At 69.8% G+C, this 49,730-nt stretch carries 50 protein-coding genes and 1 tRNA gene; 24 read left to right on the top strand and 27 right to left on the bottom strand.

The window, feature by feature from the left end:
* Positions 1 to 647: 647 nt before the first annotated feature.
* The 3 genes from gor to glmU are packed head-to-tail and all read right to left on the bottom strand — an operon-like array spanning position 648 to position 4,091.
* Positions 648 to 2,030: a glutathione-disulfide reductase gene (gor, locus tag VEA98_RS14830; RefSeq protein ID WP_324816087.1), complete on the bottom strand. Its 1,383-nt coding sequence runs from the start codon at positions 2,028 to 2,030 to the stop codon at positions 648 to 650.
* 25 nt (positions 2,031 to 2,055) lie between these two features.
* Complete coding sequence (gene rpiA / locus VEA98_RS14825; RefSeq protein WP_324816084.1) at positions 2,056 to 2,742, bottom strand: ribose-5-phosphate isomerase RpiA; 687 nt, start codon at positions 2,740 to 2,742, stop codon at positions 2,056 to 2,058.
* Positions 2,739 to 4,091, bottom strand: a complete 1,353-nt coding sequence (gene glmU / locus VEA98_RS14820) for a bifunctional UDP-N-acetylglucosamine diphosphorylase/glucosamine-1-phosphate N-acetyltransferase GlmU (protein ID WP_324816081.1) — start codon at positions 4,089 to 4,091, stop codon at positions 2,739 to 2,741. The genes rpiA and glmU overlap by 4 nt, the downstream gene beginning before the upstream one ends.
* A 65-nt stretch (positions 4,092 to 4,156) precedes the next feature.
* On the opposite strand from glmU, the gene VEA98_RS14815 reads away from it, so the two are divergent.
* The 3 genes from VEA98_RS14815 to VEA98_RS14805 all read left to right on the top strand — a co-directional run bounded on the left by VEA98_RS14815 (position 4,157) and on the right by VEA98_RS14805 (position 7,222).
* Positions 4,157 to 4,843, top strand: coding sequence for an HAD-IA family hydrolase (locus VEA98_RS14815; RefSeq protein WP_324816077.1), 687 nt, complete (start codon positions 4,157 to 4,159; stop codon positions 4,841 to 4,843).
* Between the two features lie 76 nt (positions 4,844 to 4,919).
* Positions 4,920 to 4,994 (top strand) — tRNA-Val (locus VEA98_RS14810).
* 146 nt (positions 4,995 to 5,140) lie between these two features.
* Positions 5,141 to 7,222, top strand: coding sequence for a TonB-dependent receptor plug domain-containing protein (locus tag VEA98_RS14805; protein WP_324816074.1), 2,082 nt, complete (start codon positions 5,141 to 5,143; stop codon positions 7,220 to 7,222).
* A gap of 1 nt (position 7,223) precedes the next feature.
* On the opposite strand, the gene VEA98_RS14800 is transcribed toward VEA98_RS14805, so the two are convergent.
* Positions 7,224 to 9,197 (bottom strand): pre-peptidase C-terminal domain-containing protein, encoded by a 1,974-nt coding sequence (locus VEA98_RS14800; RefSeq protein WP_324816071.1) that lies wholly within the window; start codon positions 9,195 to 9,197, stop codon positions 7,224 to 7,226.
* 188 nt (positions 9,198 to 9,385) lie between these two features.
* Between VEA98_RS14800 and VEA98_RS14795 the strand changes: the two genes are divergently transcribed.
* From VEA98_RS14795 to alr, 3 genes are all read left to right on the top strand, one after another.
* The gene (locus tag VEA98_RS14795) at positions 9,386 to 11,536 is read left to right on the top strand and encodes a DEAD/DEAH box helicase (RefSeq protein WP_324816069.1); all 2,151 of its coding nucleotides are present in this window, start codon (positions 9,386 to 9,388) and stop codon (positions 11,534 to 11,536) included.
* Positions 11,537 to 11,624: 88 nt separating this feature from the next.
* Positions 11,625 to 12,707, top strand: coding sequence for a sn-glycerol-3-phosphate ABC transporter ATP-binding protein UgpC (locus VEA98_RS14790; protein WP_324816067.1), 1,083 nt, complete (start codon positions 11,625 to 11,627; stop codon positions 12,705 to 12,707).
* 55 nt (positions 12,708 to 12,762) lie between these two features.
* Positions 12,763 to 13,806, top strand: coding sequence for an alanine racemase (gene alr, locus VEA98_RS14785; protein WP_324816065.1), 1,044 nt, complete (start codon positions 12,763 to 12,765; stop codon positions 13,804 to 13,806).
* Here alr and VEA98_RS14780 read toward each other — a convergent pair.
* Positions 13,794 to 14,156, bottom strand: coding sequence for a hypothetical protein (locus VEA98_RS14780; protein ID WP_324816063.1), 363 nt, complete (start codon positions 14,154 to 14,156; stop codon positions 13,794 to 13,796). The two genes, alr and VEA98_RS14780, sit on opposite strands and share 13 nt — an antisense overlap.
* A gap of 45 nt (positions 14,157 to 14,201) precedes the next feature.
* Here VEA98_RS14780 and radA point away from each other — a divergent pair, with 45 nt between their 5' ends.
* Genes radA through VEA98_RS14755 form a run of 5 tightly spaced genes read left to right on the top strand, consistent with a single transcriptional unit; the run spans position 14,202 to position 18,874 of the window.
* Positions 14,202 to 15,566: a DNA repair protein RadA gene (gene radA / locus VEA98_RS14775; RefSeq protein ID WP_324816059.1), complete on the top strand. Its 1,365-nt coding sequence runs from the start codon at positions 14,202 to 14,204 to the stop codon at positions 15,564 to 15,566.
* Between the two features lie 28 nt (positions 15,567 to 15,594).
* Positions 15,595 to 16,188, top strand: coding sequence for a CvpA family protein (locus VEA98_RS14770; RefSeq protein ID WP_324816056.1), 594 nt, complete (start codon positions 15,595 to 15,597; stop codon positions 16,186 to 16,188).
* A gap of 30 nt (positions 16,189 to 16,218) precedes the next feature.
* Positions 16,219 to 17,724, top strand: a complete 1,506-nt coding sequence (gene purF / locus VEA98_RS14765) for an amidophosphoribosyltransferase (RefSeq protein ID WP_324816054.1) — start codon at positions 16,219 to 16,221, stop codon at positions 17,722 to 17,724.
* A gap of 6 nt (positions 17,725 to 17,730) precedes the next feature.
* Complete coding sequence (locus tag VEA98_RS14760; RefSeq protein WP_324816051.1) at positions 17,731 to 18,075, top strand: VOC family protein; 345 nt, start codon at positions 17,731 to 17,733, stop codon at positions 18,073 to 18,075.
* 46 nt (positions 18,076 to 18,121) lie between these two features.
* Positions 18,122 to 18,874 (top strand): SDR family NAD(P)-dependent oxidoreductase, encoded by a 753-nt coding sequence (locus VEA98_RS14755; protein ID WP_324816048.1) that lies wholly within the window; start codon positions 18,122 to 18,124, stop codon positions 18,872 to 18,874.
* 11 nt (positions 18,875 to 18,885) lie between these two features.
* Here the strand turns inward: VEA98_RS14755 and der are convergent, their stop codons facing one another.
* The 10 genes from der to VEA98_RS14705 form a co-directional block, all read right to left on the bottom strand.
* Positions 18,886 to 20,508, bottom strand: a complete 1,623-nt coding sequence (der, locus tag VEA98_RS14750) for a ribosome biogenesis GTPase Der (protein ID WP_324816046.1) — start codon at positions 20,506 to 20,508, stop codon at positions 18,886 to 18,888.
* 33 nt (positions 20,509 to 20,541) lie between these two features.
* Positions 20,542 to 21,966 (bottom strand): PQQ-like beta-propeller repeat protein, encoded by a 1,425-nt coding sequence (locus VEA98_RS14745; RefSeq protein ID WP_324816043.1) that lies wholly within the window; start codon positions 21,964 to 21,966, stop codon positions 20,542 to 20,544.
* Positions 21,967 to 21,989: 23 nt separating this feature from the next.
* Positions 21,990 to 22,751, bottom strand: a complete 762-nt coding sequence (locus VEA98_RS14740) for a tetratricopeptide repeat protein (protein WP_324816041.1) — start codon at positions 22,749 to 22,751, stop codon at positions 21,990 to 21,992.
* A gap of 79 nt (positions 22,752 to 22,830) precedes the next feature.
* Positions 22,831 to 23,667, bottom strand: a complete 837-nt coding sequence (gene panB / locus VEA98_RS14735; protein WP_324816037.1) for a 3-methyl-2-oxobutanoate hydroxymethyltransferase — start codon at positions 23,665 to 23,667, stop codon at positions 22,831 to 22,833.
* Between the two features lie 93 nt (positions 23,668 to 23,760).
* Entirely contained in the window at positions 23,761 to 24,180 is a 420-nt protein-coding gene (locus tag VEA98_RS14730) for a hypothetical protein (protein WP_324816035.1), read from the bottom strand.
* Entirely contained in the window at positions 24,170 to 24,730 is a 561-nt protein-coding gene (locus tag VEA98_RS14725) for an RNA polymerase sigma factor (RefSeq protein ID WP_324816033.1), read from the bottom strand. The genes VEA98_RS14730 and VEA98_RS14725 overlap by 11 nt, the downstream gene beginning before the upstream one ends.
* 25 nt (positions 24,731 to 24,755) lie before the next feature.
* Positions 24,756 to 25,157, bottom strand: a complete 402-nt coding sequence (locus VEA98_RS14720; protein WP_324816031.1) for a DUF6249 domain-containing protein — start codon at positions 25,155 to 25,157, stop codon at positions 24,756 to 24,758.
* 112 nt (positions 25,158 to 25,269) lie between these two features.
* Positions 25,270 to 25,569 carry a hypothetical protein gene (locus VEA98_RS14715; protein ID WP_324816029.1) on the bottom strand — a complete coding sequence of 100 codons (300 nt, stop codon included), beginning with the start codon at positions 25,567 to 25,569 and terminating at the stop codon, positions 25,270 to 25,272.
* A complete protein-coding gene (locus VEA98_RS14710; RefSeq protein WP_324816090.1) occupies positions 25,559 to 26,071 on the bottom strand; it encodes an RNA polymerase sigma factor in 513 nt (170 codons plus the stop codon). Before VEA98_RS14710 ends, VEA98_RS14715 begins: the two co-directional genes overlap by 11 nt.
* 57 nt (positions 26,072 to 26,128) lie before the next feature.
* Positions 26,129 to 26,521 carry a hypothetical protein gene (locus VEA98_RS14705; protein ID WP_324816026.1) on the bottom strand — a complete coding sequence of 131 codons (393 nt, stop codon included), beginning with the start codon at positions 26,519 to 26,521 and terminating at the stop codon, positions 26,129 to 26,131.
* 193 nt (positions 26,522 to 26,714) lie between these two features.
* Between VEA98_RS14705 and VEA98_RS14700 the strand changes: the two genes are divergently transcribed.
* From VEA98_RS14700 to VEA98_RS14685, 4 genes are all read left to right on the top strand, one after another.
* Positions 26,715 to 26,954: a hypothetical protein gene (locus VEA98_RS14700; RefSeq protein WP_324816024.1), complete on the top strand. Its 240-nt coding sequence runs from the start codon at positions 26,715 to 26,717 to the stop codon at positions 26,952 to 26,954.
* Positions 26,955 to 27,005: 51 nt separating this feature from the next.
* Positions 27,006 to 28,001, top strand: coding sequence for a virginiamycin B lyase family protein (locus VEA98_RS14695; RefSeq protein WP_324816022.1), 996 nt, complete (start codon positions 27,006 to 27,008; stop codon positions 27,999 to 28,001).
* Positions 28,002 to 28,004: 3 nt separating this feature from the next.
* On the top strand, positions 28,005 to 28,361 hold the full coding sequence (locus tag VEA98_RS14690) for a c-type cytochrome (protein ID WP_324816019.1): 357 nt from the start codon (positions 28,005 to 28,007) through the stop codon (positions 28,359 to 28,361).
* A 95-nt stretch (positions 28,362 to 28,456) separates the two neighbouring features.
* Positions 28,457 to 30,739, top strand: coding sequence for a glycoside hydrolase family 3 N-terminal domain-containing protein (locus VEA98_RS14685; RefSeq protein ID WP_324816016.1), 2,283 nt, complete (start codon positions 28,457 to 28,459; stop codon positions 30,737 to 30,739).
* Here VEA98_RS14685 and VEA98_RS14680 read toward each other — a convergent pair whose 3' ends face one another.
* Positions 30,740 to 31,087, bottom strand: a complete 348-nt coding sequence (locus tag VEA98_RS14680) for an arsenate reductase (RefSeq protein ID WP_324816014.1) — start codon at positions 31,085 to 31,087, stop codon at positions 30,740 to 30,742.
* 56 nt (positions 31,088 to 31,143) lie between these two features.
* A complete protein-coding gene (locus VEA98_RS14675; RefSeq protein ID WP_324816011.1) occupies positions 31,144 to 31,563 on the bottom strand; it encodes a hypothetical protein in 420 nt (139 codons plus the stop codon).
* Positions 31,564 to 31,674: 111 nt separating this feature from the next.
* On the opposite strand from VEA98_RS14675, the gene VEA98_RS14670 reads away from it, so the two are divergent.
* On the top strand, positions 31,675 to 32,166 hold the full coding sequence (locus VEA98_RS14670; RefSeq protein ID WP_324816009.1) for a VOC family protein: 492 nt from the start codon (positions 31,675 to 31,677) through the stop codon (positions 32,164 to 32,166).
* A gap of 9 nt (positions 32,167 to 32,175) precedes the next feature.
* Here the strand turns inward: VEA98_RS14670 and VEA98_RS14665 are convergent, their stop codons facing one another.
* Entirely contained in the window at positions 32,176 to 33,621 is a 1,446-nt protein-coding gene (locus VEA98_RS14665; RefSeq protein WP_324816006.1) for a dicarboxylate/amino acid:cation symporter, read from the bottom strand.
* A 139-nt stretch (positions 33,622 to 33,760) separates the two neighbouring features.
* Between VEA98_RS14665 and VEA98_RS14660 the strand changes: the two genes are divergently transcribed.
* Entirely contained in the window at positions 33,761 to 34,360 is a 600-nt protein-coding gene (locus VEA98_RS14660) for an SOS response-associated peptidase family protein (protein WP_324816004.1), read from the top strand.
* Here VEA98_RS14660 and VEA98_RS14655 read toward each other — a convergent pair.
* The 6 genes from VEA98_RS14655 to guaB are packed head-to-tail and all read right to left on the bottom strand — an operon-like array spanning position 34,345 to position 40,445.
* Positions 34,345 to 34,953 (bottom strand): YdeI/OmpD-associated family protein, encoded by a 609-nt coding sequence (locus tag VEA98_RS14655; RefSeq protein WP_324816002.1) that lies wholly within the window; start codon positions 34,951 to 34,953, stop codon positions 34,345 to 34,347. The two genes, VEA98_RS14660 and VEA98_RS14655, sit on opposite strands and share 16 nt — an antisense overlap.
* Positions 34,944 to 36,506, bottom strand: a complete 1,563-nt coding sequence (guaA, locus tag VEA98_RS14650; RefSeq protein WP_324815999.1) for a glutamine-hydrolyzing GMP synthase — start codon at positions 36,504 to 36,506, stop codon at positions 34,944 to 34,946. Before guaA ends, VEA98_RS14655 begins: the two co-directional genes overlap by 10 nt.
* A complete protein-coding gene (locus tag VEA98_RS14645; protein WP_324815996.1) occupies positions 36,503 to 37,150 on the bottom strand; it encodes a 5'-methylthioadenosine/S-adenosylhomocysteine nucleosidase in 648 nt (215 codons plus the stop codon). Before VEA98_RS14645 ends, guaA begins: the two co-directional genes overlap by 4 nt.
* Positions 37,147 to 38,559, bottom strand: a complete 1,413-nt coding sequence (locus VEA98_RS14640) for an RsmB/NOP family class I SAM-dependent RNA methyltransferase (protein ID WP_324815993.1) — start codon at positions 38,557 to 38,559, stop codon at positions 37,147 to 37,149. The genes VEA98_RS14645 and VEA98_RS14640 overlap by 4 nt, the downstream gene beginning before the upstream one ends.
* A 9-nt stretch (positions 38,560 to 38,568) precedes the next feature.
* Entirely contained in the window at positions 38,569 to 38,967 is a 399-nt protein-coding gene (locus VEA98_RS14635; RefSeq protein ID WP_324815989.1) for an MAPEG family protein, read from the bottom strand.
* A gap of 17 nt (positions 38,968 to 38,984) precedes the next feature.
* Complete coding sequence (gene guaB, locus VEA98_RS14630) at positions 38,985 to 40,445, bottom strand: IMP dehydrogenase (RefSeq protein WP_324815986.1); 1,461 nt, start codon at positions 40,443 to 40,445, stop codon at positions 38,985 to 38,987.
* A 130-nt stretch (positions 40,446 to 40,575) separates the two neighbouring features.
* On the opposite strand from guaB, the gene VEA98_RS14625 reads away from it, so the two are divergent.
* Both VEA98_RS14625 and VEA98_RS14620 read left to right on the top strand, forming a co-directional pair.
* Positions 40,576 to 41,124, top strand: coding sequence for a DUF2061 domain-containing protein (locus tag VEA98_RS14625; RefSeq protein ID WP_324815984.1), 549 nt, complete (start codon positions 40,576 to 40,578; stop codon positions 41,122 to 41,124).
* A gap of 72 nt (positions 41,125 to 41,196) precedes the next feature.
* Positions 41,197 to 41,448: a DUF6289 family protein gene (locus VEA98_RS14620; RefSeq protein WP_324815982.1), complete on the top strand. Its 252-nt coding sequence runs from the start codon at positions 41,197 to 41,199 to the stop codon at positions 41,446 to 41,448.
* A gap of 181 nt (positions 41,449 to 41,629) precedes the next feature.
* On the opposite strand, the gene VEA98_RS14615 is transcribed toward VEA98_RS14620, so the two are convergent.
* On the bottom strand, positions 41,630 to 42,340 hold the full coding sequence (locus VEA98_RS14615; RefSeq protein ID WP_324815980.1) for an RlmE family RNA methyltransferase: 711 nt from the start codon (positions 42,338 to 42,340) through the stop codon (positions 41,630 to 41,632).
* 69 nt (positions 42,341 to 42,409) lie between these two features.
* On the opposite strand from VEA98_RS14615, the gene VEA98_RS14610 reads away from it, so the two are divergent.
* The gene (locus VEA98_RS14610; protein ID WP_324815977.1) at positions 42,410 to 42,871 is read left to right on the top strand and encodes a peptidylprolyl isomerase; all 462 of its coding nucleotides are present in this window, start codon (positions 42,410 to 42,412) and stop codon (positions 42,869 to 42,871) included.
* Between the two features lie 89 nt (positions 42,872 to 42,960).
* Here the strand turns inward: VEA98_RS14610 and rnd are convergent, their stop codons facing one another.
* Positions 42,961 to 44,109 (bottom strand): ribonuclease D, encoded by a 1,149-nt coding sequence (gene rnd, locus VEA98_RS14605; RefSeq protein WP_324815974.1) that lies wholly within the window; start codon positions 44,107 to 44,109, stop codon positions 42,961 to 42,963.
* Positions 44,110 to 44,189: 80 nt separating this feature from the next.
* On the opposite strand from rnd, the gene purM reads away from it, so the two are divergent.
* Entirely contained in the window at positions 44,190 to 45,227 is a 1,038-nt protein-coding gene (gene purM, locus VEA98_RS14600) for a phosphoribosylformylglycinamidine cyclo-ligase (RefSeq protein ID WP_324815972.1), read from the top strand.
* Here the strand turns inward: purM and VEA98_RS14595 are convergent.
* Positions 45,224 to 45,688 carry a hypothetical protein gene (locus VEA98_RS14595; RefSeq protein ID WP_324815970.1) on the bottom strand — a complete coding sequence of 155 codons (465 nt, stop codon included), beginning with the start codon at positions 45,686 to 45,688 and terminating at the stop codon, positions 45,224 to 45,226. The two genes, purM and VEA98_RS14595, sit on opposite strands and share 4 nt — an antisense overlap.
* A 116-nt stretch (positions 45,689 to 45,804) precedes the next feature.
* Between VEA98_RS14595 and VEA98_RS14590 the strand changes: the two genes are divergently transcribed.
* The 3 genes from VEA98_RS14590 to VEA98_RS14580 form a co-directional block, all read left to right on the top strand.
* Complete coding sequence (locus tag VEA98_RS14590; RefSeq protein ID WP_324815968.1) at positions 45,805 to 47,187, top strand: M28 family peptidase; 1,383 nt, start codon at positions 45,805 to 45,807, stop codon at positions 47,185 to 47,187.
* Positions 47,184 to 47,786: a phosphoribosylglycinamide formyltransferase gene (gene purN, locus VEA98_RS14585; protein ID WP_324815965.1), complete on the top strand. Its 603-nt coding sequence runs from the start codon at positions 47,184 to 47,186 to the stop codon at positions 47,784 to 47,786. The genes VEA98_RS14590 and purN overlap by 4 nt, the downstream gene beginning before the upstream one ends.
* 74 nt (positions 47,787 to 47,860) lie before the next feature.
* Positions 47,861 to 49,730: M13 family metallopeptidase (locus VEA98_RS14580; RefSeq protein WP_324815962.1), on the top strand; the 1,870-nt coding region annotated here is incomplete at its 3' end.

The raw sequence follows: 49,730 nt of genomic DNA, 5'->3' as shown, positions 1-49,730 counted from the left end.
CGTTGGAGCCTTGCCGGAAACACGCCGGCGGCCTTGCGGACGCCGGCGCGGGACGGACCTGCAGACCGCCGGTGGGCGGCCCAGGCGCTCCGCGCCTTCGGTGCGCGGCGAGCAAGCAGAGGCCATCCATCGACCTCCGCGAGGACCCCCGGAGTCTCCGCCCCCGGGCTTCATCGCTCGACCACAGCCCGCCGTCGTCGAGGAGCGTGGATCCGACGCCCTCCCCACCGACGGGATGGGTCAATTATGCGCTCGCCGGATGCCGTGCGCAGGAGAGGGGGTTTGGCAGCAGGTCATGTCGTTGATCCTGCTGGATATTGGCTCGCTGAACCCGACTATGGATTCCCGGATTGTCAGCACAGCGTCATGCCGGTCCGTCTCCTCCCTGTCGCGAAGCGATGGGGAGGGGGACCGCGAAGCGGTGGAGGGGTGGCGTCCAAAAGCACGACCTCTGAGTGATCGGCGGACCCCTCCACCATTCCGGCTGGTCGCCGGAATGGTCCCCCTCCCCCATTCGCAAGCAGCGAACGGGGAGGAGACGAGAAGCAGCGGCGCTCCTGACAGGTTCAGGCTCGCGCGCGCCGCCTTGTCCCGTGATGACGAAAGGAAAGGGAGGGTGCACCAACGCCCCTCCCCTTCTTCGCCCCCTACCCTGCGTTGGTGTTGGGGGACTGTTTTTCGCGGAGGGTGACGAGCTCCTCGGCCATGGTCGGGTGGACGGCGCAGGTGGCGTCCCACTGGGCCTTGGTCAGGCCGGCCTTCACGGCGATGGCGGCGAGCTGGATCATCTCGGGGGCCTCGGGACCGACGATGTGGACGCCGACGACCTTCTGGCTGGTCGCGTCGACGACCAGCTTCATCAGCACGCGCTCGTCGGAGCCGGTGAAGGCGTATTTCATCGGCCGGAAGCGGGTGATGTAGACATCGACCTCGCCGGGGCAGGAATGGCGCGCCTCGCTTTCGCTGAGGCCGACCACGCCGACCGGCGGCTGGCTGAACACGGCGGTGGCGACGGCCTCGTAGTCGAAGGCGGTGGGGTTGTTCCGGTAGACCGTCTCATGGAAGGCCACCGCCTCACGGATGGCGACCGGGGTCAGGTTCATGCGGTCCGTGACGTCGCCGATGGCCCAGATGTTGTCGGCGGAGGTCTTCGAGAAGGCGTCGACGCAGATGGCGCCGTCAGCGTCGATCTTCACCCCGGCGGCGTCAAGGCCCAGATCCTTGACGTGCGGGACGCGGCCGGTGGCGAACATGACCACATCGGTCTCGAGGCTCATGCCGTTGCCGAGGTGGTTGAGGATGCCCGTCTCCGTCTTCTCCAGCGAGGTGTGCTGGCAGCCGAGGATGACCTTGATGCCGCGCTTCTCGATCTCGCCGGCGAGGTGGGCGCGGACGTCGTCGTCGAAGCCGCGCAGGATGTTGGGACCGCGGTAGATCAGGGTGGTCTCGACGCCCAGACCCGCGAAGATGCCGGCGAACTCCACGGCGATGTAGCCGCCGCCGGCGATCAGGATGCGCTTCGGCAGCTCCGGCAGGTGGAAGGCCTCTTCGGAGGTGATGGCGTGTTCGATGCCGGGCAGGTTCTCCGGCTTCCAGGGCCGGCCGCCGGTGGCGACGAGGATGCGTTCGGCGGTGATCGTCTGGTCCTTGCCGACGATTTCGACGGTGTGGGCGTCCTTGAGCACGGCGCGGCCGTGGATCAGGTCGACGCCGGCCTTGCCGAGGTTGGCGGCGTAGATGCCGGACAGGCGGGCGATCTCGACGTCCTTGGCCTCGAGGAAGGTCGGCCAATCGAATTTCGTCCCTTCGAAGGACCAGCCGTAGCCCTCGGCGATCTCGAGCGCGTGGCTGACCTCGGAGGCCATGACCATGAATTTCTTGGGCACGCAGCCGCGGATGACGCAGGTGCCGCCGACGCGGAACTCCTCGGCGATGGCGACGCGCTTGCCGCCGAGGGCGGTGAGGCGGGCGGCGCGGACGCCGCCGGAACCGGCGCCGATGACGAAGAGGTCGTAGTCGTAGTCGGGCATGATCTGCTTTCGGAAACCGCGGAGGCTACGGAGTTAGGACGTCCACCCCGGAATCCAACCCGATGATCGCCTCGTCGGCCAGGTCGAGGAACAGACCGTGCTCGACCACGCCGGTGATGAGCTTGAGGTCGTCGGCGAGGCGGGCGGGGTCGTGGATGACGCCGCACCTGGCGTCGTAGATCAGGTTGCCGCCGTCGGTGCGGACGAGGCCGCGCTCCGCTGAACGGACGCGGGCCGGCATGGCGATCTCGTGGTCGATGAGGACGTCGGCGATGCGGTTGGCGGTGGTCTTGTGGCCGAAGGCGACGACCTCGATGGGCAGGGCGAAGGCGCCCAGGGTCTTCACCACCTTGGCGGCGTCAGCGATGACCAGGCAGCGGGCCGAGGCCTCCCAGACCAGTTTCTCGCGCAGCAGGGCCGCGCCGCCGCCCTTGATCAGGGCCAGGCCGGGGCCGACCTCGTCAGCGCCGTCGACGGTCAGGTCGATGCGGGGGCTGTCCTCGAGGGAGGACAGCGGCAGGCCGAGCTCGCGGGCCAGTTCGGCGGTGGCCTCGGAGGTGGGGACGCAGCGCAGGTCGGGCAGGTTGCGGGCGGCCAGCGCCTTGACGAACCAGGCGGCGGTGGAGCCGGTGCCGAGACCGACGGTCATGCCCGCCTCGACGCGGAGGGCGGCGGCTTCGCCGGCGAGACGTTTCTGGTCGTCAGCACTCATTTTTTCGCCGCCTTCTTGGCTCGCATGGTTTCCATGAAGCGCGCGGCCCAGCCGGGCTTGGCCGACTGCTGACCGCGAGCGAGGGCCAGATCGCCGGGGGCCACGTCGCTGGTGATCACCGAGCCGGAACCGACCATGGCGCCGGCGCCGATGACGACCGGCGCGACCAGCGAGCTGTTGGAGCCGACGAAGGCCCCCTCGCCCACCGTGGTGCGGTGTTTGAAGAAGCCGTCGTAGTTACAGAAAATGGTGCCGGCGCCGATGTTGGCCTTGGCGCCCACCTCGCCGTCGCCGAGATAGGCGAGGTGGTTGGCCTTGGCGCCGGCGGCCATGCGGACGTTCTTGACCTCGACGAAATTGCCGACCTTGACCTTCTCGCCGAGGTCCGCACCGGGGCGCAGGCGGGCGTAGGGCCCGACCTCGGCGCCGGCGGCGACGGTGGCACCCTCCACGTGGCTGAAGGCGCGGATGCGGGCGCCGGAGGCGATCTTCGCGCCGGGGCCGAACACGACATAGGGCTCGATCGTGGTCCCGCCGCCGACCTCGGTGTCGAAGGCGAAATGGACGGTGTCGGGGGCGGGCATGGTGACGCCGGCGGCCATCAGCTGCTCGCGCCTGTCGCGCTGGAACAGGGCTTCGGCGACGGCCAGTTCGGACTGGGAATTGACGCCCATGACGGCGTCCTCGGCGGCGAAGACGGCGCGGGTCGGGACGCCCTGGCGGCGGGCCAGCTCGACCACGTCGGTCAGATAGTATTCGCCCTTGGCGTTGTCGTTGCGGACCTCGCGCAGCAGGCCGAACAGCAGGCCGACGGGGGCGGCCATGACGCCGGAGTTGCAGGCGGTCAGGGCGAGGATTTCCGCGCTGGCCTCCTTGGCCTCGGTGATGGCCAGCAGCTGGTCGCCGTCCATGACGAGGCGGCCGTACGCCCCGGGGTCGCGCGCCTCGAAGCCGATGACGGTGACGCCGTCGTGCGCGGCGAAGACCGGCGCGATGTCGGCGGCGGTCAGCAGGGGCACGTCGCCGTAAGTGATGACCACCTGGCCGACGAAATCGCCCAGCACGGCCTCGGCGGCGCGGACGGCGTGGCCGGTGCCGAGCGGCGGGTCCTGCACGGCGATGGCGTCCTCGCCGAGGCGTCTGACGACGTGGTCGCGGACCTCGGGCGAATGGGCCCCGACGACGACGACGATGCGCTCGCAGCCGAGGGCCTCGGCGGCGTCGATGGCGTGGTCCAGCATGGCGCGGCCGCCGACCGGGTGCAGCACCTTGGGCAGCGGCGACTTCATCCGCGTGCCCTGGCCGGCGGCGAGGATGATGGCGGCGCGAGGATGGGGCGTGCTGGTCATGAATCGGTCCGGCGGTTAGGCGTCTGTGCGGTCTAGCCCATCGGGGCGGCCGGCGGGAGATGCGGATGCGCGACCTTGAGGGCTGGACCATCGCCTTCGACCTGGACGGGACGCTGGTCGAGACGGCGCCGGACCTGATCGGCACGCTGAACCGGATGCTGGCGGCGCGCGACATTCCGCGCATGCCGGTCGAGGCGGCGCAGCATCTGGTCGGCCACGGGGCGCTGGCGCTGCTGCGGCACGGTTTCCAGGAGGCGGGCGCGGCGTGGGACGAGGCGCAGGCCCCGGCCCTGCTGGAGGAATTCCTGGCGGACTACCTGGCCAACATCGCGGTGCACAGCCGGCCGTACGACGGCGTGGTGGAGACGCTGGAGCGGCTGGCGGCGCGCGGCGCGATCCTGTGCGTGGCGACGAACAAGCGGACGGACCTGTCGGTGGCGCTGATCGAAGCGCTGGGGCTGGGGCGGCATTTCGCCGTGGTCTGCGGCCCGGACCGGGTCTCGGCGAGGAAGCCCGACGGCGCGCACATCCGCGAGGCGGTGACCATGGCCGGCGGGGATCCGCGGCGGGCGATCATGGTCGGCGACGGCGCGCCGGACGTGCAGGCCGCGAAGCGCGCCGGCGCGCCCTGCGTGGTCGTCACCTTCGGCTACACCCCGATTCCGGCGGCGGAGTTGGGCGGCGACGTGCTGATCGACCATTTCGACGCGCTGGAGGCGGCGGTCGACCGGCTGGTCGCGGGCCGCATCTGACGTCTTGCCAGCGTGGGGCGAGCGGGCTATGTCCCCGCCCTCCCCGTCCGGCAGGCCGGTCCGGGGCCCGATCGATGGATGCGTAGCTCAGCGGGAGAGCACCTCGTTCACACCGAGGGGGTCACAGGTTCAATCCCTGTCGCATCCACCATTTCCCTCCTCTTCCATCGCCGCACAGACCGCATCCTGAAGGCCGGGGTCGGCGGAACATTGCCAAGATGTCACTCCGCATCCCGAACGGGGCGGCTAGGGTCGCGATCTGACGGCGCGACGGACGCGTCCGCGAGGGAGCGGCTGATGATGGGTCACGGAGGCAGGACGTTCGCATGGAAGGCCGGCCGGAGGGCCGCCCTGACCCTGGCTCTCGTCGCCGCGCCGCTGACAGCGCAGGCGCAGACCGCGCCCGCGGCCGCCTCCGCCGACGACCGCGTCTATGAGGCGGCCGAGTTCGCCCGGTTCGCGCCGCAGAACGCGCTGGACATGCTCAACCAGGTGCCGGGCTTCACCATCCGGCAGGCGACCGTCGAGCGCGGCTTCGGCCAGGCCACCGGCAACGTCCTGCTGAACGGGCAGAGGATTTCCAACAAGTCGGACGACATCCTCGCCCAGCTGCGGCGCATCCCGGCGGGCAATGTGGTGCGGATCGAGATCCGCGACGGCTCGACGCTGGGCATTCCCGGGCTGTCGGGACAGGTGGCGAACGTGGTGTCGCGCTCGACCCGGCTGCGCGGCCAATGGGCCTATCGGCCGGAGTTCCGCGCCCGCTTCACCGACCCGCTCGCGACCCGGTTCGAGACCTCGGTCAGCGGCGAGCACGGGCCGGTCCAGTTCACCTTCGGCCTGGAGAACCAGGCGAGCCACAGCGGCGCGGGCGGCGACACCCTGATCTACAACGGCGCGGGCGCGCTCATCGAGGAACGGCTGGACGTCTGGACCGGCGAGACCGAGCAGCCGAGGGTCAGCGCGCGCTTCGTCATCGACGGCCCGGGCGACGCGGTCGGCAATCTGAACATGGCCTACCGGGATCTGCGGTTCACCTATGACGAGGACGGCTTCCGCCGGGCGCCGGGGTTGCCGGACCGTGACCGCGACGCGCATGAACTGCAGGATGGCTGGGACTACGAGATCGGCGGCGACTACGAGTTCGGCTGGGGCCCCGGCAAGCTGAAGCTGATCGGCCTCGATCGGCTGAGCGCGTATGACTACGACTCGGCGGTGACGGTGGACTGGGCCGACGGACGGCCGCGCCAGGGCGACCGTTTCAACCAGGTCAGCGAGGAAGGCGAGCGTATCCTGCGCGGCGAATACAGCTGGAAGCAGGGGGCGGCCGACTGGCAGATCTCGGCCGAGGCGGCGTTCAACTCCCTGGAGAGCGAGACCCGCCTGTTCACCCTGCTGCCCTCCGGATCGGAGCAGGAGGTCCCGTTCGCCAACGGCTCGGCCCGGGTCGAGGAAACCCGCTACGAGGTGATCGGGAGCTATGGGCGGCCGGTCTCGGAGACGCTGTCGTTCCAGGCCAGCGCCGGCGCCGAGTTCTCGGAACTGACGCAGGTCGGCGCAGGCGGGCTGTCGCGGTCGTTCTGGCGGCCCAAGGGGCAACTGAGCGCGGTCTGGAGTCCCGAGCCGGAGACCAAGGTCAACCTGCGCCTGCAGCGGCGGGTCGGGCAGCTGAACTTCTCCGACTTCCTCGCGTCGGTGAACCTGAACTCGGGCACGCAGTTCTCGGGAAATCCGAACCTCGTGCCGCCGCAGAGCTGGGAGTTCGAGGCCGAGCTGGTCAAGACCCACGGCGCATGGGGCAACAGCACCCTGCGGCTGTACGGGGCGAGCATCGAGGACATCGTCGACATCGTGCCGATCGGGGCGACCGGGGAGTCGATCGGCAACCTGGACGAGGCGGTCCGCTACGGCGTCGAGTTCCGGGCCACGACCAACCTCGATCCGCTGGGCGTTCGGGGGATGAAGCTGGACAGCCGCTTCATCCTGCAGCGCAGCCAGGTCGAGGACCCGCTGACGGGGGAGGACCGCGAGATCAGCGGCAGCCTGAAACGGCTGGCCAGCCTGACCCTGCGCCACGACGTGCCGGAAACCGACTGGGCCTGGGGCGCGGCGCTGAGCCACCAGAGATCGGCCCAGACCTACCGGCTGACCGAGCTGTCGCGGCAGTTCGAGATGCCGATCTACGGCAGCGTGTTCATCGAGAACAAGGACGTGTTCGGCCTGACCGTGCGGGCCACCGCCGGCAACATCTTCGAGGGCGAGAGCTACCTGTTCCGCGAGGTCCATGCCGGGCGGCGCACCGAGCCTGTCGCCTTCTTCGAGCGCCGGGACCGGACCATCGGCCCGATCTTCAGCTTCGAAATCCGCGGCGAATTCTAGGTCAGCCGCCGGCGCCGGCGACCTCCAGCGTCGGCAGACGGACGATGACATCGTCCACCTGGACGCCGCCGCGGTCGATGACGAGGTTCTGGTAGTTGCGCTGGCCGTCCTGGGTGGTGGCCTGGACGTCCTCGACCTCGACGCGGAACTGGCGGCGCAGGTAGGTGGCGAGTTCGCCGGCGGTGACGAGGCGGTCGCCGTCGCTGTCCGCCTCGCCGGACATGCCGGTGCGCACGAAATGCGACAGGTAGCCGCCGGCCTGGAACTTGTCGGCCACGGCGCTGGTCAGGTCCTCCTCGGAACTGAACACGCCCATGACCCCGGGGCGGTCGACGACGTTGCGGGCGAAGCCCCCCGAGAAGCAGGCGTCGACGACCAGCAGGGCCAGCCGGGTGTCCAGCGAGGCGAACAGGCGGCCGAGCTCGGCGTCCGTCATCTCGCCGTCGGACAGCACCAGGGTCTCGGTCTTGCCGTCGGGCTCGAGGCCGGTGACGGGCGTCGGCTCCTGGCTGCCGTGGCCCGAGAAGAAGAACAGGAACATGTCGTCCGGCCCGGCCTGGGCGGCGACGCGGGCGAAGGCGGCGCGCACCCCCCCGACCGTCGCCTCGGCGTTGGTCAGGACGACGCTGGCGTCGTTCAGCGAGCCCTCGTCATGCAGAACCTCGGCCAGCTTGCGAGCGTCCTCGTCGGTGAAGGGCAGGTCGTTGATGCCCTCGGCGTAGTCGGACACGCCGACCATCAGGGCGAAGACGCGCGGCCCGCCAGGGACCACGGCCTGGCGCGGCGGTTCGCGGCCGGCCTCGACGCTGAAGCGGTAGCTGCCGGTTTCGCCGGGGCGGTACGAGGTCAGACGCACCCGGTATTCGCCGTCCTCGGGCAGGACGAGCTCCTGACGGCTGTTGGTGCCGTCCTCGCCGTCGTCATTGTCGAACTGCTCGCCGGAGGGCGTGATCAGCATGGTGTAGGCGTCGAAGGCGGAGGAGGTCAGATCGACGGCGACGCGCTGTCCGCGCCGGCCGGTGAAGCGATAGGTGTCGACGTATTCGCCGGAGTCCAGGGTGTCGTCGCCCCCGGCCAGGGCGCCCGAAACCACTTCGCCGATGGTCACCACGCCGCCCTCTGCCGAGCGTTCCGAGGGCGCCTCGGAGGGCGGCCGGGGCGCGGTCACGCCCGCGCCCTCGAGCACCGACAGGCGATAATCGCCGTTTTCCTTGGCCGCATAGCTGGTGGCGGAAATCTGATAGTCGCCATCGGCGGGAAGCGTCACCAGCAGCCGGCTGTCGCGCGAGTCGGCGACGCCGGCGTCGTCGTCGTTGTCGCTGGAGAAATCGCCCGGACCGCGGACCATCAGATAGGGATCGAAGTCGGTCGAGGTCAGGCGGATGTCGAGCTGCTGGCCGCGCCGTCCGCGCAGGGTCCAGGTGTCGATGAACTCGCCGGTCTCGAGCTGTTCGTCGCCGCCGGCCAGGCTGCCGGCGACCGGGCGGCCCACGGCGATCGAACCGGAGGCCTCGGCCGGCGCCGACTGAACGGATCCGCCGCCGGCCGCGGACAGGCTCAGACGATAGGCGCCGCTCTCGCCCGGCTCGTAGCTGGTGGCGCCGATCTCGACCTCGCCGGTCGCCGGGGCGGTGAAGCGGATGCGGCTGTCGCGCGAGCCGCGCGCCGCGGGGTCGTCGTCATTGTCCTCGCTCAGACCGCCGGGGCCCCGCACCAGGAGGTAGGGATCGAAGGCACTGGCCGAGAGGGCGACCTCGTAGGTCTCGCCGGCCCGGACCGGAAAGGTCCAGACGTCGTTGTATTCGCCGCTGTCGAGCGTCTCGTCGCCTCGCCGCAGCTCGCCCTGCACGGTCTGGCCTGGCCGAATGGACTGCGATCCGTCCTGGGCCGGGGCGGCGGGATGGGCAGGAAAGGCGGCTGCGGGCTGGACCAGCACGGTCAGCGCAGTCGTCGCGGCAAGCAGTGTCTTGAGCATGGCATCCCCCTGTTGCGTCGCAGCTTTACCGAACCGCGGTCGCTTGTCACCAGCGCCCGGCGCGTCGTCAGGAATGGGAAGGGCCGCGGTTCCGCCTTGATCGGCGGGCATAGGACCGCCCCTTCACCGGCCGCTCCTTCGCGGAGCGAGACTGGCGCGCGCCGCGTTGGCGCCTTACGGACCACCCCATGCCCTTCCCCGCCAGCCATCCCGCGCTCGACCGCGCGCTTTCCGCCCGTGGTTACGACGAGCCCACGCCGGTTCAGTCCGCCGTTCTGGACGCCGCCCTGAATGAAGACGGCTCCGGCCGCGACCTGCTGGTCAGCGCCCAGACCGGCTCGGGCAAGACCGTCGCCTTCGGACTGGCCCTGGCCCCGACGCTGCTGGGCGAGGCCGAGAAGTTCGCGGAGTATGGCGCGCCGGTGGCCCTGGTCATCGCGCCGACCCGCGAGCTGGCGCTGCAGGTGTCGAACGAACTGCAGTGGCTGTACGCCCAGACGGGCGCGCGGATCGTCTCCTGCGTCGGCGGCATGGACCCCAAGGTCGAGCGGCAAGCGCTGAACCGCGGCTGCCACATCGTGGTCGGAACGCCGGGCCGTCTGCGCGACCACGTCGAGCGCGGCGCGCTGGACCTCTCGACGCTGCAGGCGGTGGTGCTGGATGAAGCCGACGAGATGCTGGACATGGGCTTCCAGGAAGACCTGACCTTCATCCTCGACGCCGCCCCTGCCGAGCGCCGGACCCTGCTGTTCTCGGCGACGCTGGCGCGCGACATCGTGCAGCTGGCCCGGACCTACCAGAAGGATGCGCTGCGCATCGACACCGTGGTGGGCGCCGGGTCGCACGCCGATATCGAATACAAGGCCATCCGCGTGGCGCCGAACGAGGTCGAACTCGCGGTCGTCAACGTGCTGCGCTATTTCGAGGCCCCCGGCGCGCTGGTGTTCGCCAATACGCGCGAGCGGGTCAAGCACCTGACCTCGAGCCTGCGCGAGCGCGGCTTCTCGGTGGTCGGCCTGTCGGGAGAACTGACCCAGAGCCAGAGGTCGGAGGCGCTGCAGGCCCTTCGTGACGGGCATGCACGGGTGTGCGTGGCCACGGACGTGGCGGCGCGCGGTCTGGACCTGCCCGATCTGGGGCTGGTCATCCACGCCGAAATCCCGGTCAACAAGGCCGGGCTGCTGCACCGTTCGGGCCGCACGGGACGGGCCGGCAAGAAGGGCGTCTCGGTCCTGCTGGTCAGCTACACCCGCCGCCGCAAGGTCGAGCTGATGCTGCAGTCGGCCGCGATCAAGGCCGAATGGTCGGGCCCGCCGTCGGCGGAGATGATCCTCGAGAACGACCGCAACCGGATGCTGGCGGACCCGGTGCTGACCGCCCCCGTAGAGGACGAGGACATGCTGGCGCTGGGCAGGCAGCTTCTGGAGAAGAGCACGCCGGAGCAGATCGCGGCCGCCCTGATCCGGCTGTACCAGCAGAAGCTGCCGGCGCCGGAAGACGTCTATGACGACGAGCGGATGAAGCGGCAGCAGGCCAGCGGCAAGAACGACAAGGGCCAGCCGGACGTGCCCTATACGGACTTCGCCCGCGGCGGCGACATGGCCTGGTTCCGCATCAACATCGGCCGCGACAAGAACGCCGATCCGAAATGGCTGATGCCGACGATCTGCCGGCTCGGTCATGTGACCAAGCGGGACATCGGTTCGATCAAGATCTTCGAGCGCGAGACCAAGTTCGAGATCACCCAGGAGATGAAGGCCAAGTTCGAGGCCGCCATCGCCCAGGGGCTGGAGGACGGGGTGAAGATCGATCCGGCCGTGAAGCCGGGCCCGTCCGAGAAGCCGGTCAGCCGCTGGGACAAGAAGCCCGGCGCCGGCGGCGATCGCCCGGAGAAGAAGCCTTGGGCGAAACGCGAGGACGGCGACAAGCCGGCCTGGAAGCCGCGCGAGGATCGTCCGCAAGGCGAGAAGAAGCCGTGGGTGAAGCGCGAGGATGGCGACAAGCCGGCTTGGAAGGCCCGCGAGGACCGGCCCCAGGGCGAGAAGAAGCCGTGGGTGAAGCGCGACGACGCCGCTCCGGCCGCCGCCGAGGGCAAGAAGCCCTGGGTCAAGCGCACGCCCGACAGCCCGACGCCTCCCGGCAAGAAGCCGTGGGTCAAGAAGCCGGCGGCCGAAGGCAGGACGCCCTGGGCGCCGCGCTCGGACGCCGAGGCCGCTCCGGCCGCCGCCGGCGACAAGCCGTGGAAAGGCAAGCCCAAGGGCGGCGATCGTCCGTGGGCGCCGAAGGACGCGCGCGGCAAGCCGCCCGCCAAGCCCTACAAGGCCAAGGGGCCGCGGTAGCCGACCCTGCCCGGCCTTCCAGAGGATTGATCGCCGCCTGTAACCGTTTACGGTGAGCCCGAGGCAAGCAGCGGCGGGCAGGAAATCCATGGCGGACGTGCGGCTGACGGGCGTGACCAAGCGGTTCGGCGCGACCGAGGTGCTGAAGGGCGTCGACCTGGAGATCGCGGACGGCGAGTTCGTGGTCTTCGTCGGCCCGTCCGGCTGCGGAAAGTCGACCCTGCTGCGCACCATCGCCGGGCTGGAAGAGGCCGACGGCGGCGAGATCGCCATCGGCGGGCGGGCGGTCAATGACTTGTCCCCCTCAGACCGGGGTATCGCCATGGTGTTCCAGTCCTACGCCCTGTATCCGCACATGAACGTCTATGAAAACATGGCGTTCGGGCTGAAACTTGCGAAGGTGGACAAGGCCGAGGTCGACCGCCGGGTGCGCACAGCGGCCGAGACGCTGAACATCACCGACTATCTGGACCGCAAGCCCAAGGCCCTGTCCGGCGGCCAGCGGCAGCGGGTGGCCATCGGCCGGGCCATCGTGCGCGAGCCGCAGGTCTTCCTGTTCGACGAGCCGCTGTCCAACCTCGACGCCGCCCTGCGGGTGCGGATGCGCTACGAGTTCGCCGCCCTGCACGAGCGGCTGAAGACGACCATGATCTATGTCACCCACGACCAGGTCGAGGCGATGACGCTGGCCGACCGGATCGTGGTGCTGAACGGCGGCGTGATCGAGCAGGTCGGCGAGCCGATGGAACTGTACGAGCGGCCGCGCAACCTGTTCGTCGCCGAGTTCATCGGCAGCCCGAAGATGAACCTGCTGCCGGCGGAGATCGTCGCGGCCTCGGCCTTGGCCGCAACGGTGCGCACGGCGGCCGGCGAGAGCGTCACGGTGGACGTCGACGCCTCGCGCGCCAAGCCGGGAGACAAGGTCACACTGGGGGTGCGGCCGGAACATCTGGGCCTGTCGGGTCGGGGCGACGCCCTGGCCGCGAGCGTCACCTTTGTCGAGACGCTGGGCCACGCCACCTATGCCTATCTGACCGCGGGGGAGACGCCGCTGACGGTGCTGTTGCCGGGCGATGCGCGGCCCGGGGTCGGCGAGGCGCTGAAGCTGCGCGTGCCCGCGGGGCAGGCGCATCTGTTCGACCGCGACGGGCTCGCCTTTCCCCGCCTCTGACCCAGGCCGGGCATCTTCGTGTTGCGTCGCACAACGGGCTGGCGATAGATGCGGCATGCCCGTCCCCTCCCCGGCCTCGCTGACCGTCGACCTTGAGGCGCTCGCCGCCAACTACCGCACGCTGGAGCGGGTCGGCGGGGCGCCGGTGCATCCGGTGGTCAAGGCGGACGCCTACGGACTGGGGGCCGCGGCCTGCGCCGAGCGGCTGATGCGGGAGGGAGCGCGGACCTTCTTCGTGGCGCGGACGCGGGAGGGCGAACAGCTGCGTGCGGCGCTGGGGCCCGACCCCGCCATCTATGTGCTCGACGGGTGCCTGGCCGGACGGGCGGCGCGGCTGCGCCAGGCCGACCTGCGCCCGGTGGTGAACACCGAGGCCCAGCTGGCGGAGTGGCGCTCGGCGGGGGGCGGGCGCTGCGGACTGCAGATCGACACCGGCATGAACCGGCTGGGCTTCCGGCCGGAGGATGCGCCCGAACCGTTCGAGGGGCTCGATCTGGTGCTCAGCCACCTCGCCTGCGCCGACGAGCCGGCCGAGCCGATGAACGCGCGCCAGCGCGACGCCTTCGCGGCGGCGGCGGCGCGGTATCCGGACACGGTGCGGTCGTTCGCCAATTCGGGCGGGATCTTTCTCGGCCGGGACTACGGCTTCGACGCCTCGCGGCCGGGCATCTGCCTGTACGGCGGCGGGCCGGAGGGACGGCCGGACGCGCGGATCCGGCCGGTGGCGACCTTCGTCGCCGAGGTCCTGCAGGTGCGCGACGTGCCGGCGGGCGAGAGCGTGGGCTATTCGCGCGGCTTCGTCGCCGAGTCGCCGCGCCGGATCGCCACCGTGGCCGCGGGCTATGCGGATGGCGTGCTGCGCAGCTACAGCCCGGCCGGGCAGGCGTGGATCGACGGAGCGCTGCGGCCGATCGTCGGGCGGGTGTCGATGGACGTCTGCGCGGTCGATGTGACGGGGCTCGAGGTCGCGGTCGGGGCTCCGGTGGAACTGTTCGGGCCCAACCGCATGCTCGACGAGGCGGCCGCCGCGGCCGGTACGGTGGCGTGGGAGCTGCTGACCTGCGTCGGGGCCCGGGTGAACCGGCGCTACGTCGGCTGAGACCAGCCGCCGGACTGGGTCAGGGCCACGGCGAACACGGCGATCAGCAGCGGCATGGCGACGATGAACAGCGGCCGGGCGACGCCGGCCCAGCGGGCGGCGACCGCGTCGTTCAGGTCGGTGTAGCGGCCGCCCAGCAGCCAGCCGAGATAGCCGAACAGGTCCAGCGGATTGGACAAGGGGTCGGGGGCTTCGCCGGCCTTGCCCTCCGCCTTCAGGCGCTGCACCCGCGCCAGCAGGCGCCAGGCGCTGAGCCCGTAGGCCATGGCCACGAGCCATGTGACTCCGAACAGGATGAAGAAGGTGTTCTCGGACATCGGCCCCTGCGTCATTTCCGGTCGTAGGGTCATCGGAGCCCCCTGCCCCGCCCGCGCCGACTCCTGTAAGCCAACAGCATGGCTCGCGACGGTGCAATCTATGTTTGTCAGTCCTGCGGGGCGGTCCACGGCAAGTGGTCCGGCCAGTGCGGCGCGTGCGGCCAGTGGAACTCGATCGTCGAGGAGAGCCGGGCGGCCCCGCCCGGGGCGATGAAGCCGACGGCGAGCAGCCGCTCGCGCGGGGTTCAGTTCGAGACGCTGCAGTCCGACACGCCAGAGCCGCCGCGCATCGTCACCGGCGTGACCGAGTTCGACCGGGTTTGCGGCGGCGGCGTGGTGCCGGGCTCGGCCATCCTGCTGAGCGGCGACCCGGGCGTCGGCAAGTCGACCCTGCTGCTGGACGTGGCGGGGCGGGCGGCGATGTCGGGACGGCGGGTGGCCTATATCTCGGGCGAGGAGGCGGTCGAGCAGATCCGGGCGCGGGCGAAGCGGATGGGTTTGGAAAAGGCCCCGGTGGAGCTGGCCTCGGCGACGGCGCTGCGGGAAATCCTCGGCACGCTGAAACGCGAAAAGTTCGACATCGTCATCGTCGATTCGATCCAGACGCTGTGGTCGGACGCCCATGAGGCGGGCCCGGGGTCGGTGACCCAGGTGCGGGCCTGCGCCGGGGAGATGGTGCGGCTGGCCAAGTCGCAGGGCGTGGCCGTGGTGCTGGTCGGGCATGTGACCAAGGACGGACAGGTCGCCGGGCCGCGGGTGGTCGAGCACATGGTCGACGCGGTGCTGAGCTTCGAGGGCGAGCGGGGCTATCCGTTCCGCATCCTGAGGGCGGGCAAGAACCGCTTCGGGGCGACGGACGAGATCGGCGTGTTCGAGATGGGCGACGCCGGGTTGCGCGAAGTGGCCAATCCGTCGGCGCTGTTCCTCGGCGAGGGCAAGGACCGGGCGCCGGGGGCCGCGGTGTTCGCCGGCATCGAGGGCTCGCGGCCGGTGCTGGTCGAGGTGCAGGCGCTGGTCTCGAAGTCGGCCTATGGCACCCCGCGCCGGGCGGTGGTGGGCTGGGACACGGGTCGGCTGGCCATGGTGCTGGCGGTGCTGGAGGCGCGCTGCGGCTTCGGCTTCGGAGATCAGGACGTCTATCTGAACGTGGCCGGCGGGCTGCGCATCAACGAGCCCGCGGCCGATCTGGCGGCGGCGGCGGCGCTGGTCAGCTCGGCGACCGACATGCCCCTGCCGCAGGGCTGCGTGGTGTTCGGCGAGATCAGCCTGTCGGGCGAGATCCGCGCCGTCGGCCGGGCCGAGGCGCGGCTGAGAGAGGCGCAGAAGCTGGGCTTCGACCAGGCCCTTTCGCCCCCGCTGACGGTCAAGGACAAGGGGGTGAAGGTGACCTCGGTGAACCGGCTGACCGAAGCGGTCGAACGAATCTCGCAAAACCGCTACTGAGGACGCAACGTCCTCTCTTCGAGCCCAAATGACCGGTTTCGACGTCATCGCCATTCTGGTCATTCTCGCCTCGGCCGCCGCGGGCTGGGTGCGGGGCGGCACGCGCGAGATCATCACCCTGCTGAGCTTCGTGCTGGCGGCCTTCATCGCCCTGGTGGCGCTGCCGGTGACCGCGCCGATCGGCCGCGGGCTGGTCGATCCGGACTGGGCGGGAACGATCCTGGCGGCGGTCGCCTCGTTCCTGCTGATCTATTTCGGCATCCGCATCTTCGGCTCGGCCCTGTCGAAGCGGGCGCAGGCGCATCCGCATCTGGGCGGGGTCGACCGGTTCATCGGGGTCTTTGTGGGGGCCGCCCGGGCGCTGGTGCTGCTGGGGGCTATCCACCTGGTCATCGTCGCCGCCATGCCGGGCGAGAAGACCCCGCGCTGGCTGACCGAGGCGGCGCTGCGGCCCGTCACGGCCGGGGCCGCGAGGGCCATCCAGATCGTGCTGCCGGGCATCGGCCGGGGCGCCGACGCCCTGACGCCGGTGGTCACGTCGTCCGTGAGCAAGGGCCTTAAGGACGATGACGCCTTGCCCCCGACGCAATCAGAGCCTACCTCCCGGCCCGCCCCCCGCTAGTTGAATAACCCGGTCATCGGAGCCCCGACGATGTCCCATTCCATCGCCGAACCCGTCGTTCATCGCGAGCATTGGCGTGACGCCGATGACGATCAGCTGCGCCTCGAGTGCGGCGTCTGCGGCGTCTGGGGAGCGGAGCCGAACGCGGCGTCGTCGGTGGTGGCCCTGGGCCTGCACGCCCTGCAGCATCGCGGGCAGGAAGCCTGCGGCATCGCCAGCGTGCACGACGCCCGCTTCCACACCGAGCGGCACATGGGGCTGGTCGGCGAGGCCTTCGGCGGGGCGGACCTGTCGCAGCGGATGCCGGGCTCGGCCGCCATCGGCCACACGCGCTATTCGACCTCGGGCGGCTCGTTCCTGCGCAACATCCAGCCGATGTTCGCCGACCTTGACTCGGGCGGCATCGCCATCGCCCACAACGGCAACCTGACCAACTTCCTGTACCTGCGGAACCAGCTGGTCGGCGAAGGGGCGATCTTCCAGTCGACTTCGGACAGCGAGGTCATCCTCCACCTGATCGCGCGCAGCCGGAAGGCCAAGATCGTCGACCGCTTCATCGACGCCGTGGGCCGGATCGAGGGCGGCTACGCCCTGGTCTGCCAGACGCGGTCGAAGATGATCGGCGCGCGCGACCCGCTGGGCATTCGCCCGCTGGTGCTGGGGCGGCTGGGCGAGGCCTGGGTGCTGGCGTCCGAGACCTGTGCTCTGGACACCATCGGCGCGACGTTCGAGCGCGACGTCGAGCACGGCGAGATCGTGGTCATCGACAAGAACGGCCTGCAGTCGCTGAAGCCCTTCCCGACCCGCGCGGCCCGGCCCTGCCTGTTCGAATATGTCTATTTCTCGCGCCCCGACAGCATCGTGAACGGCAAGTCGGTCTATGAGGTGCGCAAGCGCATGGGCCGGCGACTGGCGCGCGAGCACGCGGTCGAGGCCGACGTCATCGTGCCGGTGCCGGACTCCGGCGTGCCGGCGGCGCTGGGCTACGCCCAGGAAAGCGGCATTCCCTACGAGATGGGCATCATCCGCAGCCACTATCTGGGCCGCACCTTCATCCAGCCCAGCCAGGGCGCACGGCAGAAGGGGGTGCGCATGAAGCACAGCCCGAACCGGTCGGTGATCGAGGGCAAGCGCGTCGTACTGATCGACGACTCGATCGTGCGCGGCACCACCTCGGTGAAACTGGTGCGGGCCGTGCGCGCGGCCGGGGCGAAGGAAGTGCACCTGCGCTCGGCCTCGCCGCCGATCCTGTGGCCGGACTTCTACGGCATCGACATGCCGGAGCGGGACCAGCTGATCGCCGCCAACAAGACGCTGGAGGAGATGCGGGCCCATCTGGAGGTCGATTCGCTCGGCTTCCTGTCGGTTGACGGCCTGTACGACGCCATGGAGGCCGGGCCCCGCGACCCGCGCCATCCGCAGTTCACGGACCACTATTTCACCGGCGAATACCCGACCCGGCTGCTCGACCGCGAGATCGAGGAGGGCGGACGCGAGGTGGCGGCGCGGCAACTTTCGCTGCTGGTCAGCGCTTAAGGCTGGATGATCCAGCTCGGCTACTTCACGATCGACACCCTGGACCTGGACAAGGCGCGCGCCTTCTATGGGGCCCTGTTCGGCTGGACCTTCGACGAGGCGTCGTCGGGCCCGGCCTATCTGCATGTGGCCAATAGCGATCCGGCCTTCGGCTTCACCAAGGTGGAGCGGGCCAAGGACTTCCCGCATCTGTATTTCCGCGTCGATGACGTGGCGGGGCTGTGCGAGCGGGTGACGGCGCTGGGCGGCAAGGCGGCCGTGCCGTCGGAGACGAAGTCCGGCGTCACCGCCGTGGTGGAGGACGACCAGGGCGTCAGCTTCAGCCTGTGGCAGCCTGCCGCCGGCTACTGAGCCGGTTTCGCTTTCGGCGGGCGGTGCGGCGCGCTATCAGGCCGCCATGTCCGAGCTTCCCCTGAAAGACCGCATCGCCCTCGTCGTCGGGGCCTCGCGCGGCATCGGCTACGAGAGCGCCCTGGCGCTGGCCAAGGCCGGCGCGCACGTCATCGCCACGGCGCGGACCCAGGGCGGGCTGGAGGAGCTGGACGACGCGATTTTCGCCGCCACCGGCCGGCACGCCACCCTGATCCCGTTCGATCTCGTCGACGGCGGGTCCATCGACCGGCTGGGCGGGGCCATCTTCGAGCGCTTCGGGCGGCTCGACATCTGGGTGCAGGCGGCCGCGACCATGGGCGCCGAGGGTCTGACGCCGGTCAGCCACGCCGACCCGCGCGGCTTCGCCAAGGTCGAGAAGACGAACTTCACCGCCGTTTATCGCCTGATCCGCTCGCTGGAGCCGCTGCTGAAGGCGTCGGACGCGGGGCGGGTGGTGTATGTGACGACCAGCGTCGCCAGCGCGCCCAAGGCCTTCTGGGGCGCCTATGCGGCGACCAAGGCGGGCGCCGAGGCGCTGATGAAATGCTGGGCCGACGAGATCGAGTCGATGCCGATCCGGGTCTCGATCGTCGATCCGGGCCGGATGCGGACCCAGCTGCGGGCGCAGGCCTATCCGGGGGAGGATCCCGAGACCGTGGCGCACCCGTCGGCCATCGGACCGCTGATGGTCGAGCTCGCACGCGGCGACGTGGAGCCGCCGCTGGAGGTCAGCTTCAAGGAATGGAGCCAGGGGCCGGGGGTGGCGGGGCTGGTCTAGGGAAGACCGACCTACTTCTTCGGCGCGTGCTTCTGGCCCGTGCGGACGCGGCCTGACCGCGACACCTGACGCGCCCCGCCGCGCGCGCCCTTCTGGACGGCGACCGAGGAGCCGGCCTTCTTGTTGGCGCTGGATTTCAGGCCCGAGAGCGGCTTGGTCTTGCCCTTGCCGGCCTTCTTCTGCTCCAGCGCCTTGCCGGGCAGGTTGGACAGGCGGTCCTCGCGTTCGGCCTTCTTGATCACCCGGCGCGGGGCGGTCTTCGCGTCGCCCTTGTAGCGTTCGGGTCCCGACTTGGAGCCGCCCGGAGCGTAGGGGTTCTCGCTGCCCGATTTGACGATCAGGCGGATCGGCGTGCCCGGCAGGTCGAACGACTCGCGTAGATTGTTGATCAGATAGCGCTTGTACTGCTCGGGCATGGCCTCGGCGCGGCTGGCCATCAGCACGAATGTGGGCGGCCGGGCCTTGGTCTGGGCCATGTATTTGGGCTTGATCCGCTTGCCGTCGACGGCGGGCGGCGGGTGCCTCTGGGTGGCCAGCGACAGCCAGGTGTTGAGGTCCTTGGTCTTGACCTTGACCGACCAGGTCGCGTGGGCCTGGAGCACGGCGGGCATCAGGCGCTCGACGCCGCGTCCGCTGTGCGACGACAGGGCGACGAAGGGCGAGCCCTTCAGCTGGGGCAGCTTGTCCTCGGCCATCTGCTGCAGCTTGGCGAGGCGGGCCTGGGGCTCGGTCTCGAGGTCCCATTTGGCGGCGACATAGACCAGCGCCCTGCCCTCGCGCTCGACCAGGTCGGCCAGCTGCAGGTCCTGGGTGTCGAAGGCGTCGTCCTTGTCCATGACCAGAACGACCACCTCGGCGAAGGTGATGGCGCGGATGGTGTCGGCGACCGACAGCTTCTCCAGCTTCTCCTGCACCCGGGCCTTGCGGCGCATGCCGGCGGTGTCGACCAGCCGGATGTTGTGGCCTTCGTACTGCCAGTCGACCGAGATGGAGTCGCGGGTGATGCCGGCCTCGGGACCGGTCAGCATGCGGTCCTCGCCGATCAGGCGGTTGATCAGGGTCGACTTGCCGGCGTTGGGGCGGCCGATGATGGCGATGCGGATCGGCTTGTCGGGCTCGTCGACCTCTTCGATGAAGATGTCGGCGCTGGCGGTGGAGACAGCCCCATAGAGGTCGGCCATGCCCTCGCCGTGCTCGGCCGAGATGGCGACGGGTTCGCCGAAGCCGAGGGCGTAGGCCTCACCGATGCCGCCGCCGCTCTCGCGGCTCTCGGACTTGTTGGCCAGCAGGATGACCGGCTTGTGCTGGTGGCGCAGGCGCTCGGCGAAGATGCGGTCGAGGGCGGTGACCCCCTCGCGCGCGTCCATCATGAACAGGATCAGGTCGGCGTCTTCCAGCGCGGCCTCGGTCTGCTCGCGCATGCGGGCTTCGAGGCTTTCGTCGGTGACGTCCTCATAGCCGGCGGTGTCGATCAGCGTCAGGTCGATGTCGCCGATGTTCCCATCCGCATAGCGCCGGTCGCGGGTCACGCCCGGCCGGTCGTCGACCAGCGCGAGGCGCTTGCCGACGAGGCGGTTGAACAGTGTCGACTTGCCCACGTTGGGGCGGCCGACGATGGCGACTTTGAGAGCCATGTCGGCCTTCTAACGCAGATTGGGGCCCGCGGGTCAGCGAATGCTGATCAGCTGGCCGCGGTCGGTGAGCACATACAGGGCGCCGTTGTAGGCGGCCGGCGCGATGAAGGCGGGGCCGCCCAGCTTCAGCGAGGCGGTCTGGGCCCCGGTCTTGGGATCGAGGGCGACCAGGTCGCCATCCGAATTGACCAGGACCAGCCGGTTCGAGGCCAGCAGCGGACCTGACCAGGTCGGTCGCACCGTGCGGTCGAAGAAGCCGAGGAAGCCGCCTTCCTGACGGGCGCGGCCCTCGTTGAGATCGCGGGTCCAGTAGACCTGGCCCGACTCACGGTTGACCACGGTCAGTTCGCCGCTCTTGGAGACCACATAGACGACGTCGCCCGCCGGCAGCGGAGCGTTGACGCCGGCGATCGGCAGGTCCCATTTCGGCTGGCCGGTGCGCAGGTCGACCGCCGACATGAGGCCGGAGTGGCCGATGGCGTAGACGACGCCGCGGCTGACCACCGGACGGCCGGCGATGTCACGGATTTCCGACAGGGCGCTGGTCCGGCTGGTGCGCGAAAGGACCTGCTGCCACACCGGCTGGCCGGTGGAGGCGCGCAGGGCGACCAGTTCGCCGGACGAGAACGGGGCGATGACGGTGTCGCCGGTCACGGCCGGGCTGGAGGCGCGCATGATGCGGGCCGGCTCGGGAATGCCCCGATAGCTCCACGACTGCTGGCCGGTGTTGATGTCGAAGGCGAAGATCTGGTTCTCGACGTCGACGACATAGACCCGGGACCCGGCGACGGTCGGCGCGCCGTGGATCGGCACGTCCACCGGCGTGGTCCAGAGCACGGCGCCGGTCGCCTGATCGACGGCGGTGACCGTCCGGTAGCCGGAGGCGATGAAGACCTTGCCGCCGCCGACGGCGACGCCGCCGCCGAAGCCGCCGCCGGTCGAGCTGCCGCCGAACGGATTCAGGTCGAACAGGCTGCGGCGGAATTCCTTCTCGTCCGGCTTGACGCTGACCTTCCAGACGACCGCGCCGCTGGCGGAGTCGACGGCGGTGACCGTGGCCTCTCCGTCCATCACGAAGACGCGGCCGTTGTCGGCCACGACCGGGGCCATGACCTGGCGGGTGTCCGAGGAGCCCGCGCCGATGTCGCGCCGCCAGGCGACGGCGAAGTCGGGAGCCGCGGTGACGTGTTCGACGGCGTTCTCGGCGTTGCCGCCCGGCTGGGTCCAGGCGATGGCGGGCTGCGGTCCCGGCAGGAAGAAGTCGCGGCCCGACAGGGCGGCGGAGGGCGTCAGCTGCTGTTCGAAATCGAGCACCGAGATGCGCTGGCCCGCGGCCGCCGTGGCCTGGGGCGCGTCCCGGCCGCCGAGGCCGAACGGCAGGACCTTGCGGACCGTACCGCAGGAGGCGACGGTGGCGGCGAGGCCGCACAGCAGGGCGACTTTGAGCACGCGGTTCATGGCGGACGTCCTGAAAGCGGGGTTCACGGGCGGGCCGGAGCGGCCGGAGCGGGTTGGCCGCGCGGCGGCTGCGCGGCGGCGGCGCGGGCGGCGGCCTCCACCTGAGCCATGGCCGCGGTCGTGGGCGGGAGGTTCGCCGCCATGCCCGAGTCGATGATGGCGATCGCCAGGTCGGCGCGCTGGCTGAGCTCGCGCGGGGTGTCGAGACTGTTCTTGAGCACGACCAGCGTCGAGCGGGCCTCGGCGGCCTTGCCGTGCTGCAGCTGGGCCATGGCCAGCGATTCCCGGGCGAAGGCGCGGAGGGGGCGATCTTCTTGCATCAGGGGCTCGAGCCGGGCCTGGATGTCCTCAAGGGTGGCGGTGTTCATCAGCAGCAGGGCGGCCTTCCAGCGCGCCGCATCCGCCAGCAGCGGGTCGCGGGACGCCCCCGCGGCCTCCTCCAGCAGCTCCACAGCCTCGGGAATGCGATTGGCCTGGGCGGCGATGCCGGCGCGATGCTGCAGGGCCAGCGACTTGTAGGCGGCGTTGCCCTCTTTGGCGGCCTGGACGAAGGCGGCGTCGGCGCCGACGGGGTTGTTCGATTCGAGCGACTCCAGACCGCGCTGATAGGCGATCGAGGCCTTGTCGGCCTTGGAGGTTTCCATCTTCTGCCAGCCCCACCAGGCCAGGGCGGCGATCAGCGCCACCAGAAGCACGCCGCCGACGACCGGCAGCCATGTGCGGGCCAGCCGCTTGTATCGATCGGAGCGAAGCTCCTCCTCGACCTGATCGAAGACATCAACCACGGTAGCGTCGCCCCAAAAGTCGCAGAAAATCCAACCGGCCGGACCCTAGAGGCTCACTCACCGCACCGCAACGCGGCCGTTACGGCGAAACCGGCTTTTTCGAGAAGTAGGTCTCGACTTCGGCAGGAAAACGGCGGGACTTGACGTCCCCCGCATAGGCGGCGACCGCGCGGTCGATCTCGGACCGGAGGTCGGCGTAGCGGCGGACGAATTTCGGCGTCCAGTCGAACAGGCCCAGCATGTCCGGGGTGACGAGGATCTGACCGTCGCAGGCGGCCGAGGCGCCGATGCCGATGGTGGGCTTGTCGACCGCCTCGGTGATGTCGCGGGCCAGCCCTTCGGCGACCCCCTCGATGACGATGGCGAAGGCCCCGGCGTCGGCGGTGGCCTCGGCCTCGGACATGACCCGCAGACGTTCCTCGTCGGTACGGCCCTTGGCCTTGAAGGCGCCGTCGGTGAGCACCGCCTGGGGACGCAGGCCGACGTGGCCCATCACCGGAATGCCGCGCTGGACCAGATAGGCGATGGTCTCCGCGACCGTGGGCCCGCTTTCCAGCTTCACCCCCTGGGCGCCGGTCTCCTTCATGACGCGGGCGCAGTTCTCGTAGGCCTGCTCCTTGCCGCCCTCGTAGGAGCCGAAGGGCATGTCGATGACGACCATGGCCCGTTTCGAGCCGCGCATCACCGCCTGGCCGTGCAGGATCATCATCTCGAGGGTGACGCCGACGGTGTTGGGCATGCCGTGGACCACCATGCCGACGCTGTCGCCGACCAGCAGCAGGTCGCAATGGTCGTCCAGCAGCGCCGCCGTCGGCGCGTCATAAGCGGTCAGGCAGACGATGGGTTCGCCGCCCTTGCGGGCGCGGATGTCAGGCGCCGCGATGCGGCGGACGGCTTCCTGCTTGTGGCTGGACATGGGCGGGCCTCCGGTGCGGAAGCCGACAACATAGGGGCGCCCGCCCCCGACGTCATCCCAGGCTTGATCGGGGATGACGGCCGCAGGGCGGGATCAGACTTCCTGGGACAGCTTCATCACCCCGGCCGCGGCGACGACGATCAGGGCCCCGGCGGCGATCCAGAACAGCTGCATGCCGCCCATCGAGCCCAGCTCGAGATTGGCGAGGCCGGCCTGGTCGAGCAGGGACTGGATCGTGTCCTGGACGCTCAGCGAGGCGGACTGGATGCCCTGGCCCAGCGCGTCGCCGGCCACGACGCCGTCGCGGGCGCCGAGGTCGAGGTCGACCCGCATCGTCTCGCGGACGGCCACGGCGCCGCCGACCAGACCGGCCAGCGACAGGGCGAGGAAGCGGACGCGGGAGCCCTTCTGCAGCCGCTGCTCGACCTGGGCGGTGAACAGGGGCGCGTCAGGCAGGACGGGCGTACGCGCGAACAGACGCTCCACGAAGGGATCGAACTCGTCAGCCGACATGCTGCGTTCTCCCCAGGGTTTGAGCGGGTTCCGGCTGGAGCCGCGCGCGGAGTTTATCCAGACCACGTTTGACATGAGACTTCACCGTGCCGAGTGGCAAATTCAGGGCGGAGGCGATCTCGGGATGCGCCATGCCCGCTCCGTGACAGAGAGAGACACAGAGACGTTCGGGTTCGCTGAGGGCCTTCAAGGCTTCGTCGAGGTCCATCAGGCCCGCCTGATCGGCGACGGGCCCGACATCTTCCCGTTCGACTTCAGCGATATAGCGGGCTTCCTTGGCGACCCGCTTGATGTAGAGGCGCGCGGCGATGCGCTTGACCCAGGCCGCGAAGGTGCCCTCGCCGCGGAATTCGCCGCAGCGCTGGAACGCCTGGATGAAGGCGTCCTGGGCGATGTCGTCGGCGAGCGAGGGCTGGGCCCCCATGCGCCGAAGAAGGGCGCGCACCGCCGAACCGTGGCGGCGCACGAGCTCTCCGAACTCCCGCCGCCCGCCCGCCGCCGCAAGGGCGGCGAGCTCGACGTCGTGCCGGTCGACCAAGGCCTGGGTCATGATAGATCCCCCTCTCCGCCCGGCCCTATTCCTTGTTCGGGTTGAAGAAGCTGAGGACGATGAAGGCTAGGCCGACGGTGAACGGGATGGCGGCGATGCCGAGCAGACCGCTGCCGATCTCGTGCCAGTCGTTGCCGTTGTCCCAGCCCATGTCGCTGAAGAAGCTGAAGGCGGCGATGCCGATGCCCACGGCCATCCAGATGACGCCGCGGCGCAGGTCGCGGGTCCGGGAGGGCAGTTTGCTGGCCACGTCGCGGGTCATGGCGTCGATCAGTTCGGGCGGCAGTTCCTGACCCTTGTCGATGGCATGGCGGACCGTGGCCTGGATTTCACGCTTCTCGCGCGATTTCAGGTAGCTCGGGCCGAAGACGATGGCGGTGATCGCGCTGAAGACAATGGCGACGATCAGAATGGGCGTCATATCCATTTGGGTATCCCCTCTTTCTCGAAACCGGAGCCTGATGCTTCGGCCTTCTGACGACAAGAGGCGATGGGGGCGCCGTACGGATGCGGCCGGCCAGGTGAAACTTTCGTAAGGCTCAGGCGGCGCTGAAACGGCGCGTCAGCCACACGGCCGCCGCGACCCCGGTTCCGGCAAGCGCCAGCGGCATGGCCAGCGGGACGGCGGCGGCGGCGAGGCCGCCGAAAACCGGCGCGAGCGCGGCGTCGAGCGCCCACAGCAGGAGCGCGGCGACGCCGCTCCAGGGCAGCAGCGCCAGCGCCGTCAGCCACGCCCGGCGCTTCGCCACCCGGCGCGCGATCTCGACCTCGAAGGCGTAATCCCGCGCCGGCGGCCGGTCCGCCGCGAACAGCGCCTCCAGCTTCTGGTCAGGCGTCATCGGGACCTCCAAGGGCGCTGAGCAGGCGCGCCCGTCCACGCGCGATATGGGACTTCACCGTCCCCGGCGGCAAGCCCAGAGCGGCGGCCGCTTCGGCGTGGGACCAGTCCTCCGCCAGACAGAGGGCCACGCAGGCCCGCGCCTCCGGCGACAGGCCTGCCATGGCGGCCGCGAGCGCGGCCCGGTCGCGCGGATGAACCCCGGCCGGAACCTCGACGGTTTCCAGCCACAGGGCGTCGCGCGCCGCGGCCCGGCGCCGGGAGCGGATGCGGTCCTGCGCCTTGCGCCAGGCGATGCCGCACAGCCAGGTCAGCACGGCCTCCGGCTTCTTCAGCGAGCGCAGGGAGGACCAGGCCGTCAGAAAGGCGTCCTGGGCGACGTCGTCGGCTTCGGCCCGGTCGCCGCCGAGCACCCGCCGCAGGAAGCCGCGCACGGCGCCCTGATGGCGCTGCACGAGCCGCCCGAAGGCCGCGTCCGAGCCCGCCGCCGCCCGGGCGACCAGGGCCGCGTCTGTGAACCGATCGTCCAGCCTCGCCTCCCCTCCGGCCCGCGGCCGCCATCAGCCCCTCTGGCGGGCCAGGAAGAGGGCGTTGATCAGCGACCAGACCGCAACGGCGGACATCACCAGGGCCACGATGGCGAAGGGCCATCCCACCCCCTGGAAGCCGTAGGCCCAGGCGCCGACGCCGAAGCCGGCCGCGAGCACCGCGAACAGGGCCGCGAGCGACCAGTAGTGCACGGGCGAGTTGCGGTTCGCCGGACCCTCGGCCTCGTCGCGGCCGAGCGCGGCCAGCAGCGCCTCGGGCGGCTGTTCGCCCTTTTCGGCGTAGGTGCGCACCAGATCCAGCATGGCCTTCTGACGGCGATAGCCGGCCATGCTGTGCCACGCCCCCATGGCCAGTCCCCAGATCGGGAAGATCAGCCACCAGAAATCCCGAAACAGCTCTTCCATCGTCCCATTCCCCTGCCACGGCCCGGCGCCGCGTTTCGAAAGGTAGTCGGCGCCGGCCGGCGGAACGGAGGCGCCGTATCCAGATTTTTTTGCACGCCGCCGCCAGGGCGCTATGTTCGCCCGCGTACCGACCGGGCTGCAACTGCCCCGCCCGCGCGGCGTTGGCCCGATATCCGTCCACCGGGAGCCCGCCATGGTCCAGATCACCTATCGCATCGTCGAGCATGACGGGGGCTGGGCCTATCGCCTGGGCGACACCTTCTCCGAGACCTATCCCGACCATGACTCCGCCCGCACGGCGGCGGCGGCGGCGGCCCGCGAGCAGAAGGTGCCGGACGAGGACGCCCTGATCGAATACGCCGATGCGACAGGCCGCTGGATCACCGAGCGCGCCGACGGCCACGACCGGCCGGAGACCGAGGTCGAGGGCTGAGACGCGCCAATTGCGCTATGATGCTTCCGTCGAACCAAGGAGGCCTCCGCCATGAGCCGTGTCCTGATCGCCCTCTCCGGCCGCCTGGCCGCGCCGCTCGCCGCCTGCGCCATCGCCGCCTGCACCCTGTCCGCGCGCGCCACGGCGCAGCAGGTGCGCTACTACGACCTGCCCCCCGGCGGCCGGGCCCACGACGTGGCGGTGACGGCGGACGGTCAGGAGGTCTGGTGGACCGTCCAGCGCGGCGGCGGCCACGGCATCCTGAACCCCGCGACGGGAGAGACGACGATCGTGCCGCTCGGCGAGGGCTCGGCCCCGCACGGCGTCATCGTCGGGCCGGACGGCAACGCCTGGATCACCGACGGCGGCCAGAACTCCATCGTGCGGGTCGATCGGCAAACGCGTGAGGTCCGGGTCTGGCCGCTGCCCGAGGACACCGGCCCGATCAACATGAACACGGCGACCTTCGACCACCGGGGCCGCATCTGGTTCACCGGCCAGAGCGGCTTCTATGGCCGGCTGGACCCCGCCACGAACGACATGAAGGTGTGGGCCGCGCCGCGCGGCCGCGGGCCCTACGGCATCACCACCACCCCTTCCGGGGACGTCTGGTACGCCTCGCTGGCCGGCAGCCACATCGCCAGGATCGACCTCGACACCGGCGAGGCGACCATCGTCGAGCCGCCGACGCCGAACCAGGGCGCGCGGCGCATCTGGTCGGACAGCCAGGGGCGGCTGTGGGTCAGCGAGTGGAACAGCGGCAATGTCAGCGTCCACGACCCGCGCGACGGATCCTGGCGGCAGTGGAAGCTGCCGGGCGAGGCGCCGAAGACCTATGCGGTCTATGTGGACGACACGGACACGGTCTGGCTGACCGATTTCGCGGCCGACGCCATCGTTCGCTTCGACCCCAAGACGGAGACCTTCGAGAGCTTCCCGAGCGACCGTGCGGGCGCGGATGTGCGGCAATTGCTGGGCCGGCCGGGCGAGGTGTGGGGCGCGGAATCCGGAGCGGACCGGCTGGTCGTCGTGCGGCACGGCGGCTGACGCGTGCCGGGTCTGCTGCTTCTGTTGTTGGCCTGGCCGGCGCCGCAGGCCGCGCCCGATGCCGGGGAGCGGGCGTTTCAGCGCTGCGCCGCCTGCCACACCCTGCGAGACGACGATGGCCGGAGCCCCGGCCCGAGCCTGAGGGGCGTCGTCGGACGGCGGGCCGCAAGCGTGGAGAGCTTCACCTATTCGGACGCCATGCGCGAGGCAGGGCGGCGCGGCGTGGTCTGGGACGAGGCTACGCTGGCGCGATTCCTGGCCGATCCGGAGAGCGTCGCGCCGGGCACGACCATGCCCTATCAGGGCGGAAGCGCAGCCGAGCGGGCGACACTGATCGCCTGGCTGAGCCGGCGTCGCTGAAGCGGCGGGACCGCAACGCCTTGTGATCGGCGGAGGGTAGGCGCGGCGCAGTCCGGCGGTTAGTCCTGCGGCGTCTTCAAGCTGGAACCGGTTACATGCGTCACATCCCCCTCCCCGTCCCGACCCGCCGCGCGCTTCTGGCCGGCGGCGCGCTGGCGGCCGGGATGATGATGGCTCCGCGGATCGCGACGGCCCAGGCGCAGGCCAACCTGGCGCGGGTCGACGCCCTGATCGCCCGGATGACCCTCGAGGAGAAGGCCGGCCAGCTGACGCTGCAGAACGATCCGTTCCGCTGGCGTCCCGAGGGGGTCAACCCCGGCGATGCGCTGGACGCCGGCCAGACCCACACCGCGGCGGAAATCCGCGCCGGTCGGATCGGCGCCCTGTTCAACGGCGTCGGCGCGGCCTCGACCCGGCTGGTGCAGGAGATGGCGGTGCGCGACAGCCGGCTGGGCATTCCCCTGCTGTTCGCGGCGGACATCGTGCACGGCCTGCGCACCACCTTCCCCGTCCCGCTCGGCGAGGCGGCCAGCTGGGATCCGGAGCTGGCGAGGCGCACGTCGCGGGCGGCGGCGGTCGAGGGCGGCGCGGCGGGGGTGCACCAGACCTATGCGCCCATGGTCGACATCGGGCGGGACCAGCGCTGGGGCCGGGTGGTCGAAGGCGCCGGCGAGGACGTGCTGCTCGGCAATCTGTTCGCCGCGGCGCGGACGAAAGGTTTCCAGGGCGATGACCTGAAGGCGTGGTCGTCGCTGCTGGCCTGCCCCAAGCATTTCGCCGCCTACGGCGCCGCCGAGGCGGGCATGGACTACAATTCGACCGACATGAGCGAACTGGAGCTGCGCTCGGTCTATCTGCCGCCGTTCAGGGCCGCTTTCGACGCCGGCGCCCTGTCGACGATGAGCGCCTTCAACGACCTGAACGGCGTGCCGACCAGCGGCAACCGATGGCTGCTGACCGACATCCTGCGCGGCGAATGGGGTTTCGCCGGCTTCGTGGTCTCGGACTACACCTCGGAGGAGGAGCTGATCGCCCACGGCTACGCCGCCGATGGGCGCGACGCCGCGCGTCTGGCGCTGATGGCCGGCGTCGACATGTCGATGAAGAGCGGGCTCTACATCAAGCACATCCCGGAGCTGGTGCAGGCCGGAGACGTGCCGATGGCCCGCGTCGACGAAGCGGTGCGGCGGGTGCTGATGACCAAGGCTGCGCTGGGCCTGTTCGAAAACCCCTACCGGGGTTCCGACGTGCGGACGGAGCGGCGCGTGACCGGCACCCGCGAGCATCTGGCGCTGGCGCGCGAGGCCGCACGCAAGTCGATCGTGATGCTGAAGAACGACGGCGGCGTCCTGCCCCTGTCGAAGAGCGGCCAGCGGATCGCCCTGATCGGTCCGTTCGGCGCGGACCGGACCGACCTGTTCGGGCCGTGGTCGATCTTCCGCGATGAAAAACTGGCCGTGTCGCTGGAGGACGGCATTCGCGCCGGGCTCGGCGACGGCTCCGGTCTGACGGTGGTCAAGGGCTGCGACGTCGAGGCCGCCATTCCCGGCGGGATCGAGGCGGCGGCGGCGGCGGCGGCCGAGGCCGACGTCGTGCTGCTGGCGGTCGGCGAGTCCGGCGACATGTCGGCGGAGTCCAAGTCGCGGGTCGAACTGACCGTGCCGGAGGCGCAGCTGGCGCTGGCCGAGGCGGTCGCCGCCGTCGGCAAGCCGGTGGTCGTGCTGCTGCGCAACGGGCGGGGCATGGAGCTGTCGGGAGCGGTGGCGGAGGCGCCGGCGATCCTGGTGACCTGGTTCCTCGGCTCGGAGACCGGCGCCGCCGTGGCCGACGTGCTGTTCGGCGACCACGCCCCGACCGGTCGCCTGCCGGTCAGCTTCCCCTACCGTTCGGGCCAGTCGCCCTTCTACTACGCCCACAAGTCGACCGGCCGTCCGTCGCAGCCGACGGACACGGAGTTCACCTCCAAATTCCGCGGCGTGCCGCACGCGGCGCTCTATCCGTTCGGGCACGGACTGACTTATGGGTCGGTGGCGTATTCCGCCGTGCGGCTGTCGGCGCCGACCATGGGATGGGAGGGCGAGATCACGGCCTCGGTCACCCTGACCAACGCCAGCGCGCGCGACGCCTCGGAGGTGGTCCAGCTGTACGTCCGCGACCGCGCCGCCTCGATCACCCAGCCGGTCCGGCTGCTCAAGGGTTTCCGGCGGGTGTCCGTGCCGGCAGGCGGCTCCGTCGAGGTCAGCCTGCCGCTGAAATTCGCCGACCTGGCCTTCCTCGGTCCGGATCTGAAGCCGACCGTGGAGCCGGGCGAGTTCGATGTGTGGCTCAGCCCGGATGCGCAGGCGGGACAGCCCGCGCGGTTCGTCCTGACCCGCTGATCAGGCGAAGGCGGCGGCGTAGAGTTCGGGCTTGAAGCCGACCAGGGTGCGGTCGCCGAGGTCGAGCACCGGCCGCTTGATCATCGACGGCTGGGCCAGCATCAGGGCGACCGCTCTCTCTGCGTCCAGATCGGCCTTCGCCTCGGGCGGCAGGGCGCGGAAGGTCGTGCCGGCGCGGTTCAGCACCGTCTCCCAGCCATGCGCCGCCACCCACTGTTCGAGCCGCGCCCGGTCGATCCCGGCCTTCTTGTAGTCGTGGAAGGCGTAGGCCACGCCGTGCTGGTCGAGCCAGACACGAGCCTTCTTCACGGTGTCGCAGTTGGGTATTCCGAACATCGTCGGCGTCATGGGCGGTCCTTCGGTTTGAAGCGGGAGCGTCTCTCACACTTCCGCCCCGACGTCAGCTACCGGCCGAGGGCGTCCGCGACGACCTCGTCGAATACGCGCAGGTCGAGGTCCCTTATGGATCTGAAGCGGATGCAATAGCCGGTGACCCTGGCCTTCCCGATCCGCGATCCATAGGTCTCGGCAAGCCAGGCCTTGTCCTCGAGCCCCATGACGTAGAGCGACAGCCCGGACGCAGTGGCGCTCAGGCCAATCTTGTAGAACGCTCTCGAACCGCCGTCCGCATAGCGGAGCGTTTCCGACCCGTATCCGATGTCCGGATTGGTGACGAGCTTGCCGTCGTCGTTCCTGCCGTCCAGGAACCAGAGCCTGACGTCGGGCGAAATATGCAGAATCCGCTGGTGCAGGTCCCGCAGCTCCGCGCTCTTCGCGGGCGGCAGGCCGCTGATGTGCCGGTCGATCTGCTCGCGCACGTCCATCACCGGTCTCCCGCCGCCCCTGACGCCGCCGCAAATCGGCGAGCCTCATCAGGGCTTGTATTTAACCTATTAGTTTAATATAACGCCCCGGTCAAGATAAGGAGACGCCCCATGTCCGCCCTCCCCCCACGCCAGAAGGTCATCCCCTGCCTGTGGTTCGACAAACAGGCCGAGGAGGCCGTCAACTTCTACGTCTCGCTGCTGCCGGACTCGCGCGTCGACGCCGTGATCCGCTCGCCTGGCGACTATCCCAGCGGCCAGAAGGGCGACGTCCTGCTGGTCGAGTTCACCCTCGCCGGCAGCCGCTACACCGCCTTGAACGGCGGTCCGATGTTCAAATTCAACGAGGCGATCTCGCTGCAGATCGACTGCGAGGACCAGGCTGAGGTCGATCGGCTGACCAACGCCCTGTCCGCCGTGCCCGAAGCGGAGCAGTGCGGCTGGGTCAAGGACCGCTTCGGCCTGTCGTGGCAGATCGTGCCCTATGCGATGAACCGGCTTCTGGCCGATCCAGACGAGGGCGTCCGCAAGCGGGTGTTCGACGCCATGATGCAGATGAAGCGGCTCGACATCGCCGAGCTCGAGCGCGCCGCCCGCGGATAAGCGGGGCGGTTAGTCGTCGTCCGACTCCCGGCTGCCTACGGCGACGGGGGTCGGGCCGCCCGCCAGCGCCCGGTCCAGCGCCTCACGGTCGAGCCCCCTCTCCCACTTCGCCACCACGATGGTGGCGACGGCGTTGCCGATGAAGTTGGTCAGGGCCCGGCACTCGCTCATGAAGCGGTCGACGCCGAGGATCAGGGCCATGCCGGCGACCGGCACGCCCGGCACCACCGTCAGGGTCGCGGCCAGGGTGATGAAGCCGGCGCCGGTCACCCCAGCCGCCCCCTTGGAGCTGAGCATGGCCACGGCCAGCAGGATCAGCTGGTCGCCCAGCGACAGATCCACGCCGCAGGCCTGGGCGATGAACAGGGCGGCCAAGGTCATGTAGATGTTGGTGCCGTCCAGGTTGAAGGAATAGCCGGTCGGCACCACCAGCCCCACCACCGGCTTGTCGCAGCCGGCGCGCTCGAGCTTCTGCATCAGGCTGGGCAGGGCCGCCTCGGACGAGGAGGTGCCGAGGACCAGCAGCAACTCCTCCTTCAGATACCGGATCAGCCGGAAGATCGAGAAGCCGTTGGCGCGGGCGACGAGGCCCAGCACCACGATCACGAACAGGATCGAGGTCAGGTAGAAGCTGGCCACCAGCGCCGCCAGATTGACCACGGAGCCGAGGCCGTATTTGCCGATGGTGAAGGCGAAGGCGCCGAACGCCCCGATCGGCGCCGCGCGCATCAGGATGGCCACCATCTTGAAGAAGGCCTCGGACACGCTGTCCAGCACAGTCATCACCGGCCGGGCGCGATCGCCGATCACCGCCAGCGAAATGCCGAACAGGATCGAGAAGAACAGCACCTGCAGGATTTCGCCCCCGGCGAAGGCGCCGATCACCGTCTCCGGGATGATGTTCATCAGGAAGGGCACGACGCCGGTCTCGTGGGCGCGGTCGACGTAACCGGTGACGGCGGCGGGATCGAGCGTGGCCGGATCAACGTTCATGCCCGCCCCCGGCCGCACCACATTGGCCACGACCAGGCCGATGATCAGGGCCAGGGTGGAGACGGTCAGGAAGTAGGCGAAGGCCTTGGCGGCCACCTTGCCGACCTTGCCGATGTCGCGCAGGTGGGCGATGCCGGTGGCGACGGTGAGAAAGATCACCGGCGCGATGATCATCTTGACCAGGCGGATGAAGGCGTCGCCGAGCGGCTTCAACGCCTCGCCCAGCCCCTTGACCGGCGTCCCGTCGGCCGCGGCGCCGCTGGAGAAGAGGTATCCGATCAGCGCCCCCAGGACGATGGCCACCAGGACCTGAACATAGAGGTGCGTCCACAGCGGCTTTCTCGCTGGCGGCGGCGGCGGCGGGATGGCGGGATCAGGAACGGCCACTCCCGGAGCGGCCTTGACCACGCGGGGCGCGCGCTTGTGCGGCGTGGTCGCCGGAGCGGCGGGCTTGCGGGCCATGGCGTCGTCCCCCTGGATGCGCGCCTCTCCCCGGCCCGCTCTGCGGAGAACCTAGAAGATTGCGCGGCGAAATTCACAGTCGGTTTTCGCGCCGGTCTCCGCCCGCTAGAACGGCTGATCCGAGACCAGGGCCCGACGCATGTGCAACGACTTTCGGTTCCGTCCCCTGAGCGAACAGCCGTTCGAGGAATTCCGGCAGGTGGGGATCGAACTGGTGTTCCCGGCCGGGAAGCCGAACATCGAGCCCCGCGACGACATCCGCATCGGCGACGCCGCGCCGGTGATCACCCGGGCGGGTGACGATGTGGCCCTGACCATGACCAAATGGGCCTGGACCTCGCCCCAGGGACGGCCGGTGTTCAACTTTCGCTCGGACGGGCGCTCGTTCGCGAACAGCCTGCGCTGCGTCATCCCGGCGGACGGCTTCTACGAGTTCACCGACGCCCTGCCCGGCCAGAAGCGCAAGACCAAATGGCTGTTCACCATGCCGGACAGGCCGGCGTTCTGGATCGCGGGCGTCATCAGGGACGGCGCCTTCGCCATGCTGACCACCGAGGCCGGTCCCGACATCGCGCCCTACCATGACCGGCAGATCGTGCTGCTGGCGCAGGGCCGCGCGCTGGAGTGGCTGGATCTGACGCGGCCGGAAGGCGAAATCCTGACCGCCCTGCCCGCCGGAAGCCTGTCGGTCGAGCGGGTGTTCCCCCCGGCGGAGGACGACCCTCAGCTGTTCCGCTGAGGGTGGGGCGTGTCGCCTCGTTTCAGCATGTCGACGAGGTCGGCGATCTTCTTCTTCCGCCCGGCCTCGGTCTTCATATTGTGGGTGCGGAAGGCCAGGGCGAAGCGGTTCTGGGCGCTGAGCTTCGCCAGCATTTCCCTGGCCTTCGGTTCGGCGTCGATGGCGGCCTGCAGGTCATCCGGGATGGCCATGGCCTTGCCGCTGCCATAGGCCCGGTCCCAGCGGCCGTCGGCCTTCGCCGCCTCAACTTCCTTCAGGCCGTGCCCGGTCATCCGGCCCTCGGCGATCAGCCGGGCGACATTGTCGACGTTGATCTTGCTCCAGATGCTCTTCTTCGTCCGCGGCGTGTAGCGCTGGAGATAGCTGGTCTGGTCGAAACTCTTGCGGACCGCGTCGATCCAGCCCCAGCACAGGACGACGTCGATCGCCTCCTTCGGGGTGATCGAGGGTCGGCCGGAGCCGACCTTGTGGATCTTGATCCAGACCTCAGGCTCGCTGGCGTGGTGCTCGCCGAGCCAGGCGTAGAAGGCGTCGGCGTCCACGAATTCGTGGACGTGAGCTGGGTCGACCGTGATCGGGCCCTTTACTCCCATTCGATCGTGCCCGGAGGCTTGGAGGTGACGTCGTAGACGACCCGGTTGACGCCGCGGACCTCATTGACAATGCGGGTGGCGGTCCTGCCGAGGACGTCCCACGGGAATTCGAAGAAGTCGGCGGTCATGCCATCGGTGGAGGTGACGGCGCGCAGGGCCAGCACCTTTTCATAGGTGCGGGCGTCGCCCATGACGCCGACGGTCTTGACCGGCAGCAGGACGGCGAAGGCCTGCCAGATCTGATCGTAGAGGCCGGCCTTGCGAATTTCCTCGAGGTAGATGGCGTCGGCCTGCTGCAGGGTCTCGACGGCGTCGGGGGTGATCTCGCCCGGGATGCGGATGGCCAGGCCCGGCCCCGGGAAGGGATGGCGGCCGACAAAGGCGTCGGTCAGGCCGAGTTCGCGGCCGAGGGCGCGGACCTCGTCCTTGAACAGCTCGCGCAGGGGCTCGACCAGCTTCAGCTTCATGAAATCGGGCAGGCCGCCGACGTTGTGGTGGCTCTTGATGACGTGGGCCTTGCCGCTGGACGACGACACGCTCTCGATGACGTCCGGATAGAGGGTGCCCTGGGCGAGGAATTCGGCGCCCTCGATCTTGTGGGCCTCGCGGTCGAACACCTCGATGAAGACCCGACCGATGATCTTGCGCTTGGTCTCCGGGTCCGACTGGCCGGCCAGTTCGCCCAGGAAATCCTTCGACGCATCAACGTGGATCAGCGGGATGTTGTAGTGTTCCCTGAACAGGGTGGTGACCTGTTTCGCCTCATCCTTGCGGAGCAGGCCGGTGTCGACGAAGACGCAGGTCAGTTGGTCGCCGATGGCCTCGTGGATCAGCACGGCGGCGACCGAGGAGTCGACACCCCCGGACAGGCCGCAGATCACCTTCGCGGAGCCAACCTGCTCACGGATCTGGGCGATCTTCTCGTCGCGGTAGGCCGCCATCGTCCAGTCGCCCTTCAGCCCGGCGATGCCGTGGGTGAAGTTCTTCAACATCGTCGCGCCGCGCGGGGTGTGCATCACCTCGGGGTGAAACTGGACGCCGTAGAAGCGCCGGGTCTCGTCGGCGATGACGGCGTAGGGGGAGCCGGGCGAAGTCGCCACGACGTCGAAACCCTCCGGGATGGCCATGATCTTGTCGCCGTGGCTCATCCACACCGCCTCGTCCTCGCCGACTGCAGCGAGGCCGGCCAGCAGGGGCGAGGCTTTCCGGACGGTGATGCCGGCGCGGCCGAACTCGCGGTGGTGGCCGCCCTCGACCTTGCCGCCGAGCTGCTCGCACATGGTCATCTCGCCGTAGCAGATGCCGAGCACCGGCACGCCGGCCTCGAACACCGCCTGGGGCGCGCGGGGGCTGCCTTCCTCGTGGACGCTCTCGGGACCGCCGGAGAGGATGATGGCGGCCGGCTTCATGGCCTGAAGGGCCGCTTCGGCCTTGGCGTAGGGATGAATCTCGCAATAGACGCTCGCCTCGCGCAGGCGCCGGGCGATCAGCTGGGTCACCTGGCTGCCGAAGTCGACGATCAGAACCTTCTGGTGATCAGCGGGGGCGGTCATGCGGGCTCCGTGGCGGCAGGCGAGAAATGGTCATGCAACAGGTCGAGCGCATCGGCCAGACGGAGATCGATCTCCGCCAGCGCGTCGGTCCAGTGGCTGAGTTCGCTCAGGTCGGTGCGGCCGTCGCTGACGCCGCGCAGGCCCAGCACCGGCACGCCGAAGCGGACCGCGGCGCGAACGACGGCGAAGGTCTCCATGTCGACCATGTCGGCGTCGACGGCGTCCCAGGCGGCGCCCGAGACGACGCTGGCGCCCGTGGCCAGCCGGGCCGGCGGCAGGGACGGCGGGCCGTCGGCGAGGGGCAGGACGGCGGCCACGCGCGGGTAAGGGGTTTCCCCCTTGGCGAAGCCGAGGCAGCTGGCGTCCATGTCGCGATAGCTGACGTGCGAGACACGGTAGACGCGGGCGTGGTCGAGCGTCCGAGACCCCGCTGACCCGAGTGAAATGACGAGGTCCGGCAGGGCGCCCTCGGCCTTCAGTTCGGCGAGGGCATGGGCGACCACGGCGGCGGCCTCGACCGGACCGACTCCCGTGATCAGCGGACGGATGCGGGCCTTCAGCGCCGCGCCGTATTCGGGCTCGGCGGCGATGGCGCACAGGACGGTCTTCCGACCGAAGCGGGAAAGGGCCCAGTCCCGGCTCACGCCCGCCGCTCGTAGAGGGCGATGAAGAAGCCGTCGGTATGGGTCGAGGCCGGGGAGAGCCGCAGGCGGTGGCCGGCGGCGGCGGCGGCGAGCCGCTCGCGGGCGGCGGGCGTCAGATTGGGGCCGTCCAGCAGGCCGGCGACCGGCATGGGCTGGAAGTCCGGATGGGCGGCCTCGAAGGCCTCGGTCGTGGCCTCGTTCTCGCGCGTCAGCATCGAGCAGGTGACATAGGCGAGACGGCCGCCGGGCTTCACCAGCGCCACGGCCTGGGCGAGGATGCGGAGCTGCAGGGCGTGCAGGCGCTCGACCTCGTCGGGCTTGAGCCGCCAGGCGTCCTCGGGACGGCGGCGCCAGGTCCCGGAGCCGCTGCACGGGGCGTCGACGAAGACCAGGTCGGCCTTGCCGTTGAATTCCTCGACCCCGCCGCCGTTCTGGCCGATCAGCCGCAGGTCGGCCGCGACGCCGGCGCGCTGCAGGCGCGGACGGATGTTGTCGAGCCGCTTCTGGACCACGTCGCAGGCGATCAGGCGCATGCCCGCGGCGGGCGGCGCGGCGCGAGCCTCAGCGAGTTCGTCCGCTCCCGTCGGCGACCAGCCGGCCGGCCGCAGCGCGGCGGCCTTCGACGGATCGGCCTCGGGCAGGGCCTGGACGGCCAGGGCGAGGGTCTTGCCGCCGCCGCCGGCGCAATAGTCGACGACGATGCTGTCGGGGGTGAAGGCGAGCCCCGAGCCGGCCAGCCAAGTGACGATCTGGCTGCCTTCGTCCTGGATTTCGATCCGGCCCGCCTTGAAGGCTTCCAGCGCCTGCACATTGGGCGGCGGCTCGGAGGACAGGCGCAGGCCTTTGGCTGACCACGGCGTGGGCTGGGGCGACAGGCCTGCGGCGGTCAGTTCGGCGGCGACGGCCTCCACCGGAGCTTTCGCCGTGTTGACGCGCAGGTCGATAGGCGCGCGGGGGGCCATCAGCTCGCGGGCCTCCTCGCTCCAGCGATCGCCGAAGGTCGCCTTGAAGTCCTCGACCACGAACTCGGGCAGGCCGGCGGCGACCCAGCCGGGCAGGTCCCCCTCCCCGGCCGTGATGCGGGCGCGTTCCTGTTTCGACAGCGGGCGCGGGCCGTAGCCCTCGCCGGAGTGCAGCGCCTCGATCTCTTCCAGCGACAGACCGTCGATCAGGGCCAGCGAGCCGATGACCAGCGCCCGGCCGTCCTCGCGCCCGCCCATGGCCCAGACCAGCCGGCCGCGGGCGCGCAGCACGCGATAGACGCGGTCGGCGACGGCGCGGCGGTCCTTGGAGCCGGCGTATCGGTTGGCGGCGCCCCAGGCCTTGAGCACGACCTCGGCCGGGGCTCGCCCCTGGGCGATGCTGTCGAGGACGGAGGCGGCGGCGGCGAGGCGGGCGGCTGGGGTCAATGCGGGCTTTCAGACGAACAGGGCGGCGAGGACCATGACCAGCCCGCCGGCGGCGACGAGCCAGACCAGCGAGCGGATGTAGGGCACGCCGAAGGCGTAGAGCGGGAGATAGATCAGCCGGGCGAAGAAGTAGAGGTGGGCCCCGACGGCGGTCAGGGTCCCGTCCTTACCGGCGATATGCGCCATGATCACGGCGGCGGCGAACAGCGGCAGGGTCTCGAACAGATTGGCCTGGGCGCGCATCAGGCGACCGGCCAGCTTGCCGGGCGGCGGCGAGTCGGCGTCGCGCGGCCCGGCGTTCCATTTGACGCCCAGCTCCGCCGTGCGGGCCACGGCGGCGGCCCCGATCTGGACCAGCGCCAGCATCAGGGCCAGGGCCAGAAGGATGAACTCGGGCGTCATGTCCATGGCCTGCGCTCCCCTGCTCAGCCCTGCCGGTAGTTCGGCGCCTCGCGCGTGATCATCACGTCATGGACGTGGCTCTCCCGCAGGCCGGCGCCGGTGATGCGCACAAAGCGGGCGCGTTGCTGGAAGTCGGCGATGCTGGCCGCGCCGACATAGCCCATGGCGGCGCGCAGGCCGCCGACCATCTGGTGCAGCACCGGCGCGATCGGGCCCTTGTAGGGGGTCTGGCCCTCGATGCCCTCGGGCACCAGCTTCATCTGGTCCGAGACTTCCTTCTGGAAGTAGCGGTCAGCCGAGCCGCGGGCCATGGCCCCGACCGAGCCCATGCCGCGGTACGACTTGTAGGACCGGCCCTGGTACAGGAAGACCTCGCCGGGGCTCTCGTCGGTGCCGGCGAACATCGAGCCCATCATGGCGGCGCTGGCGCCGGCCGCGATGGCCTTGGCCAGGTCGCCCGAATATTTGATGCCGCCGTCGGCGATGACCGGCGCGCCCGACTCCTTCGCCGCGCGGACCGCCTCCATGATGGCGGTCAGCTGGGGCACGCCGACGCCGGCGACGATGCGGGTGGTGCAGATCGAGCCGGGGCCGATGCCGACCTTCACCGCGTCCGCGCCCGCGTCGATCAGGGCCCGGGCGGCGTCGTAGGTGGCGACGTTGCCGGCGATGATCTGTATGCGGTTGGATTCGCGCTTGATCCGCTCGACCACGCGCGAGACCTGGACCGAGTGGCCGTGGGCGGTGTCGATGACGACCACGTCCACCCCGGCCTCGGCGAGGGCCATGGAGCGCTCGTAGCCGGCGTCGCCGACCGTCGAGGCGGCGCCGACCAGCAGCCGGCCCTGATCGTCCTTGGCGGCGTGGGGGTGGGCCTGGGCCTTCTCGATGTCCTTCATCGTGATCAGGCCGGTGGCGCGATAGTCCTCGTCGACGACGATGACCCGCTCGATCTTGCGGTCCCGCAGCAGGGCCAGGGCCTCGTCCCGACCGGCGCCCTCGCGCACGGTGATCAGGTCGCTCGAGGTCATCAACTCGGCGGCCTTGCGATTCGGATCGGTGTCGAAGCGCATGTCGCGGTTGGTCAGGATGCCGACCAGCTTGCCGCTGGCCGGATCGACGACCGGGAAGCCGCTGATCTTCTTGCGGGCGCGGATATCGTGGATTTCGCCGAGCGTGGTCTGCGGGGTGATGGTCACCGGATTGATGACCATGCCGCTTTCGTAGCGCTTCACCTCGCGCACCATGTCGGCCTGTTCCTCGACCGTCATATTGCGGTGGAGGACGCCCAGACCGCCGGCCTGGGCCATGGCGATGGCGAGGCGGCTTTCGGTGACCGTGTCCATGGCGGACGAGGTCAGCGGGATGTTCAGTCGGATGTCGCGGGTGAGCTTCGTCGAGACGTCCGCGTCGGCGGGCACGATCTCTGACGGGCCGGGTTCCAGCAAAACATCGTCGAAGGTGAGCCCTTCGCGTATCTCCATGAGGAGTCTCCGTTTTGCGGGCCGCGTATAACCGTGGAAGGCCGGGAACCGCAAGGGCCGCCCGCGCCTATGATGACGATAAGAAGATTTGCCTTGCCGATGCGGCGCCGGGTCCACATCTGAAAGACGGATGGTTCGACTGTTGATCAGCACCGCCCGCCGCCTCGCGCTCAAGATCGCGAGCTATGGCGTGATGCACCTGGTGGTGGCGATCCTGGTCGCCTTCGCCATCACGCGCGACTGGCGGATGGCGCTGGCGGTCGGCGTGGTCGAACCCTTCTTCCAGACCATCGCCTATTCGATCCACGACCGCGTCTGGCACCGCATCGAGCGGCGGGGCATGCTGTCCGGCGTCGAGGAGGCGGCCGAGGCGGTCACCGCCCGCCTGCAGATCATGGCCCCCGAAGAGCAGACCCGGGCGCACGGCCATCACGGCCACAGCCACGCCCTGCCCCGCTCGTTCAGGCAGATCGCGGCCAAATCCGTCACCTATGGCGTCATGCATTTCGTGGTGGCGGTGACGGTGGCCTTCGCCCTGACCCAGAACTGGCGCACGGCCCTGGCCATCGGCATCATCGAGCCGCTGGTGCAGACGGTGTTCTTCACCGTGCACGACCGGGTCTGGACCCGGATCGAGGCGCGGAAGGCCAAGCGGGCGGCGGAGCTGGCGAGCGCCTAGGCGCAAGTTGCAATTTTCTTCGAGTTCTCCCTAACGTTACTCGACCCGATCCCGGGTCCAGGAGGACTAAACATGATGTTCAAGAGTCTCCGTATCCCCGCCGTCCGTAGCGGCAAGGCCACCGCCCTCGTACTGGCGGTCGCCGCCGTGGTGGGCGCCAGCGCGGCCATGGCCTACCCGGCCCGTTCGATCGAAGTCGAATACTTCTCGGACGCGACCTACAACGATCCCGTCGGAGGACGCGGCATAACCTGCGGCGGCAATCAATGGCGCTGGGGTGAGACGACCGAATACGCGATCTCCTACTCGGAACCCTGCGGCTAGGCCTCGCATTTGTGGGGAGGCGGCGACGTCTCCCCGCATCTCCTCCGGCGCGCGCCGGCGTGGAGGGCGCGTCGATGCCTAGCCGGCCGCCCAAAGTCGTGCCGAGATCGCGCACCTCCTGGGGGGCGACAGGCGAGGCGCTCGCGCAGGCCGATCCAAACGAGCGCCTCCAAAAGCACGCCTAGCGCCTGTTCAAGGCCACGAGGAAGACCTCGGCGCTGTCCTTGCGGCTCGACTCCGGCTTGACGTATTTCACCGTCTCGAACTCCGCGCGGAGCCGGGCCAGCACGCCGCCGGCGTCGCCGCCCTGGAAATTCTTCGATACGAAATGCCCGCCCGGCTTCAGCGTGCGGATGGCGAAGTCGGCCGCGATCTCGATCAGGGCGATGATCTTCAGGTGGTCGGTCTGGCGGTGGCCGACGGTGTTGTGGGCCATGTCGGACAGGACGAGGTCGGGCGCGCCGCCGAGCAGGTCCATCATCTGCTGGTCGACCCCCGGGTGGGTGAAATCGGCCTGGATCAGCTCGGCGCCGGGGATCGGCTCGATCGGCAAAAGGTCGACGCCGACCACCGCCTTGGCGCCGCGTTTCAGCGCCACCTGCACCCAGCCGCCCGGCGCGGCGCCGAGGTCGATGACGCGGCTACCCTGTTTGATCAGGTGAAAGCGATCGTCGATCTCGAGCAGTTTGAAGGCCGCGCGGCTGCGCCAGCCCTCGGCGCGGGCGCGTTCGGACCATTTGTCGGACAGCTGGCGCTTGATCCACTGCTGGCTGGACATCGACTTGGTGTCCGCCGTCTTCATCTTCGTGCCCATGCCGCGTCCGGCCGCGGTCCCGCCCGACGGCGGACGGACCATGCGGCGGCGCTCCGCCGGTTTTTCTTCTTCGGTCATCGCATCCACATAGCCCCCGACGGGTTTGCGGGCTATGCACCCGCGACAATTCACAAGGAGCCGCCCTCGATGGCCGAAACCCTGACCTTCACTCTCGACACCGGCGACGGCGAAGCCCGCGACGTGGTCATCAAGCTGCGCCCCGACCTGGCCCCCGGCCACGTGGCTCGCATCACCGAACTGGCCGAGGAAGGCTTCTACGACGGCGTCGTCTTCCACCGCGTCATCCCCGGCTTCATGGCCCAGGGCGGCGATCCGACCGGCACCGGCACCTCGGGCTCGTCGAAGCCGAACCTGAAAGCCGAATTCTCGTCGGAGCCGCACGTGCGCGGCGTGTGCTCGATGGCCCGGACCAGCGATCCGAACAGCGCCAACAGCCAGTTCTTCATCTGCCTGGACGACGCCACCTTCCTCGACCGCCAGTACACGGTGTGGGGCGAGGTGATCGAGGGCATGGACAACGTCGACGCCCTGCCCAAGGGCGAGCCGCCCCGCAATCCGGGCAAGATCGTCAAGGCGACGGTGAACTGAGGGATTAGGGGCGAGGGATGAGGGATGAGGGACCGGGGATCGATGCCCCGCTCCCTCTTCCCTAATCTCTAGTCCCCCATCTCTAATCCCTATTCGATCTCGACCACCTCGACCCGCGGTCCGTTCAGGACCAGGGCGATCTCGCCGCGCTTGAGCTTGAGCGCGTCCTCGCCGAACAGCTGGCGGCGCCAGCCGTGCAGGGCGTCGACGGGGGCTTCGTCATCCAGCGCGATCTTCTCCAGGTCGGCGACGTTGGCGATCAGCTTGGTGGCGACGCCGGCGTTGTCGCTCTTGGCCTTGAGCAGCACCTTGAGCAGTTCGACCACAGAAGGCGGCGCCGGCTGGTTGTGGGCCGGTCGCTCCAGCTTGGGGGCGTGGGACTCGGGATCGGCCAGCACCCGCTTGAGCTCGGTCGTCAGATCGAGCCCGAGCCGCGAGGCGCCGAAGCCCTTTGGCACCGAACGCAGGCGGTTGAAGGCGTCGGGATCCGTCGGACCCTGGGCCGCGATCTCGTCGATCGCCTCGTCCTTGAGGATGCGTCCGCGCGGCTGGTCACGCTCCTGAGCAGCGCGCTCGCGCCACACCGCCGTGGCCACGAAGGCGGCGAGGTATTTGGCCGAATACTTCTTGGGCTTCAGACGCTTCCACGCCTTTTCCGGATCCGTGTCGTAGAGCGCCGGATCGGTCAGGTCCTCCATCTCGGCCATGACCCAGTCGAGGCGGCCGTCCTTCTGCAGGCGGTCGCGCAGCTTGGGATAGAGGGCCGCGAGGTGGGTGACGTCGCCCAGGGCGTAGATCAGCTGGGCGTCGGAGAGCGGGCGGCGGGCCCAGTCGGTGAAGCGGCTGCCCTTGTCGACCTCCTGGCGCAGCATCTGGCGGACCAGCGCCTCGTAGGAGACCTGATCTCCGAAGCCGGCGGCCATGGCGGCGACCTGGGTGTCGAACATCGGCTTGGGCATCGCGCCCAGCTTGACGAAGATTTCGACGTCCTGGCGAGCGGCGTGGAAGACCTTGAGAATCGATTCGTCGCGCATCAGGTCCAGGAAGGGCGACAGGTCGAGCCCTTCGGCCATCGGGTCGATGATCGCCGCGTCCGTGGCCGAGGCGGCCTGGATCAGGCACAGGCGGGGCCAGTAGGTCGTCTCCCGCATGAACTCGGTGTCGACCGTGATGAAGGGGGCGGTGGCCAGACGTGCGCAGAAGTCGCGCAGCGCCTCGGTGGTGGTGATCGGCGTCATTCGGATGCTATAGCCCCGCGCAATGCGGTTATGGCAAGAGCCGCCGCATAAATCCGCCCTCTGATTCAGGCCCGTGACCGATGAGCGACACTCCCGAAAGCCTGCGCAACGGCCTGACCTACGCCGACGCGGGCGTCGATATCGATGCGGGCGAGATGCTGGTCGACGCCATCAAGCCGCTGGCGAAATCGACCCGCCGACCGGGTGCGGAGGCGTCGCTGGGCGGATTCGGGGCCCTGTTCGACCTTAAGGCGGCGGGATTCGAGGACCCGCTGATCGTGGCCACCACCGATGGCGTCGGCACCAAGCTGAAGATCGCCATCGAGACCGGCCGTCATGACGGCGTCGGCATCGACCTGGTCGCCATGTGCGTCAACGACCTGCTGGCCCAAGGCGCCGAGCCGCTGCTGTTCCTCGACTATTACGCCACCGGCAAGCTTGAGATCGACGCGGCCAAGCGAGTCGTGGCCGGCATCGCCGAGGGCTGCCGTCAGGCCGGCTGCGCCCTGGTCGGCGGCGAGACGGCCGAGATGCCGGGGATGTACGCCGGCGGCGACTACGATCTGGCCGGCTTCTCGCTGGGCGCCGTCGAGCGGGGCCATGCCCTGCCCTATCTGGATCGGCAGGCGGCGGGCGACGTCATCATCGGCCTCGCCTCCTCCGGCCCGCACTCGAACGGCTATTCGCTGATCCGCAAGGTGGTCGAGAAGTCCGGCCTCGGCTGGGGCGACGATGCGCCGTTCGCGAAGGACCGCACCCTGGCGCAGGCGCTGATGGAGCCGACCCGCATCTATGTGAAGCCGGTGCTGCCGCTGATGAAGGCCGGACTGGTCAAGGGCGCGGCGCACATCACCGGCGGCGGCCTGATCGAGAATCCGCCCCGCTGCATCGCCGGAGGTCTGCACGCGGAGTTCGACTGGGACGCCATTCCGATGCCGCACGTGTTCCAGTGGCTCGGCGAGGTCGGCGGCATCTCGGATCACGAGATGCGGCGAACCTTCAACTGCGGCGTCGGCTTCATCCTGGTGGTCGCGCCGGAAAACGCCGAGCCGGTTCTGGCGGGCCTGCTGAACGCGGGCGAAGTCGCCTTCGTCTGCGGTCAACTGGCGGCCGACTAGAGGCCCTCGGCCTCCAGGCTCGAATAGCTGGCGCGGATGATGGTCGCCCGACCGGGGTTCTGGTGCACCGAGACGGTCATGCCGCCCTTCGTCCACACCGGCCAATCTTCGGGTTCATCGGGGCTGGGAGCGAAACCGGCGTCCTGGAGGGGATCGGCGACGGCGTCCCGGGCCTCCTTGAAGTCGGCTGACCGCGCCTGGACGACGCAGACCCGGCGCAGATCGCCTTCATCGGCGCTGCCCGACAGGGTCAGTTGCACCAGATAGACGTCGTTGCGGCTGCGGAAATCGCCCTCCCCTTCCTCCAGCGACCCGTTGAGGCCGTTGCGGGCGAGCACGGCCTGGTCGGCCGCGCCCTCGGCGACATAGGGAAGACAGACGTCCATCACGATGTCGCGGGTGATCTGCCCGGGATCCGGGGGGCTGACGGCGAGGGCGGCGGCGAGGAACAGGGCGTGCATGGAAACCTCCGGGACGCGCACTTTCCCGGACACGGGCGGCGAGCGCAAGCCGGATGCATTGACCGGGGCAATCGGCCCCGGCAAGGTCCGCGCCTTCCACATCCACGAGGTCGCCCATGCGCGCGCTGTCGATCGCCCTGGCGGGGTTGATGCTGGTTTCGGGTCCGGCGGCGGCCCAGACGCCCGCTCCGTCCGAACACGCCCTGCTCCACCGGGTGGCCGGCGAGGTCCAGCCGGAGCGGATGCGCGCCGACATCGAGGCCCTGGTCGGCTTCGGCACTCGCCACACGTTGTCAGACACGGTCTCGGAGACGCGCGGCATCGGCGCGGCGCGGCGCTGGGCCCAGCGGCAGTTCGAGGCGATGAGCCGCGACTGCGGCGGCTGCCTGACCATCGTCACCCCCTCCGACACCGTCACCGGTCCGCGGGTGCCGACCCCGACGGAGGTGGTGGATATCGTCGCCATCCAGCGCGGCACGGGCGATCCCAACCGGGTCATCATCATCACCGGCCACATCGACTCGCGCGTCACCGACGTGATGAACATCACTGACGACGCGCCGGGGGCCAACGACGACGCCTCTGGCGTGGCGGCGGTGCTGGAGGCGGCCCGCGTCCTGTCGAAACACCGGTTCGACGCCACCCTCGTCTACGCCGCCCTTTCCGGCGAGGAACAGGGTCTTCTCGGCGGAAAGATCCTCGCCGACTACGCCCAGGCTCAGGGCTGGCGGGTCGAGGCCAATCTGAACAACGACATCGTCGGCAATTCCGAAGGCCAGTCGGGCGTCCGCGACACCACCCGCGTCCGGGTCTTCTCGGAAGGCACCAAGACCGTGGAAACCGCCGCCCAGGCGGACCGGCGGCGCTACAACGGCGGCGAACTGGACTCGTCGTCGCGCAATCTCGCCCGCTTCCTCGACGCCATCGCCGATCGCTACCTGACCAATTTCGACGTCGACATGATCTACCGTACGGACCGGTACGGCCGCGGCGGCGACCAGGTCGAGATGCTGCGCCACGGCTTCCCCGCCGTTCGCATCACCGAGGGTTCCGAGAATTACACCCGCCAGCATCAGGACCTGCGGACCGAGAACGGCATCCACTACGGCGACACCATCGACGGGGTGGACTTCGGTTACCTCGGCCAGGTGGCGCGTCTGAACATCGTCACCATGGCCGCCCTGGCGAGCGCGCCCGCCACCCCGCTGGGCGTCGCCATCGAAGGCGCCGTCAAGCCGGACACGACCATCAGATGGCAGCCGGTCGAGGGCGCCGCGGGCTACCGCATCTGGTGGCGATCGACGACCGCGCCGCAGTGGACCCACAGCCGCTGGGCGGGATCGACGACCGAGATGGTGCTGCCGGGCGTGTCCATCGACGACTGGTTCTTCGGCGTCTCGTCGGTGTCGGAAGATGGCTTTGAAAGCCCGGTGGTCTTCCCCGGCCCGGCCGGATCGTTCGTCTCGGTCGGCGACCCGGCGCCTCGCCCGGCGCAATGACCGGAGCGCGCCCGGGCCGCGTCCGCGTCGCCGTCCTGATTTCCGGCGCCGGTTCGAACATGGCCGCCCTGATCGACGCCGGCCGGCAGGAAGGGTCGCCGTTCGAGGTCGTGCTGGTGCTGTCGAACCGGCCTGACGCCGGCGGGCTGGCCGTGGCGAGCGGCAAGGAGGTGGCGGTCGCGGCCGTGGACCATCGTCCGTTCGGCAAGGACCGCGAGGCTCATGAGCGCGCCGTCGACGCCGTGCTCGCGCAACACGGGGTCGAGGTCGTCGGCCTCGCCGGCTACATGCGCCTTCTGACGCCGTGGCTGGTCAGGCGCTGGCAGGGCCGGATGCTGAATATCCATCCAAGCCTGCTGCCGAAATACCCCGGCCTGGACACCCACGCCCGCGCCCTGGCCGCCGGCGATGCCGAGGCGGGCTGCTCGGTGCATCGGGTGACCGAAGGCGTCGACGAAGGGCCTGTCCTGGGCCAGGCGCGGGTTCCGGTTCTCGCCGACGACACGGCCGAGACGCTGGCCCAGCGAGTGCTGGCGGCGGAGCACAGGCTGTACCCGGCCGTGCTCGCGGACGTCTGCCGCCAGATGAGAAGTTTGTAATCTGGCGAGTTTCGCCACGACAGAAGCCGAGGCTTGAGTCAGGTTGCGCGCCAAGTCTCAATCGGGGTTCCCTAATGCTCAAGCTTCGTCTCATGGCCTGCGCGGCCACGGCCGTCCTGTCGCTCGCCGCCACCGCCGCCCTCGCCCAGACCACGCCGCCCATCGTGGAGATTCCCTCCACGACCCAGCCCGCCATCGGCGAGTTCGGCTTCGACATGACCGGCATGGACACCTCTGTCCGGCCTGGCGCGGACTTCAACCGCTTCGCCAACGGGCGGTGGAGCGACACCACGCCGATCCCGGCCGATCGAACCTCCTTCGGCGCCTTCCATGTGCTGCACGACCGATCGCAGGAGAACCTGAAGGCCCTGATCGAGGAGAGCGTGACCAATCCGGGCGCCAGCGAGGACGCGGCCCGCATCGGCGCCTTCTACGGCAGCTTCATGGACGAGGCGACGGTCGAACGCCTCGGCGCCGGTCCGCTGCAGGCTGACCTCGCCGAGGTTCGCGCCGCCGACACGCGCGAGAAGATGGCCGCCCTGATGGGCCGCACCCAGAGCGCCTTCGGCTCCAGCATCTTCGGGGTGCAAATCTTCGAGGACCTGAAGGACTCCAACAAGACGAGCGCCTACGTCGTCCAGGGCGGCATCGGCATGCCCGACCGCGACTATTACCTCGAAGCCAATTTCGCCGAACAGAAGACGGCCTACCAGGCCTATGTCGCCAAGGCGCTGGAACTGGCTGGCTGGCCGAATCCGGAGCAGGCGGCCGCCGACATCGTCGCCTTCGAGACCCGCATCGCCGAGCAGCACTGGACCGCGGTCGAAAACCGCCAGATCGACAAGATCTACAACCCGACCACCGTCGCCGACCTGGCGACGACGGCCCCCGGCTTCGACTGGGCCGCATGGGCCGAGGGCGCGGGCATCGCGCACGTCCCGGTGCTGATCGCCGCCAACAACACCGCCTTCCCGGGCATGGCCAAGGTGTTCGCGGAAACCCCGATCGGGACCCTGCAGTCGTGGCAGGCCTTCCACGTGATCAACCAGGCCTCGCCCTATCTGTCGCAGGCCTTCGTCGACAACCAGTTCAACTTCTACGGCAAGACCCTGGGCGGCCAGCCCGAGAACCAGCCGCGCTGGAAGCGTGGCGTGACCACGGTCGACGGCTCGCTGGGCGAGGTGCTCGGCCGCGAATACGTGGCGCGTCACTTCCCGGCCGAATCCAAGGCGCAGATGGAGGAACTGGTCGCCAACCTGCGCGCCGCCATGACGGCCCGCATCCAGGGCCTCGACTGGATGAGCCCCGAGACCAAGGAGCAGGCGCTCTACAAGATGAGTCGCTTCGGGGTGAAGATCGGCTATCCCGACGAGTGGCGTGAATACGACGGCCTGCGCCTCGTGCCGGGCGACCTGTACGGAAACGTCGAGCGGTCGGCGGCCTTCGAATGGGCCTTCAACGTCGACAAGCTGGGCAAGCCGGTCAATCCGCTAGAGTGGGGCATGACCCCGCAGACGGTGAACGCCTACTACAACCCTGTGCGCAACGAGATCGTCTTCCCGGCCGCCATTCTGCAGGCGCCATTCTTCGATCCCAACGCGGACCCCGCCGTCAACTACGGCGGCATCGGCGCGGTCATCGGCCACGAGATCACCCACGGCTTCGACGACCAGGGCCGCAAGACCGACGGCGACGGCGCCCTGCGCGACTGGTGGACGGCCGAGGACGCCGCCAAGTTCGAGGAGCGGGCCAAGGTGCTGGGCGCGCAATACTCGGCGCTGTCCCCGCTGGACGGCGTCAACGTCAACGGCGACCTGACCATGGGCGAGAACATCGCCGACCTGGGCGGTCTGCTGCTGGCGCTCGACGCCTATCACATGTCGCTCAACGGCCAGCCGGCCCCGGTGATCAACGGCCTGACCGGCGACCAGCGGGTCTTCCTCG

This window comes from Brevundimonas sp., assembly GCF_035627055.1.
Lineage (GTDB): Bacteria > Pseudomonadota > Alphaproteobacteria > Caulobacterales > Caulobacteraceae > Brevundimonas.
This window is presented reverse-complemented; position numbering and strand designations above follow the sequence as displayed.

Bases quoted from the DNA above. Each gene is read 5' to 3' on its own strand.
- gor (WP_324816087.1), bottom strand. From the start codon at position 2,030: ATGCCCGACTACGACTACGACCTCTTCGTCATCGGCGCCGGTTCCGGC.
- rpiA (WP_324816084.1), bottom strand. From the start codon at position 2,742: ATGAGTGCTGACGACCAGAAACGTCTCGCCGGCGAAGCCGCCGCCCTC.
- glmU (WP_324816081.1), bottom strand. From the start codon at position 4,091: ATGACCAGCACGCCCCATCCTCGCGCCGCCATCATCCTCGCCGCCGGC.
- VEA98_RS14815 (WP_324816077.1), top strand. From the start codon at position 4,157: ATGCGCGACCTTGAGGGCTGGACCATCGCCTTCGACCTGGACGGGACG.
- VEA98_RS14805 (WP_324816074.1), top strand. From the start codon at position 5,141: ATGATGGGTCACGGAGGCAGGACGTTCGCATGGAAGGCCGGCCGGAGG.
- VEA98_RS14800 (WP_324816071.1), bottom strand. From the start codon at position 9,197: ATGCTCAAGACACTGCTTGCCGCGACGACTGCGCTGACCGTGCTGGTC.
- VEA98_RS14795 (WP_324816069.1), top strand. From the start codon at position 9,386: ATGCCCTTCCCCGCCAGCCATCCCGCGCTCGACCGCGCGCTTTCCGCC.
- VEA98_RS14790 (WP_324816067.1), top strand. From the start codon at position 11,625: ATGGCGGACGTGCGGCTGACGGGCGTGACCAAGCGGTTCGGCGCGACC.
- alr (WP_324816065.1), top strand. From the start codon at position 12,763: ATGCCCGTCCCCTCCCCGGCCTCGCTGACCGTCGACCTTGAGGCGCTC.
- VEA98_RS14780 (WP_324816063.1), bottom strand. From the start codon at position 14,156: ATGACCCTACGACCGGAAATGACGCAGGGGCCGATGTCCGAGAACACC.
- radA (WP_324816059.1), top strand. From the start codon at position 14,202: ATGGCTCGCGACGGTGCAATCTATGTTTGTCAGTCCTGCGGGGCGGTC.
- VEA98_RS14770 (WP_324816056.1), top strand. From the start codon at position 15,595: ATGACCGGTTTCGACGTCATCGCCATTCTGGTCATTCTCGCCTCGGCC.
- purF (WP_324816054.1), top strand. From the start codon at position 16,219: ATGTCCCATTCCATCGCCGAACCCGTCGTTCATCGCGAGCATTGGCGT.
- VEA98_RS14760 (WP_324816051.1), top strand. From the start codon at position 17,731: ATGATCCAGCTCGGCTACTTCACGATCGACACCCTGGACCTGGACAAG.
- VEA98_RS14755 (WP_324816048.1), top strand. From the start codon at position 18,122: ATGTCCGAGCTTCCCCTGAAAGACCGCATCGCCCTCGTCGTCGGGGCC.
- der (WP_324816046.1), bottom strand. From the start codon at position 20,508: ATGGCTCTCAAAGTCGCCATCGTCGGCCGCCCCAACGTGGGCAAGTCG.
- VEA98_RS14745 (WP_324816043.1), bottom strand. From the start codon at position 21,966: ATGAACCGCGTGCTCAAAGTCGCCCTGCTGTGCGGCCTCGCCGCCACC.
- panB (WP_324816037.1), bottom strand. From the start codon at position 23,667: ATGTCCAGCCACAAGCAGGAAGCCGTCCGCCGCATCGCGGCGCCTGAC.
- VEA98_RS14730 (WP_324816035.1), bottom strand. From the start codon at position 24,180: ATGTCGGCTGACGAGTTCGATCCCTTCGTGGAGCGTCTGTTCGCGCGT.
- VEA98_RS14725 (WP_324816033.1), bottom strand. From the start codon at position 24,730: ATGACCCAGGCCTTGGTCGACCGGCACGACGTCGAGCTCGCCGCCCTT.
- VEA98_RS14720 (WP_324816031.1), bottom strand. From the start codon at position 25,157: ATGGATATGACGCCCATTCTGATCGTCGCCATTGTCTTCAGCGCGATC.
- VEA98_RS14715 (WP_324816029.1), bottom strand. From the start codon at position 25,569: ATGACGCCTGACCAGAAGCTGGAGGCGCTGTTCGCGGCGGACCGGCCG.
- VEA98_RS14705 (WP_324816026.1), bottom strand. From the start codon at position 26,521: ATGGAAGAGCTGTTTCGGGATTTCTGGTGGCTGATCTTCCCGATCTGG.
- VEA98_RS14700 (WP_324816024.1), top strand. From the start codon at position 26,715: ATGGTCCAGATCACCTATCGCATCGTCGAGCATGACGGGGGCTGGGCC.
- VEA98_RS14695 (WP_324816022.1), top strand. From the start codon at position 27,006: ATGAGCCGTGTCCTGATCGCCCTCTCCGGCCGCCTGGCCGCGCCGCTC.
- VEA98_RS14685 (WP_324816016.1), top strand. From the start codon at position 28,457: ATGCGTCACATCCCCCTCCCCGTCCCGACCCGCCGCGCGCTTCTGGCC.
- VEA98_RS14680 (WP_324816014.1), bottom strand. From the start codon at position 31,087: ATGACGCCGACGATGTTCGGAATACCCAACTGCGACACCGTGAAGAAG.
- VEA98_RS14675 (WP_324816011.1), bottom strand. From the start codon at position 31,563: ATGGACGTGCGCGAGCAGATCGACCGGCACATCAGCGGCCTGCCGCCC.
- VEA98_RS14670 (WP_324816009.1), top strand. From the start codon at position 31,675: ATGTCCGCCCTCCCCCCACGCCAGAAGGTCATCCCCTGCCTGTGGTTC.
- VEA98_RS14665 (WP_324816006.1), bottom strand. From the start codon at position 33,621: ATGGCCCGCAAGCCCGCCGCTCCGGCGACCACGCCGCACAAGCGCGCG.
- VEA98_RS14660 (WP_324816004.1), top strand. From the start codon at position 33,761: ATGTGCAACGACTTTCGGTTCCGTCCCCTGAGCGAACAGCCGTTCGAG.
- VEA98_RS14655 (WP_324816002.1), bottom strand. From the start codon at position 34,953: ATGGGAGTAAAGGGCCCGATCACGGTCGACCCAGCTCACGTCCACGAA.
- guaA (WP_324815999.1), bottom strand. From the start codon at position 36,506: ATGACCGCCCCCGCTGATCACCAGAAGGTTCTGATCGTCGACTTCGGC.
- VEA98_RS14635 (WP_324815989.1), bottom strand. From the start codon at position 38,967: ATGGACATGACGCCCGAGTTCATCCTTCTGGCCCTGGCCCTGATGCTG.
- guaB (WP_324815986.1), bottom strand. From the start codon at position 40,445: ATGGAGATACGCGAAGGGCTCACCTTCGACGATGTTTTGCTGGAACCC.
- VEA98_RS14625 (WP_324815984.1), top strand. From the start codon at position 40,576: ATGGTTCGACTGTTGATCAGCACCGCCCGCCGCCTCGCGCTCAAGATC.
- VEA98_RS14620 (WP_324815982.1), top strand. From the start codon at position 41,197: ATGATGTTCAAGAGTCTCCGTATCCCCGCCGTCCGTAGCGGCAAGGCC.
- VEA98_RS14615 (WP_324815980.1), bottom strand. From the start codon at position 42,340: ATGACCGAAGAAGAAAAACCGGCGGAGCGCCGCCGCATGGTCCGTCCG.
- VEA98_RS14610 (WP_324815977.1), top strand. From the start codon at position 42,410: ATGGCCGAAACCCTGACCTTCACTCTCGACACCGGCGACGGCGAAGCC.
- rnd (WP_324815974.1), bottom strand. From the start codon at position 44,109: ATGACGCCGATCACCACCACCGAGGCGCTGCGCGACTTCTGCGCACGT.
- purM (WP_324815972.1), top strand. From the start codon at position 44,190: ATGAGCGACACTCCCGAAAGCCTGCGCAACGGCCTGACCTACGCCGAC.
- VEA98_RS14595 (WP_324815970.1), bottom strand. From the start codon at position 45,688: ATGCACGCCCTGTTCCTCGCCGCCGCCCTCGCCGTCAGCCCCCCGGAT.
- VEA98_RS14590 (WP_324815968.1), top strand. From the start codon at position 45,805: ATGCGCGCGCTGTCGATCGCCCTGGCGGGGTTGATGCTGGTTTCGGGT.
- purN (WP_324815965.1), top strand. From the start codon at position 47,184: ATGACCGGAGCGCGCCCGGGCCGCGTCCGCGTCGCCGTCCTGATTTCC.